41 protein-coding genes and 1 pseudogene are annotated in these 57,671 nt (G+C 69.9%); 27 read left to right on the forward strand and 15 right to left on the reverse strand.

All coding sequences use genetic code 11. The features are described 5' to 3' along the window. Positions 1 to 774, forward strand: a 774-nt coding sequence (locus tag ACIQHQ_RS33720) for an RICIN domain-containing protein (protein WP_402619497.1), incomplete at its 5' end; no start/stop codon positions are given. A 212-nt stretch (positions 775 to 986) separates the two neighbouring features. On the opposite strand, the gene ACIQHQ_RS33725 is transcribed toward ACIQHQ_RS33720, so the two are convergent. The 3 genes from ACIQHQ_RS33725 to ACIQHQ_RS33735 all read right to left on the reverse strand — a co-directional run bounded on the left by ACIQHQ_RS33725 (position 987) and on the right by ACIQHQ_RS33735 (position 5,144). Beyond that, positions 987 to 2,756 carry a cellulase family glycosylhydrolase gene (locus ACIQHQ_RS33725; protein WP_402619499.1) on the reverse strand — a complete coding sequence of 590 codons (1,770 nt, stop codon included), beginning with the start codon at positions 2,754 to 2,756 and terminating at the stop codon, positions 987 to 989. 227 nt (positions 2,757 to 2,983) lie between these two features. Beyond that, positions 2,984 to 4,498 (reverse strand): glycoside hydrolase family 43 protein, encoded by a 1,515-nt coding sequence (locus ACIQHQ_RS33730; protein WP_402619502.1) that lies wholly within the window; start codon positions 4,496 to 4,498, stop codon positions 2,984 to 2,986. A 394-nt stretch (positions 4,499 to 4,892) separates the two neighbouring features. Then, on the reverse strand, positions 4,893 to 5,144 hold the full coding sequence (locus ACIQHQ_RS33735) for a hypothetical protein (RefSeq protein ID WP_402619505.1): 252 nt from the start codon (positions 5,142 to 5,144) through the stop codon (positions 4,893 to 4,895). 488 nt (positions 5,145 to 5,632) lie between these two features. Here ACIQHQ_RS33735 and ACIQHQ_RS33740 point away from each other — a divergent pair, with 488 nt between their 5' ends. Next, positions 5,633 to 5,902, forward strand: coding sequence for an RHS repeat-associated core domain-containing protein (locus ACIQHQ_RS33740; protein ID WP_402619507.1), 270 nt, complete (start codon positions 5,633 to 5,635; stop codon positions 5,900 to 5,902). Between the two features lie 617 nt (positions 5,903 to 6,519). Here ACIQHQ_RS33740 and ACIQHQ_RS33745 read toward each other — a convergent pair. Next, positions 6,520 to 6,756 (reverse strand): hypothetical protein, encoded by a 237-nt coding sequence (locus tag ACIQHQ_RS33745; protein WP_402619510.1) that lies wholly within the window; start codon positions 6,754 to 6,756, stop codon positions 6,520 to 6,522. Positions 6,757 to 7,119: 363 nt separating this feature from the next. Here ACIQHQ_RS33745 and ACIQHQ_RS33750 point away from each other — a divergent pair, with 363 nt between their 5' ends. From ACIQHQ_RS33750 to ACIQHQ_RS33765, 4 genes are all read left to right on the forward strand, one after another. Next, positions 7,120 to 7,944 (forward strand): NAD(P)H-binding protein, encoded by an 825-nt coding sequence (locus ACIQHQ_RS33750; protein ID WP_402619512.1) that lies wholly within the window; start codon positions 7,120 to 7,122, stop codon positions 7,942 to 7,944. A 472-nt stretch (positions 7,945 to 8,416) separates the two neighbouring features. After that, entirely contained in the window at positions 8,417 to 8,983 is a 567-nt protein-coding gene (locus tag ACIQHQ_RS33755) for a relaxase domain-containing protein (RefSeq protein WP_402619515.1), read from the forward strand. A 642-nt stretch (positions 8,984 to 9,625) separates the two neighbouring features. Then, positions 9,626 to 11,635 carry a cell wall-binding repeat-containing protein gene (locus ACIQHQ_RS33760; protein WP_402619517.1) on the forward strand — a complete coding sequence of 670 codons (2,010 nt, stop codon included), beginning with the start codon at positions 9,626 to 9,628 and terminating at the stop codon, positions 11,633 to 11,635. A gap of 603 nt (positions 11,636 to 12,238) precedes the next feature. After that, positions 12,239 to 12,931 (forward strand): lysostaphin resistance A-like protein, encoded by a 693-nt coding sequence (locus ACIQHQ_RS33765; RefSeq protein ID WP_402619520.1) that lies wholly within the window; start codon positions 12,239 to 12,241, stop codon positions 12,929 to 12,931. 171 nt (positions 12,932 to 13,102) lie between these two features. Here the strand turns inward: ACIQHQ_RS33765 and ACIQHQ_RS33770 are convergent, their stop codons facing one another. Next, entirely contained in the window at positions 13,103 to 13,261 is a 159-nt protein-coding gene (locus ACIQHQ_RS33770; RefSeq protein ID WP_402619522.1) for a hypothetical protein, read from the reverse strand. A 185-nt stretch (positions 13,262 to 13,446) separates the two neighbouring features. After that, positions 13,447 to 15,678: an alpha-L-fucosidase gene (locus tag ACIQHQ_RS33775; RefSeq protein ID WP_402619525.1), complete on the reverse strand. Its 2,232-nt coding sequence runs from the start codon at positions 15,676 to 15,678 to the stop codon at positions 13,447 to 13,449. A gap of 657 nt (positions 15,679 to 16,335) precedes the next feature. Here ACIQHQ_RS33775 and ACIQHQ_RS33780 point away from each other — a divergent pair. The 3 genes from ACIQHQ_RS33780 (at position 16,336) to ACIQHQ_RS33790 (ending at position 22,175) form a co-directional block, all read left to right on the forward strand. Further along, positions 16,336 to 17,058: a FadR/GntR family transcriptional regulator gene (locus ACIQHQ_RS33780; RefSeq protein ID WP_402619529.1), complete on the forward strand. Its 723-nt coding sequence runs from the start codon at positions 16,336 to 16,338 to the stop codon at positions 17,056 to 17,058. A 332-nt stretch (positions 17,059 to 17,390) separates the two neighbouring features. Beyond that, positions 17,391 to 19,859, forward strand: coding sequence for a SpoIIE family protein phosphatase (locus ACIQHQ_RS33785; RefSeq protein WP_402619532.1), 2,469 nt, complete (start codon positions 17,391 to 17,393; stop codon positions 19,857 to 19,859). Between the two features lie 780 nt (positions 19,860 to 20,639). Then, on the forward strand, positions 20,640 to 22,175 hold the full coding sequence (locus ACIQHQ_RS33790) for a fused MFS/spermidine synthase (RefSeq protein WP_402619535.1): 1,536 nt from the start codon (positions 20,640 to 20,642) through the stop codon (positions 22,173 to 22,175). Between the two features lie 171 nt (positions 22,176 to 22,346). On the opposite strand, the gene ACIQHQ_RS33795 is transcribed toward ACIQHQ_RS33790, so the two are convergent. Together ACIQHQ_RS33795 and ACIQHQ_RS33800 are read right to left on the reverse strand one after the other, a co-directional pair. Continuing rightward, the gene (locus ACIQHQ_RS33795) at positions 22,347 to 23,258 is read right to left on the reverse strand and encodes a hypothetical protein (RefSeq protein ID WP_402619537.1); all 912 of its coding nucleotides are present in this window, start codon (positions 23,256 to 23,258) and stop codon (positions 22,347 to 22,349) included. A gap of 712 nt (positions 23,259 to 23,970) precedes the next feature. Continuing rightward, positions 23,971 to 24,447, reverse strand: coding sequence for a hypothetical protein (locus ACIQHQ_RS33800; protein ID WP_402619540.1), 477 nt, complete (start codon positions 24,445 to 24,447; stop codon positions 23,971 to 23,973). 598 nt (positions 24,448 to 25,045) lie between these two features. Here ACIQHQ_RS33800 and ACIQHQ_RS33805 point away from each other — a divergent pair. The 3 genes from ACIQHQ_RS33805 (at position 25,046) to ACIQHQ_RS33815 (ending at position 27,739) form a co-directional block, all read left to right on the forward strand. After that, positions 25,046 to 25,381, forward strand: a complete 336-nt coding sequence (locus tag ACIQHQ_RS33805) for a hypothetical protein (RefSeq protein WP_402619542.1) — start codon at positions 25,046 to 25,048, stop codon at positions 25,379 to 25,381. A gap of 168 nt (positions 25,382 to 25,549) precedes the next feature. After that, the gene (locus ACIQHQ_RS33810; protein ID WP_402619545.1) at positions 25,550 to 26,053 is read left to right on the forward strand and encodes a hypothetical protein; all 504 of its coding nucleotides are present in this window, start codon (positions 25,550 to 25,552) and stop codon (positions 26,051 to 26,053) included. A gap of 459 nt (positions 26,054 to 26,512) precedes the next feature. Continuing rightward, complete coding sequence (locus ACIQHQ_RS33815) at positions 26,513 to 27,739, forward strand: NlpC/P60 family protein (protein ID WP_402619547.1); 1,227 nt, start codon at positions 26,513 to 26,515, stop codon at positions 27,737 to 27,739. Between the two features lie 777 nt (positions 27,740 to 28,516). Here the strand turns inward: ACIQHQ_RS33815 and ACIQHQ_RS33820 are convergent. Further along, positions 28,517 to 29,530: a LacI family DNA-binding transcriptional regulator gene (locus ACIQHQ_RS33820; RefSeq protein ID WP_402619550.1), complete on the reverse strand. Its 1,014-nt coding sequence runs from the start codon at positions 29,528 to 29,530 to the stop codon at positions 28,517 to 28,519. A 327-nt stretch (positions 29,531 to 29,857) separates the two neighbouring features. On the opposite strand from ACIQHQ_RS33820, the gene ACIQHQ_RS33825 reads away from it, so the two are divergent. From ACIQHQ_RS33825 to ACIQHQ_RS33850, 6 genes are all read left to right on the forward strand, one after another. Next, complete coding sequence (locus ACIQHQ_RS33825; protein ID WP_402619553.1) at positions 29,858 to 31,168, forward strand: ABC transporter substrate-binding protein; 1,311 nt, start codon at positions 29,858 to 29,860, stop codon at positions 31,166 to 31,168. Positions 31,169 to 31,259: 91 nt separating this feature from the next. Next, on the forward strand, positions 31,260 to 32,246 hold the full coding sequence (locus ACIQHQ_RS33830; RefSeq protein WP_402619556.1) for a carbohydrate ABC transporter permease: 987 nt from the start codon (positions 31,260 to 31,262) through the stop codon (positions 32,244 to 32,246). A gap of 12 nt (positions 32,247 to 32,258) precedes the next feature. Further along, the gene (locus ACIQHQ_RS33835) at positions 32,259 to 33,182 is read left to right on the forward strand and encodes a carbohydrate ABC transporter permease (protein ID WP_402619558.1); all 924 of its coding nucleotides are present in this window, start codon (positions 32,259 to 32,261) and stop codon (positions 33,180 to 33,182) included. 79 nt (positions 33,183 to 33,261) lie between these two features. Then, positions 33,262 to 34,698, forward strand: coding sequence for a GH1 family beta-glucosidase (locus ACIQHQ_RS33840; RefSeq protein ID WP_402619561.1), 1,437 nt, complete (start codon positions 33,262 to 33,264; stop codon positions 34,696 to 34,698). Positions 34,699 to 35,302: 604 nt separating this feature from the next. Further along, the gene (locus ACIQHQ_RS33845; protein ID WP_402619563.1) at positions 35,303 to 35,434 is read left to right on the forward strand and encodes a hypothetical protein; all 132 of its coding nucleotides are present in this window, start codon (positions 35,303 to 35,305) and stop codon (positions 35,432 to 35,434) included. 245 nt (positions 35,435 to 35,679) lie between these two features. Further along, on the forward strand, positions 35,680 to 36,888 hold the full coding sequence (locus ACIQHQ_RS33850) for a glutamate--cysteine ligase (protein WP_402619566.1): 1,209 nt from the start codon (positions 35,680 to 35,682) through the stop codon (positions 36,886 to 36,888). A 301-nt stretch (positions 36,889 to 37,189) separates the two neighbouring features. Here the strand turns inward: ACIQHQ_RS33850 and ACIQHQ_RS33855 are convergent, their stop codons facing one another. The 3 genes from ACIQHQ_RS33855 to ACIQHQ_RS33865 form a co-directional block, all read right to left on the reverse strand. Continuing rightward, on the reverse strand, positions 37,190 to 39,508 hold the full coding sequence (locus ACIQHQ_RS33855) for an FdhF/YdeP family oxidoreductase (RefSeq protein WP_402619568.1): 2,319 nt from the start codon (positions 39,506 to 39,508) through the stop codon (positions 37,190 to 37,192). Between the two features lie 31 nt (positions 39,509 to 39,539). After that, positions 39,540 to 40,160: an SRPBCC family protein gene (locus ACIQHQ_RS33860; RefSeq protein WP_402619571.1), complete on the reverse strand. Its 621-nt coding sequence runs from the start codon at positions 40,158 to 40,160 to the stop codon at positions 39,540 to 39,542. A gap of 914 nt (positions 40,161 to 41,074) precedes the next feature. Then, on the reverse strand, positions 41,075 to 43,843 hold the full coding sequence (locus ACIQHQ_RS33865; protein WP_402619573.1) for a hypothetical protein: 2,769 nt from the start codon (positions 43,841 to 43,843) through the stop codon (positions 41,075 to 41,077). Positions 43,844 to 44,209: 366 nt separating this feature from the next. Between ACIQHQ_RS33865 and ACIQHQ_RS33870 the strand changes: the two genes are divergently transcribed. The 3 genes from ACIQHQ_RS33870 to ACIQHQ_RS33880 all read left to right on the forward strand — a co-directional run bounded on the left by ACIQHQ_RS33870 (position 44,210) and on the right by ACIQHQ_RS33880 (position 46,950). Further along, positions 44,210 to 44,596, forward strand: a complete 387-nt coding sequence (locus ACIQHQ_RS33870) for a gas vesicle structural protein GvpA (RefSeq protein WP_402619576.1) — start codon at positions 44,210 to 44,212, stop codon at positions 44,594 to 44,596. Positions 44,597 to 45,008: 412 nt separating this feature from the next. Then, positions 45,009 to 45,308, forward strand: coding sequence for a DUF6506 family protein (locus ACIQHQ_RS33875; RefSeq protein ID WP_402619579.1), 300 nt, complete (start codon positions 45,009 to 45,011; stop codon positions 45,306 to 45,308). A 697-nt stretch (positions 45,309 to 46,005) separates the two neighbouring features. Continuing rightward, positions 46,006 to 46,950, forward strand: coding sequence for a DMT family transporter (locus ACIQHQ_RS33880; RefSeq protein ID WP_402619582.1), 945 nt, complete (start codon positions 46,006 to 46,008; stop codon positions 46,948 to 46,950). A 26-nt stretch (positions 46,951 to 46,976) separates the two neighbouring features. Here ACIQHQ_RS33880 and ACIQHQ_RS33885 read toward each other — a convergent pair whose 3' ends face one another. Beyond that, entirely contained in the window at positions 46,977 to 48,782 is a 1,806-nt protein-coding gene (locus ACIQHQ_RS33885) for a B12-binding domain-containing radical SAM protein (protein ID WP_402619584.1), read from the reverse strand. Positions 48,783 to 49,191: 409 nt separating this feature from the next. Here ACIQHQ_RS33885 and ACIQHQ_RS33890 point away from each other — a divergent pair, with 409 nt between their 5' ends. The 3 genes from ACIQHQ_RS33890 to ACIQHQ_RS33900 all read left to right on the forward strand — a co-directional run bounded on the left by ACIQHQ_RS33890 (position 49,192) and on the right by ACIQHQ_RS33900 (position 53,175). After that, positions 49,192 to 50,070: a hypothetical protein gene (locus ACIQHQ_RS33890; RefSeq protein WP_402619587.1), complete on the forward strand. Its 879-nt coding sequence runs from the start codon at positions 49,192 to 49,194 to the stop codon at positions 50,068 to 50,070. A gap of 409 nt (positions 50,071 to 50,479) precedes the next feature. After that, positions 50,480 to 51,484, forward strand: coding sequence for a TIGR03885 family FMN-dependent LLM class oxidoreductase (locus ACIQHQ_RS33895; protein WP_402619589.1), 1,005 nt, complete (start codon positions 50,480 to 50,482; stop codon positions 51,482 to 51,484). Next, on the forward strand, positions 51,475 to 53,175 hold the full coding sequence (locus ACIQHQ_RS33900) for an alpha-amylase family protein (protein ID WP_402619592.1): 1,701 nt from the start codon (positions 51,475 to 51,477) through the stop codon (positions 53,173 to 53,175). The genes ACIQHQ_RS33895 and ACIQHQ_RS33900 overlap by 10 nt, the downstream gene beginning before the upstream one ends. A 700-nt stretch (positions 53,176 to 53,875) precedes the next feature. On the opposite strand, the gene ACIQHQ_RS33905 is transcribed toward ACIQHQ_RS33900, so the two are convergent. Further along, the gene (locus ACIQHQ_RS33905) at positions 53,876 to 54,898 is read right to left on the reverse strand and encodes an NAD(P)-dependent alcohol dehydrogenase (protein ID WP_402619595.1); all 1,023 of its coding nucleotides are present in this window, start codon (positions 54,896 to 54,898) and stop codon (positions 53,876 to 53,878) included. 104 nt (positions 54,899 to 55,002) lie between these two features. Here ACIQHQ_RS33905 and ACIQHQ_RS33910 point away from each other — a divergent pair, with 104 nt between their 5' ends. Next, positions 55,003 to 55,677, forward strand: coding sequence for a TetR/AcrR family transcriptional regulator (locus ACIQHQ_RS33910; protein WP_402619598.1), 675 nt, complete (start codon positions 55,003 to 55,005; stop codon positions 55,675 to 55,677). Positions 55,678 to 55,770: 93 nt separating this feature from the next. Here ACIQHQ_RS33910 and ACIQHQ_RS33915 read toward each other — a convergent pair whose 3' ends face one another. Further along, positions 55,771 to 55,896, reverse strand: a complete 126-nt coding sequence (locus ACIQHQ_RS33915) for a hypothetical protein (RefSeq protein ID WP_402619601.1) — start codon at positions 55,894 to 55,896, stop codon at positions 55,771 to 55,773. A gap of 246 nt (positions 55,897 to 56,142) precedes the next feature. Here ACIQHQ_RS33915 and ACIQHQ_RS33920 point away from each other — a divergent pair. Then, positions 56,143 to 56,847 (forward strand): annotated as a pseudogene (locus tag ACIQHQ_RS33920) (S1 family peptidase); the annotation flags it as partial. Between the two features lie 327 nt (positions 56,848 to 57,174). Continuing rightward, complete coding sequence (locus ACIQHQ_RS33925) at positions 57,175 to 57,420, forward strand: DUF5133 domain-containing protein (protein ID WP_402619604.1); 246 nt, start codon at positions 57,175 to 57,177, stop codon at positions 57,418 to 57,420. Positions 57,421 to 57,671: the final 251 nt, after the last annotated feature.

Raw genomic sequence — 57,671 nt, forward strand, 5'->3', positions numbered from 1 at the left:
GCACTCATGAGTGCCCCGCTCATGGCCGGCAACGACATCCGCACCATGTCCGCCGACGTGAGCGCCATCCTGCGCAACCCGCGCCTGCTCGCGGTGAATCAGGACCCGCTGGGCGCGGGTGGTCGCAGGGTGCGCGACGACGGCGGCACCGAGGTGTTCGCCAAGCCCCTGTCCGACGGCTCGGTCGCGGTGGGCCTGTTCAACCGGGGAGGCGGCACGACGACGATCACCACCAGCGCCGCGCAAGTCGGCCTGACCGGCGGGCCGTTCACCCTCACCGACCTGTGGTCCGGCGGCACGTCGAGCACGTCCGGGCAGATCTCGGCGAGCGTCCCCGCGCACGGCGTGGCCGTGTTCCGGGTGAGCGGCGGCAGCCCGCTGGCGGCCACCACCTCGCGGTTGCGCGGCAACGCGTCCGGCCGCTGTGTGGACGTGGACAGAGCCTCCACCGCGGCCGGGGCCACGGCTTTGATCTGGGACTGCCACACGGCCGCCAACCAGCTGTGGACCACCTGGGCCGGTGGCGAGATCCGCGTCTTCGGCGACAAGTGCCTCGACGCATACGAGCGGGGCACCGCCAACGGAACCCGGGTCATCACCTGGCCCTGCAACGGTCAGGACAACCAGAGGTGGACCGTCGGCTCCGACGGGTCGATCCGCAACGCCCGCGCCGGGCTGTGCCTCGACGTCAACGGGGCCGGGACCGCCAACGGAACCCCGCTGGTCCTGTGGACCTGCAACGGTCAAGCCGGCCAGAAGTGGAACCGCACGTGAGGGACGCCGCCCACCGGCCACGGCGCCACCGGCAGGGCACTGCGGGAGCCCGGCGCGGAGCCACCATCCCGCCACCCCCGTAAGGGAATCGGACGAGGACCACCTGACCGGCAAGACGCTCGGAGCCTTCCGGCCGCGAGAGTGACGCGGCGGGCGGAGACGCCGGTGCCCTGGTTGCCCGCATCCGGGCAACCAGGGCGAGCGCCGGTGGGTCAGGATTCCTTGACAGCCGTACCGGTGACCGAGTCTGCGGACTTCGTGACCTCGTACCTCAGTTTGGCGCCACTGTGGAAGTGGAAAGTCAGCGTCGCCGGTTCGCCGTCACGCAGTGACGTGAGTGTTTCCGTGGTCAGGACGATCGTGCCGTTCGCGTAGTCCGGTGAGAACGCCTTGTTGAACTCCTGGTACGGAGTCCAGCTGGTCGGACCGGCGTTGGTGCCGTCGGCGTACGTGGCCTCCATCGTCGCCAGCAGGTCACCCTGGTACTTCGTGGGAATGGTGAACTTCTCGGCCGTGCCCGTGGCGTTCGACAGCACCGGAGTGTCGTACGTGACGACGTCGATCTGCCAGGGCAGCCCCTTGGAGAACCGGGCCTCGAGCGTGGCGCTGACGCCGTGGTCGCGATCGCCGGCCAGTCTGGTCAGGGCCGGTGCCGTAAGGGTGAGCCGGTCCTCGAAGACGGTGTAGTCCCGGCCCTCGGCCAGCTTGGCGCCGCCGTGCCACAACCCCCGGAATGTGGTGCCGTTCCGGTTCATTGTGAGCGACTTGGCCGTGATCCTGCTCGACTTCGCCACGAAGACCTTGTCGAAGGAGGTGGTTCCCGAGCGTGTGGTCCAGCTCGACCTGATCCAGGCGAACAGGGCCGGGTCCGTCCACCTCAGGGTCGCGCGGTCCAGGTAGGCCCACGCGCCGGGGTCCCACAGGGCGGTGGTGACACCGGCGACGCGCGCCAGGTGTCCCACGTGCTCGTAGTACTTCAGTGCCTCGCCCCGCTCGATGCGGGAGGGGTGGTTGTGGTCGGGCCAGCCGAGCAGGCCGTACTCGCCGACGTAGACGGGGATGCCCTTGGCGACGAAGGTGTCGTGCATGCGGGAGAAGGCGTCGTCCGCGTCGTTGCGGGCGGCCTCGTCGTACCGGGTGCCGCCGGCGATGTTCACGCTGAACGGGTACCAGCTGTAGTAGTGCACGGTGGCGACCAGGTTGCTGTCACGCAGCGCCCTGATCGTGGTGTACAGGTCGTCCATGAGGTCCTGGGAGGGGGTGCCGCCTTGCGTGGTCAGCACAAGCAGGCGGCTCTTGTTCCCGCCGCCCGAAGTGCGGACGATCTTGTGGAACGAGGTGTTGAGCTCGTTCATGAGCGCGGTCTTCTGCGCGGCCGTGGCGTCTGCGAAGCCCGGTTCGTTGACGCTTTCGAAGAGCAGGGTGCGCGGCTCGCTCCGGAACGCCGCGGAGATCTGGGTCCACAGGGCGTTGTAGCGGGCCAGCACCTTGTCGTGGTCGGTGGAGATCTTCTCGATCCACTGCCATGAGTCGTGGTGGACGTTGAGCACGACGTAGAGGTTCTCGGCGAGAGCCCAGTCGACCACCTCCTTGACCCGCTTCACGTACGCGGCGTCGATGCTGTAGGGCGCGGTGGTGGACTGGTGCGCGCTCCAGGTCACCGGGATGCGGACACTGCGGAAGCCCTGAGCCCTGATGGTTTTGAACAGCTCCCTGGTGGCTTTCGGGTTGCCCCAGGACGTCTCGTCCGGAATCGCGTCCAGGGTGTTGCCCAGGTTCCAGCTGGGCTGCATCGCGGAGACGGCGTCCATGGCGCGGGCCGGGACTGCGACCGTGGAGGCTGCCGGCTGTGCTGGGCCGTCGGGCGCGGCGATCGCGGTGCTGCCGGCCAGCCCCAGGACGACGAGCATCGCCATCAGCAGGCCGGCCAGGCGTCCGGGGCCGCGGCTGCGGTGGTGTGCGGTTCTCCGTATGTCCGTCATGCGTCATGCCTTTCGGTCGGTGGTACGGATGATCCGGTCCGGGCCGGGCGCCGCCACCGGCCACGCCTGCCGCCGCAGGGCCCTCGTGCGGACTTGGGGCGCTGCGTGTCATGCCGTTCTCGGGATCCGGGCCGGACGACCGAACCGGTCGATGGGGAGGAGCCGGCCGGCCCTCGTCGCCACCTGGTGGGCGTCCTGGGTCCCCGTGAGTAGGCGGAGAGCCTGGTTCAGCGGTCGAGGGGCTGGTAGTCGAACCAGTCGAAGTGGACGGTGCCTTCCACGGCGTACATGCCGATGACCCGGCCCGTGAAGCCGCCGGCGACCTCGGTCGACAGGTAACGGCCGTCGAGGTTCGCGAGTTCGATGAACGTGCCGTCGGGCTGCTCGACGCCGAGGGAGACGACGTCGGGACCCGTGCACGGCCCGTGCGGAGAGGGCGGTTCCGTGATCGCGACGGCGAGGACGACCGGCCCGGCGGGTACGGAGCGTGCGGCCACGACCGTGCGCAGGGAGCCGACGCGCGCGACCACCCGGACCCGCGTGCCGGACACCTCGATCGCGTAGTGGTGCCGCTCGTCGAGCCGCACCGCCAGACCACCGCTTCCCTCCGCGGTGTCCACCAAAGTGCGCGCCCGGCACGACAGATGCTGCTGGCGCCGGCCGGTGAACACCACGTCGGGCTCGTCCAGGGAGCCGCCCCGCGCGCGGAGCGTCAGCCATCCGGGGCGCTCCTTGACGGTGCAGTGCTCGGCCGGCCGGTCACGCAGGGAGATCCAGGACGGTCGCAGCTCGGCGAGCTCGAAATCGTCCCGGCGGTCCTCGACGGGGCGGGGCGAGAGCGGCCACGGGAGTTCGGGCAGGTCCAGGGCGACCTCGCCGACGACCGGCCAGCCATCCACCCAGGTCACGGGTGCCAGGAAGGTCTCCCGGCCGAGCACGTGCCAGCCCGGGGTGCCGCCGCCCGGCCGGACGCCGAGCAGCACCATCCACCAGGAGTCGTCGGGGCCCTGGACCAGGTCGGCGTGCCCGGTGTTCTGGACCAGGTGGTCGGTGCCGCGGTGAGTGAGGATCGGGTTGGCCGGGCACGGCTCGAACGGGCCGGCGGGCGTACGGCCCCTGGCGATCGAGACACCGTGGCCGCGTTCGGTGCCGCCCTCGGCGATGAGCAGATACCAGTAGTCGCCGACCCGGTACAGGTGCGGCGCCTCCGGAGCCTTGGCGCCCGGCCCGCCGGACCAGAGCCTGTGCGGTGTTCCGTGCGTCCGCCCGGTGGACGGGTCGATACGGACCTGTGAGACCCCGGCGACCGTGCACCAGCAGGTGCCGTCCTCGTCCCAGGCCAGGTCCGGATCGATGCCGGGGACACCGGGCGCCCAGACGGGGTCCGACCACGGCCCCGCGGGGTCGGTGGCCGTGACGATAAAATTGCCGCCGCCCTCGCTGCAGTTGGTGACGATCAGCCAGAAGCGGCCGTCGTGGTGGCGCAGGGTGGGGGCGTAGATCCCCCCGGAGGACGGCATGGAGGCGGGCAGACGCAGTTGCTCCGGCCGGTCCAACACGTTGCCGATCTGCGTCCAGTGCACCAGGTCACGACTGTGGAAGAGGGGCACCCCGGGGAAGTACTCGAAACTGGAGCAGGCCAGGTAGTAGTCGTCGCCGACGCGGCAGACGCTGGGGTCGGGATGGAAGCCGGGGAGCACGGGGTTGGTGGAGCGTCCGTCCGGCTGGCGCAGAGGGGGCACCCGATGGGTCCTCTCGTCGGTTCGTGATGCGGGCGTGGAGTGGTTCGGGGAGCGCCGGCGCCGTGGGGGTGACGCGGAGCAGGACGGCGGACGGCGCGGTGGGCAGGGACAGGCTCAGTCGGCCGTGCCGGGCATCCAGGCGGGGGCGGCCCGACCGGCCGAGAGGCAGACCACGTCGACACGGGCGGCGGTGTCCCGCGGATGGGGCAGGTGAAGCGTCGCCGTGGCGTCGGTCCGGGGGCGGCGCCAGGCGGTGAGGTAGGTGGTGGCGGAAGTGCGCGGGGCCAGGGCGATCCAGGGGTCGTCCCAGGCAGGCAGATCCAGAGGGCCAGGACGGCACGGCTCGCGGCGGGCCGGCGTGGACGGCCTTGGACACCGCTACGGCCTCGCGCACCTAGGCGCGAGCCTCCGGGCCGAGTTCGGGAACGCGGCCGGAGAGATGGATCCGGCCGAGGAGTGCGTTGGCCATGGTGAAGGCCACCTCGTCCAGGGAGTCCTCCGGCTGCGGGTACGCGCAGACGGCACCCTGCTCGGGTGTGACGGCGGTGGGCGCGGACACCGCGATGGACGCGTAGAGGTGGAGGTTCTGCTGGTCGCTGGTGGACTGCAACTGCATCCGCGACCACAGGGCGTGATTCCAGCGCATGTCGCCGGAGGAGCAGTTCTCCGGGACCAGGTGCGGGTGCCGGTCGAGGACGCCTTCCAGCCAGTCGAGGTGTGCCCGGTTGTGGCCGAGCAGGCCGGCGCCCGGGGTCTCGCCGGGATGGCCGCTGCCAGTGGAAGGTCGCTTGTTCCTTGCTCATGTCGGCCCATCCGAGGCGGCCCTCCTGTGACGGCTGTCGAAGCGCTTCACCATCAGTCGCAAAGTAGCGGACTGTTTCTGTGCAATACAAGGGTCCCGACCCCAACGACTCGTTCTGTGCTGGTGTTTGGCAGACCAGAGGCACAGATGCCGAATCGAAGCGCTTCGACGGGTGGGCGCGATGAGGGACTGCGGTGCCTGATGCACTGGCCGACGCAGGCACGCAGGCACGCAGGCACGCAGGCACGCAGGCACGCAGGCACGCAGGCACGTAGGCACGCAGGCCGCCGTCGCAGGCGTGGTAAGGCGTCGTTTCATTTGGTGAGGCGGCGGTGGCAGACCGCTACACCGGCGCCTACCTCGACCCAACCGGCCTGTACAAGATGGGCCACCGCTACTACGACCCGTCCTTCGGCCGCTTCACCCAGCCGGACCCGTCGGGGCAGGAGACCAACCCCTACCTCTACGCCAAAGGCGATCCCGTAAACAACAGTGATGCCAGTGGGCTGTGGAGTTGGTCGGCCGGCCTTGACGCATGCTTCGGGTGTGCCTGGGCGGCGGGTACTCCAAGGACGATTCCGGTAACAGCGGTGGCTACGTGAAGATTGGTGTGGGACTTCCGGGCATTGGCGGAGGCTTCGAAGGATCCACGGGAGGCGCAGACGCCGGGCCGTCCGCTTACGGGGGCTGTGCTGCCGGTTTGGGCGCCGTCGGTGGTCAAATCGGGGGTCAAGATGGGTCTCCGACAGCCAGCGCCAGTGGAGGGCTCGGAACCTATGCCTCAACCCCGACGTGCAGTGGGGGACTCCAAATTCAATTTTGACCGAAACAACGACTCGTAGTCAGGTAACCGAAGCCTGAGCCCGCCCCCAGTCCCTTGGGCGGGCTCAGGCCCCCACATTTCAACACCAGGAGTTTGGGTGCGTATCTTCCTCTCGGCGTTCGGCATCCTCGCAGGCCTTGGACTCATCATCTACAGCAAGAAATTCGCGCGCGCCGCCACAAGCCAGCGCAACGTTTTCGGCAGGGCGAACGCAGCCGCTGGGGAGTCCACCGTGCGGACTGGTCCGCTGATCGTAGGAGTATTCCTGATCATCATTGGAGTCCTCGCAGCCACCAGAGTGGTTGGGGTCGGACAGGCCGCCATACGTACAGACAACGATACGGTGATCTTGACATGGCCGCCGCAACTATTGGCCACGAGGGCTGTTGAAGCAGCTCAGCTGCCACGGGAAGCCCCGCCGCCTTCGGGCGGCGGGGCTGCTGCGGGGTTCTGGCCTGGAGAGCCCGTCTGGGTAATCAGGGCGGGACCCCCTGGTGACTGCCGCAACTCGGGGCGGAACTGGCGGCCGGGACGCAGGCCGGGCACGAAGGCGTCCAGGACGACGCGGCGGAAGCGCTGGCGCTGCGCGGGGGTGAGGTGCTGGAGGTCGGCGGTGAAGGGGGAGGGTCTCAAGGCACGGTGGTCTCCTCCGGGCAGCACGACGAAGCCCTCGACGGGTGCCGGGGGCTGATGTAGGCGGTGCTGGCTTCGTTCACTTCAACGGCAGCGTTTTCCATCGGTTCGGGAGGCAGTTGGCGATCAGCGATTGCGCGATTGTTCACGAGAACTGACGCCACCGCATGGGACGGCCCGCCGCCAGTGAGGGCCTTGTTCCCGTATGGCTAGAGCCAGTGGTGTGCAGCGCGGTCCGTGCCTCGGTCGGATTGAGGACAGTATCTGACCTAGCTGCCACGTACTTTCGTCTGGGCCGGCCAACGCGGCTCGACCACCGCTCAGCGCGGTGCCCGTCTCAACAGGCAGCAGGCAAGGAGTGACGTGACAATTCTGGTTACTGGTGCGACGGGAACTCTGGGGCGCCACGTGGTCGAGCGACTTCGGCAGGCCGGACAGACGGTTCGCGCGCTCACGCGCACCCCGGCCGAGGCGACCAGCCTGCCCGCCGATGTCGAAGTGGTGGGCGGCGACCTTACGAAGCCGCAGACAATGGCCGCGGCTCTCGATGGAGTCTCCGCCGTGCACCTGCTCGGAACCACCGGGCACGACCACGCCCCGTTGCAGACGGGGCCGCAGATCATGGGGATGGCCGCCGAGGCGGGCGTGGAGCGGCTGACGGTCCTGTCGCCCGGTGAAGAAGGAGAGCTGGGCGAAGCCGTCCGTGACAGCGGCATGGAGTGGACGTTCATCTGGCCGATCGACCTCATGTCGAACGCACTGGGATGGGCTGAGGCCATCCGGCGTACGGCGGAGGTTCGCGAGCCGTACGCGAACCGCAGGACTGCTTCGGCCGACGAGGCAGACGTCGCCGCCGTTGCCGCGACCGTGCTGGTAAGGGGCGGCTATGCGGGAAGGAGCCTCATTGTGTCGGGCCCCGAAGCCCTCATGCCGGCCGACAAGGTGTCCGCCATCGCGGCGGCGACCGGCCGTGAGATCCGTTTCACCGAGCTGACCGATGATCAGGCACGTCGGCACTGGCGGGCTGAGGGGTGGCCCGAGGAAGGCATCAAGTTCATGCTGCACATGTGGGCGACCGTGCCTGAGACGGTGGCCAGGGTGACCTCAACGGTCGAGGAAGTTGTCGGCCGCCCGCCGCGGACCTTCGCACAATGGGCCGCCGCACACGCCGACGCCTTCCGCGCCTGATACGCGGGAACGGGCCGCCACATTCCTCACTCGCCGTGTCCCGGGTGACGTTCGCCATCGAAGGCCGCGTGCAGCTGGACCTTCGACATCTGCGGCATGACCAGGACTTTCCCTAGGAGCTTCCCGATGCTCCCGTGGCAAGCACCCCAGTGCCGTCAAAACTCGTGAACATCACCCGACGGTGGATGTGGCCGCCTCCCAAACCCGTGAGCAACTGACTTCACAACCCGTGAACAAAGCCACGGTGCTCGTTGGTAGTGCGCATTCCTTGGTGCGCGGTGGTGCTTGTTGGTATCGCCCGGGTCGTGATGTGAGGGCTGCCGGAGAGCGATGACATTCGCATCCGGCCCGAGGCCGCTTCCCGCCTGGCGGCCACCTGAGAAGAAAGTTCGGCCGCTGCTCCCACCTGGCGGGAAGTCCCGCTGATCGGCCTTCTTGCAGGTCAGAGCCGTGTGGCGTGGTCTGCATCACAGTGGATATCAGGGTCATCCGGGCCGGTCAGATGTACCGCTGCTACCTGCGCCAGACCGTCGTCGGCGACGGCCGCCGCCCATCGAGCACGCCGCTGCGCGAGGCCCAGGAGCAAGCCGGCGTCCCGGTCGGACGCTGGATGGGCCGCAGCCTGGCCGTGCTTGGTCTGTCGGCGGGCGAGGAAGTCACCGAGAGCCAGCTGCGGACCCTGTACGGCGAGCGGGGCCGGCACCCGTACGCGGACCGGATTGAGGCTGACCGGCTCACCGCGGGCGACTCCCCGAAGAAGGCGTTCAAGGCCGGCGCCCTCGGTCGCCAGGTGACGGTCACCGGTGTCGACCTCGTCTTCCGGCCGCAGCCGACGATCTACCTGTTGTGGGCGCTGGGGGATGAGGAGACCCGGTGGGTGATCGAGGCCGCGCACGAGCGGGACACCAGCCAGGCGCACCTGACCGATGACAAGGGCGTGATCCTGCTCGCCTCCTTCGCCGCGTCCGTGCTGGCCGCCGTGGTGCTGGGGCGCCGCAGCCGTCACTACGGCCGCCTCACCCAGCAGCACACCGACTAACCCGAGGACCCAGCATGGACGCAGGCCTGATCGCCCCGGCCGTCATCGTCGCGGCCCTGGTCGTCCGCACTGCTATCGCTAAGCTTCGCAGCCCTGGCACCGCCCGCAGGGCCTGGGCCTTCGCCCGCGATACGGCGGCGCTGGCCGCGGGTGCCGCCGTGGTCATCGTGGCCGTCCTGGTCGGGGGCAGCTGGGCGGCGGTGGCCTTGGGGACTGCTGGCCGGCGCCCTGACCGGGCACCTCACGCACCAGGCACGGCAGACCATCAGCGACCACCTCGGCCAGCGGTTCACCCTCAGCACGCAGCAGCTCAGCGATCTCGGCAGCAAGTGCGGGGAACGCATCCGCCAGTCGTGGGTACCGCCCGTCTGTCACCACGGCACCGTACATGTGGCGGGTCCTGGGAAGCACCAGACGCTGAATGCAAGCTGAGCGAGGTGGCGACACGCATCGCTGGCCGACCGTAGGTTCCGGTCGCTTGATCATCGGCCGGCAAAGCCGGGAGCCCTCGTCTTCACAGCGGTTGTGACCTGCGGCTATTGTTTCGCCGCTGTCGTGCGGACGAACGTGAAGCCGTCCATTCGCCTTGGGGGAGGGGATCGGCAGCCATCCATTCACTATGGGGGCACATTGAACCTGCGTATGCGCCGCAGATCCGCGGCGCTCACCACTGCCGCCGCGCTCGCGGCGGGCCTCATCGCCGCGCTTCCCGGGCCGGCCGCCGCCGTTCCCGGCAACTGGCCGGCCACCGACGGCAAGCTGCTCTACACGGACGTCGGCGGTCAGATGGCGTTCGTCCGTCCCGACGGGTCATCGTGGGCCCAGTTCCACCCGACCGGAGACCAGGGTGCGTGGTCCGCCGACGGCAGCCAGGTCGCTTTCGTGAACCACTACGACGACCACATCCGCACGGCATGGGCCGACTCCGAGGACGCCGGCGTCGACATCGCCATGCCGTCGGGCAGTGGCTGGCATCCTGCCGATCCGACCTTCTGGTACGGCGGTGGTGACATCGTCTTCACGGCCGGCGGCCGGCTGCGGCTGACCGCGGCCGACGGCACCCGCACACCGAAGGCCCTGTTCGGCACCGATGTCGACGGCTGCGACTCCGAGCCCAGCGGCGCGGTGAACGGCATGCTGGCCTTCGTACGTACGGGCACGAGCTGCGGGACCGCGGGCGCCCCTGCCGTCTGGGTCTACAACGGCCGCTCCGGGGCGTTCACCAAGCTGGCCGACAACGCGAAGGACCCGAGCATCTCCCCGGACGGCCGGTCGGTGGCCTTCACACGGTCAGTCGACGGGCACAGGCAGCTCTTCAAGGTCAACACCGACGGCACCGGGCTCACCCAGCTCACCACGGACGCCGTGGACCACAATCGGCCCGCCTGGTCGCCGCAGGGCAACCGAATCGCGTACGACGTTTTCGTCTCCGGCGACCTCGACGTCCCCAGCGGACCCCAGGTGTGGATCCACGACCTCGGCACGGGCACGGGCACGCAGGTGCCCCAGGGCACCGGCACCGACGTGGCCTGGCAGCCGCTCAGGAACAACGCGATCTCCCGGGTCTACGGCTCCGACACCTACGACACCAACATCGCGTCGTCCAAGTGGACCTGGAACACGGTCGGCGCCGGCGCAACCGGCCTGCCGAGCGCGAACGCGGCCGTGCTCATCAGCAAGTCCGACGCGGCCTACGCCACCACCGCGACATCGCTGGCCGGCAAGAAGCGGGGGCCGGTGCTGATGACCTCCGGGACGGGCCTGGACTCCTCGGTGCAGACGGAGCTCAAGCGCATGTTGCCCAAGGGCAGGACGGTGTACCTGGTCGGCGGCACCAAGGTCCTCAGCAGCGCGGTGGCGTCCAAGGTGACCTCGCTCGGGTATGTGGCCAAGCGGCTGTCCGACGTCTCGCGCTACTCGACCTCGGTGGCCGTGGCCAAGGCCATCACCAGCACGCCGAAGTACGTCTTCCTCGCCACCGGCACCGACTACCACAACGCCCTCGCGGCGAGTTCCGCTGCCGGTTCCATGGGCTCCGCCGGTACCGCGACCGTCCTGCTGACCGACGGTTCGACCATGACCGCGTCGGTCTACGGGTACCTCAACAAGTACAGTCCCGGCACGACGAAGATCATCACGGTGGGGACCGACGCCGAGTCGGCGCTGACCAAGGCGTACAGGGCCGGGAAGATGCCGAACTGGCCCGGCTCGTACAGCTACTACCGGGTCGCCGGCTCCACGCCGCAGTCGAACGCCATGCGGCTCGCTGACATGTGGTGGTCGCTGCCGTCGAACGCCGCCGTGGCCTCCGCGGGGAGCTGGCGGGGCGGTGTCTCCGCGTCCTCGGCGATGACCACCCACGGCCCGCTGCTGTGGACCGACGTCACCTCGCTGCCGTACGACACCAAGCGGTACCTGATGCGAATGTCGTCGAGCATGTACCACGTGGCCGTCTTCGGCGGCTCGGGATCGGTCGACGCCTCCGTCATCCCCAAGATCGGGGCGGCGATCGGCGTGGGCACCCACTACGTCTACACGCCGTACTACAAGGGCGTGGCGCCGCAGACCACGACCGCGCAGCCGCTGTCCGTCGACACCGGGCCCGCGCCGAGCCCGGATCTCGCGTCACTGCGAGTGGCGGCCACGAAGTAGCCCTCGCGGACTTCAGGGCCCCGACCGGTCAGCCGGTCGGGGCCTCCGTCGCGGCCGCTCGGACGATGCTGCCGGCGCACCGGACCGACTGGGAGGCCGACTTCGCGGATCATCTACATGGCGGGCTCATTCGCGGGCGGGCAACAAACGGCGTCGGCGACGGGTAGGACGACGCTCGCGGCATCCCCACAGGAGCACCCCCGCGTCCGCAGGGGTGTTCTGGTGGGCCGAGCGACAGCAAAGACCCTGGCCCAGATCCTGCTGCACAAGCCCGAGAGCGCCCACCCCGGCGACCGTCCCGCCCTCCACCGCGCGATCCGGGACGCGTTCGAGGCTCTGGAAGAGCAAGTGGCGGCCGGATATGTGGCCGGGTGCGGGGTCGCCACGTGGGTGGCCTCGAGGAAGAGGCGTTCACGGTGGGGGAGCTGCTCGCCCTGGCCGCCGAAGCCGCCGGCGGACAGCACCACCTGGTCGCGGTCCAGATGCCCATCAGCCCTGGTGATGATGATGCCGATAGCGCCTGGACTGCAAGATTCCTCAGCTGTAGCACGCTCGCTGCGTCATCCCGGCTCGTGGGGTGGATCGAGGGATGCTGGTGACATCATGCGAATGTTCTGTGTCCTGGTCGTCCTGGTGGGCGCGAACCTGCTCAACAATTGGCTCGCGCCCGGCGTCTACGTACCCACCTGTGTGGTCGCGGCTGCCGCGCTGCTGCTGATCGCCCGGTGGGACGGTCTCACTCGCGCCGATCTCGGGCTCGATACGGTTGCCTTGTACCGGGGGCTGTGGTGGGCATCGGTCCTGGTGGGCGCGGTTCTTGCCGTCTTCTTGGTCGGGCTTGCTCTGCCGGCCACCGGGGAGGCATTCGAAGACGAGCGTGCCGCGGGCCTGACCCTTGGGCAGCTGCTGTGGCGGGTGCTGATCCGGGTGCCGGTCGGCACCGTGCTGCTGGAGGAGGTCGCCTTCCGCGGTGTCGTGTGGGCCATGGTGCGGCGTCGGCGTGGTACTACGTGGGCCACGGCCGTGTCGTCGTTGCTGTTCGGGCTCTGGCATGTGCTTCCCTCGCGCGGGCTGAGCCGGGCCAACGCGGCCGCAGCGGTCCTGGGCACGGGGCCGGCAGGCAGCGCGCTGTCGGTCGCGGCCGCCGTTGTCGCCACGACCGCAGCCGGGGTCGTCCTATGTGAGCTGCGGCGCCGGTCCGGAAGTCTGCTGCCGCCCGCGGCGCTGCACTGGGCCGTCAACGGCTTCGGCTACGTGCTGGCCTGGGCCGTACCTCGATGGAGGGGCGAGGACTGAAGCCGCAGTGCAGGATCAGGTTCGGAACCACTACCGACCCAAAGACCGTCAGCGGCGTCTGCCGCTACGGCTGGCCGGGCCGGGAAGACTGGCCCGTCATCGGCCCGGCCACCGTCTAGAAGGAGCGCGCCGCTGCACTGCCCCAACCGGGACCACGGCGTGGGCGCGGGGTCAGGCGGGCCTCTTCTTACGGCGGCGCCCGGCGCGGGCGAGAGCGTCGAGAAGTTCCTCGCGGCTCATCCTCGACCGGCCGGAAACATCATGGGCGGTCCCGTCGGCGGTGCCGGTGCCGTTGACGTCCAGGCACTTGCCGGCGATGCCGGAGGACACGCATGCGGGGGCGGGGGCGGGCTTCCGCAGCCACCCGGCGCCGTCCGCGGCCTGAACGCCGCGGTTGTTGGTCTGATCGGTACGGCACCGCCCGGCGCGGCCAGGAAACCCCCGAACGTACCGATGTCCCAGCGGCTCGATCGCCCCGAATCGAGGCGTGACGTCGCCGGCCGCCTCTCCGTCGGCTACACCGCCGTGAAAGTCCACAGCAGGTTGGTGCTGTTGCCGTAGGTCCACTGCTTGGTGGTGGAGCCGGAGGAGACGTCGCCGCCGCCGTCGAGGACCAGACCGGTGGTGCGGTTGGCGATCGTGTAGCGGTCGCCGCCCCGATGGGTGATGGTCCACTGCTGGTTGGGGCCGCCGTTCCAGGCGGCCTGCCGGGCGGCGGAGCCGTTCTCGGTGTGGCCCCAGCCGTCGGCGACCATGCCGCTGGTGCGGTTGACCAGCCTGTAGTAGCCGCCGCCGACAGCCTCCGCATGCCACTGCAGGTTCGAACTGCCGTCCCAGCTCCACTGCTTGAGGTGGGAGCCGGAGTCGACGTTGCCACCACTGTCCAGGGCGAGACCGTTGGTGGCGTTGCTGATGCGGAAGTACGTCGCCGGGTTGAACTGGACCCTCAGCGAGGTGACCCGGTCGTTGTTGCCGGTGACCCTGAGGTCGGGGTTGTCGGCGGTGAAGGTCCAGGCGGTGCCGGTGAAGTTGTCGCCGGAGTAGCCGATCACCTGATAGCCGGGTGCCGGCCGGACGGAGGAGAGGGTGCGCGGGCCCGGGCCGGCGGCGGACAGGTCGGCCGCGGTGTAGTCGCCGACGGTGAGGACGGCGGAGCCGCCGGTGTAGTCGACGTCCGTGAAGGCGACGGCGCCGGCGAGCGGCCGCAGACCGGGGATGGTGCCGGAGAAGTCGAGCCTCAGGACGTAGGCGTGCGCGGCGTACGGCGCGGAGGAAGGGAGGGTGATCGTGAGGCCGGAGTCGTTCTGGGCCGGCTTGGGCAGGTCGAGGTAGGTGCCGGCGGTGGTGCCGAGGAGCTTCACCGAGGTCAGGGACGAGAGGTTGATCCGGTCCGAGCCGAGGGTTTTGACCGTCAGCGAGCTGCCTGGCCAGCCCAGGACGGTGGCGTACAGGACGTTGTTCGCCTTGTTGCGGGTGAAGCGGATGTCCTGCGCGGTGCCGGCCGTCGGTTTGGTGAACGAACCGCCGCCCATCTTGGTCGGACCCTCGCCGTACGCCGTCCAGGCGCGGGTCGAATACACCGACTCGCCGAAGCGCTTCAGGTGGTCGCCGATGCCGAGCAGGATGTCCTTCTGCGCCCGGGGAATGGTGCCGTCGGCCATCGGGGCTATGTTCAGCAGCATGTTGCCGTTCTTGCTGACCCGGTCGATGAAGGAGTGCAGCATCTGCTGAACGCTGTAGTAGCCGATGCCCTGCGTGTAGCACCAACTGCTGCTGGAGATGCTGTCGTCCGTCAGCCAGTAGGGGCTGGTGAGGTCGGCCGGACCACCACGTTCGTAGTCGAAGACCTCGCCCTTGCCGTTCATGCCGTCCTTGTACGTGGCGACGACCTCACGGCCCCAGCCGTCGGCCTGGTTGTAGTAGTAGGCCAGGAAGTTCAGGCGCTGCTTCTCGTCGACGGCGTCCAGGTTGAAGTCCTGCCACAGGATGTCGGGCCGGGCGCGGTCGATGACCTCCTTGAGCTTGTCGAACCAGAGTTGGTTCGCGGTGGCCGGGCCCAGCTGGCCGTAGAGCTTCTTGAGACTGTTGTCCGTCTGGGCCGGGGCATGTTCGTAGAAGCCGGTGAAGTTGTACGCGTGGTGCATGGCCACCAGCAGCTTCAGGCCCTTGGCGCGGATGGCCGTGGAGAACAGCCCCAGCAGGTCGAGGCCCGGGCCCTTCTGCACCGAGTTCCACTCGTTGACGTGGCTGTCCCACAGGGAGAAGCCGTCGTGGTGCTCGGCGACCGGTCCGGCGAATGCGGCGCCGGCGTCGGCGAACAGTTGCGCCCACTCGTCCGGGTCGAACTTCCCGCCGGCCGACTTCAACTTGGGTGCGAACCGCACGGTGTTGCCCGACACGTCCTGCGCTCCATTGATGAAGTTGTGGTACGGCCACGCTGCGGGCCGGCCGTAGGTCGCGACGTGATGCCGGTTCGCGTTGCTCCCGGCCTGGTACATGTTGCGCGGGTACCACTCGTTGTCATAGGCGGGGACGCTGAAGGCACCCCAGTGGAAGTAGATCCCGAACTTCGCGTCCTGGAACCACTCCGGAGCCGGTGGGTGCTGGTCCAGTGAGTTCCAGTCGGGCGTGTACGTGCGGGGCGCCGCCGCAGCGGTACCGGCACCGGAGACGTCTGCGACAACGGCTGCCGTGACCACGCAGGTTGCGGAGGCCAGCAACTGGCGCCTGTTGAGCGAGTGCGACATGAACACATCCCTGATGCGGAAGGGGACAGGGGGACGGTGCAGGGCCACGCTTGAAGGTCGGCCATGGCGCCTTGGGTTGTCAACCACGGTGCAGGGATGAAAGCGCCACGTGGCTGGGATTTTTGAGCCACTTGATTCCCTTTTTATGCGTATTGCGCCCCATCAGACATACGATGTATGACTGTCTCTTCGGGGCCGGATCCCACAGTTGCGGGCATCGGCAGGAAGCCGGGAAGGCCTCCTGGTCCGCGTCGGCGCCGGACGACGCCCTGCCGGCCGCGCGGACCCGGCAGGAGCGTGCCGGTGTCGAGCGGCTTCGGCTCGGGACTGCTCTGCGCTGACCGGACTGCTCTGCGCTGACCGGCCCGTCGAGGGAATGAGCACGGCCACCAGGGCGCCCCGCCGGTCCTGGTCGCCCGTGCTCGGACGATCGCCGAGGTCCGCGAGGCGCACGGGACCGCTCTGCGCGCCACCGCGATCGCCTGCCGGCAGACGCATCCCAGTATCATCGGCGTCACCCTCGGCATGCGGACTGCGGAACAGGTCGGACCAACGTGGATCTCCATGATCAGCAAGTCCTGGGCGGCCTCTGGGCGATCTTGACACCCGGGGGCTGAGCAGGTCGGCTGTGTTCGTGGAGCAGGGGAGGGATGAGCGGTGTCTCTGACGGACAAGGCCATCGACGAGATCCGTGAGCTGATCCGGACCGGCGCCCTGCCCCCGGGCTCGAAGCTCCCACCGGAGCCGGATCTGGCCGCGCAGCTGGGCCTGTCCCGCAACCTCGCCAGGGAAGCGGTCAAAGCGCTGGCCGTCGCGCGGGTACTGGAGGTCCGGCGGGGCGACGGCACGTATGTGACCAGCCTCCAGCCGAGCCTGTTGCTGGAGGGGCTCGGCGGTGCGGTGGAGCTGCTCCAGGGGGACTCGGTCGCCCTGCGGGACCTGATGGAGGTGCGGCGACTCCTCGAACCGCTCGCCACGGCCCTCGCCGCCACCCGGATCTCGAACTCCCAATTGGCTGAAGTGAAGCGGCACTTGGAGGCCATGCGCGAGGCCCGGGACGATGTCGAACGGCTCAACGCCCACGACGCCGCCTTCCACCGTGCGGTCGTCGCCGCCACGGGTAACGAGACTCTCCTCACCCTCCTGGAGGGCATCTCCGGCCGGACCCTGCGTGCTCGCATCTGGCGTGGTCTGGTGGACGACAAGGCCGCGGGCCGTACTCTCGCGGAGCACGAAGCGATCTTCAACGCGCTGTCCGCCCGTGACGTCGCCCTCAGCCAGGCCGCCGCGCTGCTCCATGTGAGCAACACCGAGCAGTGGCTGAGGGAACACCTGCGCTCCACCGAGCCCGTCCGGCTCGGCACGACAGCGGGGGAGTAGCGGGCGGGCGCCGACCGGCAGCCCGGAGCCGCCGGGCTACGGGGACTGGCGGGCGGGCGCTGACCGGTACGGCGCCAGGCAGCCCAGACGCCGTGCGCACAGGGCGCGAGAGCGACCGCCTCGCATCGAAACCCGCCGGATGCGGCGGACGTCCTCGTCGAGCGGGACCACCTGGGCGACGCCCCGCCGTCCTGTCCCCGAGGCCCCTCGGTCGTGCGGCCTGCCGTGGCCGGTTGAGCGCCGGGTCCCGCGGCGGGATGCTGGAGGCAGCGCCCGTGACGGGTGACGCGGCGCCGTGCCGGGGCGCGGCAGGAACGAGGTCGGGATATTCCATGAACCATGAGCCCGACACGACCATAGGAGCAAGGGGAGTAGACGCACCCGACGACTTCGCGGTCGTCATCGACGCCCGCGGACTCGTCACGATGTGGAGCGCCGGAGCCGGGCGACTGCTCGGCTACCAGCGCGAGGAGGTGGTGGGTCGGCAGGTCGCCGGCCTGCTCGCCGCGAGGCTGCCCGTCTCGATGCGGCGCCACCTGGCCGCTTGGGAGCCATGGACGAGCGACGTGGCGCTGCGGAACCGCCACGGAGACCGTGTCACCGTGCAGCTCCGAGGCACCCCGCTGGTGGACCCGTACGGGGGTCCCCACTGGATCGTCACCCGAGCGGCGATGACGTACGCCTCCGCGCCGATCGATGCGGGGACGGCGGAGCTGTGGGACCTCACGCTCGCGCAGCTCCCGTTGCCCGTGGCCGTCTATGACAGTGAGGCACGGTTCGTCACGTGCAACCAGGTGATGAGCCAAGCCATGGGGCTGACACCGGAGGAGATGAGGGGCCGGACGTTGTGGGAGATCTATCCCACCCCACCCATGGACGAGATCGACCGGCTTCAGCATCACGTCGTGCGCACGGGCGAGATGATCTTCCGCGAGAATCAGCCGTTCCGGGCCTCGGGCGAGGTCCGCGATCACGCCTGGTCGCTCTTCCTCTCCCCGCTCAAGGACCCGGCGGGCGCGGTGTCGGGGATGTCGGCGCTGGTGATCGACATCACCGAGCAGTACTGGGCCAGGCGCCGCCTCGCCGTGCTGAACGACGCCAGCGTGCGCATCGGCAGCACGCTCGATGTGACCCGGACAGCAGAGGAACTGGCCGAGGTGGCGGTGACCGGGTTCGCCGACTTCGCCTCCGTCGACCTGCTGGAGTCGGTCGTCCAGGGACACGAGCCGCAACCCGTACCCCCCGCAACGCCGGTCGTCTGCCGCCGTACCGCGAAACGGTCGGTGCTCCAGGGATGTCCGGAATCAGTCGTGCCGACAGGTGACACCGACGTCTACCCTCCCGGCTCCCCACCGGCGCAGGCATTGATCACCGGTCGGGGCAGCCACTACAGCGTGGGCGACCCGCCGCTGCGCGCATGGTCGACGGCTTCCCCGGCCCGCGCCGAGAGCATAAGGCGTTTCAAGATCCATTCGGTGATGATGGTGCCACTGAGGGCCCGGGGGATCACCCTCGGCGTGATGCAGCTCCTGAGGCACCGCACGGCGGATCCCTTCGTCCAGGACGATTTGACGCTCGCCGAGGAGATCGCCGCCCGGGCGGCCGTCAGCATCGACAACGCCCGTCGCTACACCCGTGAGCACCGGACCGCGCTCACCCTCCAGCGCAGCCTGCTGCCCGAGCGACTGCCGGGCGCGGAGGCAGTGGATCTCGCCTACCGGTACCTCCCCGCCGGTTCGGGCGACGAGATCGGTGGTGACTGGTTCGACGTGATCGCCCTGTCCGGGGGACGGGTCGCGCTGGTGGTCGGCGACGTGGTGGGCCACGGCGTGCACGCCTCGGCCACCATGGGCCGCCTGCGCACCGCGGTACGCACCCTCGCCGACGCAGATTTCGCCCCGGACGAGCTGCTCACCCGGTTGGACGACCTGGTCATCCGCCTCGACCGTGAGGAAGGCCCGGAGACGCGGGGGCAGGCGGAGGAGGCGTCGGGAGAGGTCGGGGCCACCTGCCTCTACGCCGTCTACGATCCTGTCACCGGCTGCTGCGACCTGGCACGGGCAGGGCACCCGCCGCCGGTCCTGGTCTCCTCCGACGGCACCGCGCGTGTGCTGGACCTGCCCGCCGGGCCACCGCTCGGTCTGGGGGGACTGCCCTTCGAGGCCGCCCGGATCGACGTGGGCGAGGGCAGTCTGCTGGCCCTCTACACCGACGGCCTGATCCAGGTCCCCGACCGCGACATCGACATCGGTCTCGACCTGCTGAGTCAAGCGCTCCGCCGCCCGTCCGCCGATCTGGAGGACACCTGCGACGAAATCCTGCACACGCTCCTGCCCGACCCTCCTGCCGACGACATCGTCCTGCTCTTGGCCCGCACCTCCACGCTCGGTGCCGACCAGGTCCGCACCTGGCAGCTGCCCATGGATCCCGCGGCCGTCGCCGGGGCCCGCAAGATGGCGGCCGAGCAGCTGGACAGCTGGGGGCTTGCCGAGCTCGAGTTCGCCACCGAGCTGATCGTCAGCGAGTTGGTCACCAACGCCATCCGGTACGGCAACGGCCCCGTCGCGTTGCGCCTCATCCGCGCCGACGCACTCGTCTGCGAAGTCTCCGACGGCAGCAGCACCGCCCCGCACCTGCGAAGGGCCCGGGTCTTCGACGAGGGCGGGCGCGGACTGCTGCTCGTGGCCCAGGTCGCCGAGCGCTGGGGCAGTCGCCAGACCTCCGGCGGAAAGACGATCTGGGCCGAACAGTCCCTGCCGGACGAGCCCGAGCGCGACGGCCGGCCCCGCGCGAGCGGCTGACGCCCGCCGTGGTGGTGCGCCGCATGTGGGCACCAGCGATACGGGCGCTCGCCCCCAGCGCGTCGGACAGGTGCAGCGCCTGGCCGTGGAGACGCACGGAGCCGCGGTAGCGTGCCTGTGCCTGAGGGACGACGTGCACAGCGGGCAGCACCCGGCGCTTCCAGGCCCGTCGGGGGAAGGTGCGCAGGGGCGCCAAATCCGCGGTCACCGTGAGGCCCCAGGCCAACTGCTCGATCATGCCACGCAGTTCGCGCTCGGTCGCCACGGCGGACGGGGAGCGGAAACCTGCGGGCTCCGCAGCGGGGCTGTCGCCGACCGCCGAGCACGAAACCTCCGGCAGCGAATGCGGGCCGAAGCGTTCGATGACAGGGGGAGCCTCCGGCGGGTACGCGGCAGCCCAACCGTGCATGCAAGAGCTGCCGTTCAGCGGGCGTACGAGCTCGTGGTGGAGCCAGAAGCCGGTGCCGGTGTCCGGGTCGGATGGGGGCCGGCATGCGCACGACCGCCTCGCCACCGAGGCACTCTCCTCCCGGCCGCACCGCTTCACCACCCACCGCGACGCCGACGACCCATCACCCTGCAACGGAACGCCGCCCCGGCGACACCTACTGGCACACCGTCCGTAAGAGTGCCGAGGCCGCGGCGGCCCGTGCCGTCGGCACGGGCCGCCGGAGATGCAGCAGGGAGGAGCGACCTGCGCCCGCGGTGACGTTGCGGGCCGAGGGATGAGGATTGACGCGGTGCCGCTCGGGCTGCGGGCTGCGTGCAAGAATGGCGCCCGTGACCGGATCGTCGTCGCCGCCTGTCGCCGAGAGCACGCCCGGCCGTGTCGGTCTGGGCCCTCGTGCCGCCGCAATGCTGGTGTTCGGATCCTCGGCAGCGGTTCTGGTCGTCGAGATCGTCGCCTTGCGGCTGCTCGCCCCCTACCTCGGCCTGACCCTCGAAACCAGCACCATGGTGATCGGCATCGCACTCACCGCCATCGCCTTCGGCTCATGGCTGGGCGGGCACATCGCGGACCAGGTCGATCCACGTCGGCTCATCGGTCCGTCGCTCGGAATCTCCGGAGCGGTGGTGGCGCTGACCCCCTCCCTGTTGCGCAGCACTGCGGAGTGGGCACCCGCGGTGCTCTTGGTCATCGCGTCGCTGACCATCCTGGTGCCGGGCGCGCTGCTCTCCGCGGTGACCCCGTTCGTGACGAAGCTGCGTCTCACCAACCTGGCAGAGACCGGTTCGGTAGTCGGCCGGCTTTCAGGGATCGGCACCGTCGGCGCCATCGTCGGCACGGTCCTCACCGGCTTCGTCCTCGTGTCGAGGTTGCCGGTCAGCGGGATACTGCTCGGCCTCGGGGCACTGCTGGTGGCCGGCTCGGCGTGGGTCGAGTGGCGAACCCGCGGGTGGCGCGGCGCCCCCGCCCTGACACTCGTGGTCGTGGCAGGTGGTCTCGGCGTCACGGCGGCGCCCGGGGGCTGCGACGTGGAGACCAAGTACCACTGCGCACGGGTCGTCGCGGACCCCGGTGGGGGCGACGGCCGCACGCTCGTACTCGACGGTCTGCGGCACTCGTACGTCGACGTCGACGACCCGACCCAGCTGAAGTTCGAGTACGTGCGCGCCATCGCGTCGGTGGTCGACGCCGCCTTCCCGCAAGGTGAACCACTCGTCGCCCACCACTTGGGCGGCGGCGGACTCACCCTTCCCCGCTACCTCGCGGCCACGCGGCCCACAACGCACAGCCTCGTCTCCGAGATCGACGCCGGGGTCGTGGGCATCAACCGCGAGCAGCTGGGGCTGCGATCGCAAGCGGGTATCGACGTACGCGTCGAGGACGGCAGGCTGGGCCTGCGGCGGCTGGAGACCGGCAGTCGTGACCTGATCGTCGGGGACGCCTTCGGGGGCGTCAGCGTCCCGTGGCACCTCACCACAGCGGAAGCGATGGCTGATGTACGGCGTGTGCTCAACGAGGAGGGTCTGTACGTTGCCAACCTCATCGATCACGGTGGTATGGACTTCGCGCGCGCCGAAGTAGCCACCCTCGGTGAGACCTTCGAGCATGTCGCCCTCCTCGGCGAACCCGCCGACACAGGCCGGGGCCCGGCTGCCGACGCCGTCGGCGGCAACCTGGTGGTGCTCGCGTCCGACCAGCCGGTCGACCTGCGCGCCATCCAAAGAGCGCTCGACGCCCGGCGAACCGGTTGGAGGGTCACCACCGGGCAGGACCTCACCTCCTGGACCGGTGATGCCCAACTCCTCACCGACGATCACGCACCCGTGGACCAGCTCTTGCAGCCCTACAGTCCGCAGAGCAGCCGGTGACACGGATGCTTTCTGGTGACGGGACGGGACTCCCGCCGTCCCGGAGCGCACATCCCAGGAGGTCCGTGGTCCAGGTGTCGTGCGACGCGATGCGGCCCGGGGCCCGCTCCTCGAGAGGAGCGGGCCCCGGGCCGGGCGATGTGGCTGTGGCAGTGCGTCAGGATCTGGACATCAGACCCGGGTGAGGCGGACCGCCACGGTTTCGCTGACCGTCACCGGCAGGTCGTAGTCCGGGTCCGTCGCCGTCGCGCGGCCCTCGACCTCGACGTCCCCCTTCTGGAAGGGGACCGAGCCGGTGGGTACGGCCGTACCGGTCCAGTCGACCGGGGCGCCCGGGGTGCAGGACACCGACGTGGAGAAGGAACCGCGAATGAGGTCCCGCTTCTTCACCTGCGTGACATGCCCCGCCACGGTCACCTGCACCGGCTTGTTGCAGCTCACCGTTCCGTGGAGGGTGGCCTTGCCGTTGAGGGAACTCGCGGTGCCGGCCAGGGCGATGTCGAGGCCCAGGCCGAGTTCGGCCGGCGGGGCCGGGTTCTCGATGTGGACCTCACCGCGCGCGGCCGGGGTGCCTCCCTCGCAGTGCTGCACGAAGCTGGCGTCGAGCTTCTTCACGTAGCCCTGAGGGCCGAATTCCACCGCGGAGACGGTGAAGGTGCCGGTGAGTCGGTTGCAGCCGCGGCCGTTGCCGCTGAGCGACAGGCCCGGTTCGGTCCCGTCGTTGAACGGGTAGCGGGTTGCTCCGGTGTAGGTCCCGGGCGTCAGGGTCTTCCCGGACGGCGCCGCGAGGTTCAGGGTCCACCAGTCACCGTTCGCTCCGTCGACGGAGACGGTGACCACCCTGTTGTCGGTGTTGCCGGAGACGTTCATGCGGTCCTGGGACGCCGTCGCGTAGGCGTAGGACTGGCCGCCGCTGATGTAGTCGTGCTCGTCACCGCTGAAGCTGAAGGCGCCTTCGGTGACCGGCAGAGCGTGTGCTTCGGTCCCGGAGAGCAGGCCCGTGGTGCCGGTGGCCATGGCCAGCGCCAGCGCGAGGGTGGCGGTGGCACGGGCCAGGGCGCGTCTGGGCAGGCTGAGATTCATGGATGTTTCCCCCTGGTGTGATGACGTGAGTCCCGTCCGCCGACGTGATGGTTCCGCGTGAGTGTTCGCACGCTTGTCCGTGTGATCCCGTCGGCGAGGCGAGTCTGCCAACCCAAGAGATGTGCGACAACTGTGTTTCAGGTGTGGTGAGTTGATGTTTCAGCCAACACCTGATGTCAGGGTCGTACATCGGGCAGGAGTGGTGTCGTGCCTCAGGCCGCCGTGCAACCGGGAAAAGGGCCGGTGGACCCGCTGAAGGGCAGGCCGCCGACGGGACAGCCGACGGCCGTCGGGCGGGGGGCGGCTCGTGCCGTCCACGCCGAGCACCGTCTCGCTGCGAAGCGTTGTGGCTGCTTGAGAGAGAGTGGGGCCGGTGAGAGTGACGTTCCGCTCGGTGCGGACCTTGAGACACCAAGGGCGGCGCACCGCCTCGGTGTCGGATGGTTCATCAGTCGGGCGACGACGAGCAACGCTCGCTTCTCCGGCGATCACGACCATCGGCGTTCCGGCGTTGTCTGCCGGGCGGCTGCTCCCGCGTGAGACCCCTTCATCTCCGAGAATGCGGTTCCGTGGGCCATGGGTAGTGCACGTCGGTGAGCTGTTCGGAGAGCGCCCACAGCTCATGGGCCGTGGTGGAGTCGTGAATGGCGCGTTCCCGGCCGCGGAGGGCGGGCTCGCCGCGGAGCTGGGACGCGCAGTCCCCGCTTGGAGGTCAGTCCCAGGCGTTGAAGAGCAGGCCTCCCAGGGTGGTGAGTCCATAGAGGCGGATCTGGCGCCATTCGTCCTGGGTGAGCACCGAGGTGTCGACGCCGGCCAGAGGCGCGGTGAGCTGCGCGCGATCGAGCAGGATGAACCCGAGATCAGTGAAGATGTGGGCCCAGGGTGGCGGGTCGCGAAACTCTTCGGTGTACCACTCCCGGCGTTCCGCCGCGAAGGCGATCCAGGGGTGGTGGGCGTGACAGAGGACGACGTACCCGCCTGTGCCCGTGGTGATCGTCGCGGTGTGGAACGTACGAGGGAAGGCCTGCTCCTCTATCTCAGCCACACGGCCTTCGGCGACCCTCGCGGCCGCGTACAGGGCTGCCCTGAACGTCCGCTGGTCGACTTCTGGCAGGGGCCCGTCCTTCGGTACGAAGAATCCTGTGGCGCCTCGCGGAAGCGTGAACGCTGCGTTCTGGTCTGTGGCCATGCGGCTCATTGTCCCCACGAACGGTGGGGGCGTCTGACTTGGTCGTGTCGACAGCGGCTTGCTCGTAGGCAGGCGTGCAGCAAGTCCAGCGGTTCTACGAGGGGTGTGTGCGGCGGGACCGGAACGTGGTGGCGTCGGCAGACCGGTCGCAGGCGCGAGGCTGGTTGGTGACCTGCGCAGTGCCCCTGGCGGAACCAGGTGGTCGACGCTTGCGGTCGTCGCTGCGACGTCGGGCGACGGCCAGGTCGGTAAGGCCGCGAATGCCGAGGTTGGGTGCGTTCCGGCGGGACCGTTTCGCATTCCGGCCGAATCAAGGATGCGCACCGCACGGTCAGACGAACAGCGCACCGCACGGTCAGACGAACAGCGCACCGCACGGTCAGACGAACAGCGCGCCGCCCCCCCGGACGAGGAGTATTTTCACTGCGGACGGCGCCAGATGGGGCCGGGTGCTGTGAGCGGCCGAGACGTGGTCGGATGGGGCACAGTCCGGCAGTGAGGGGTGGGGTGCGTGGACACAGGTGAGGACGGAATCCTGGCGGAGGAGCTTGCTGCTCTGGGTGCGATGGGCGGGGGCAGCCGTCGGTTGACTCGGCTCGTGGCCACGTTGCTGAGGAAGAACGTTCATGAGATCGACCTTGTGATCCCCTTGCCGTTCGAGGATGCCGTCACGCGTGTCGTCCACGTGTGTGGTCGAGCCGGACGGCCGGTGGGGCCCATGCATGTCGACCCCGGCGGGGACCGGCAGACGATCCGTGTCGTCGCCGGTGGTGGTATGGGCAACATGAACCCTGTCGTGGTCACCGCGCTGGTGACAAGGGACGGCGTGGGCCGCTCGAAGATCAGGCTTCGTGCGGCGGCGAAGGAAGGCTTGATCAAGCAGCGAGCAGGCGAGAAGACCGCCGTCCGTCTCGCGGCGTCGTTGAGCATGTAGTGCGGGCGGCCGGCTTGAAGGCCGTTGGACGCCGTGCGGCCGGTGACGACCCGTTCTTATGAACCGTGGGGAGGCGGCCTGGCACTTCATGCGGCCCGCAGGGGGCCTATGTCTTTGGTCAAGGGAAACGGGGGTGCGTCGGGTCGGTGAGCCGGGAAGCATGGCGGGGTGGCCGATCTGCTGTGGGATGACGTGAAGTGCTTCTTCGACCCGGACTTGATGGGGTCGCTGCCGGACGTGCGTGTCCCGGATGCCTCGGTGGAGGACTGGCAGGCGGTCCTTGATCTTGTCGCGGAGAAGGGCTGGAAGTGTCAGTACTCCGAGGGAGAGAAGGTGCTTCCCGTGCCCCGGGCGGAGGCCGTGCTGTCTCGCCCGGCGGATGCCGAGTGCCCGGACCTGCGGGTCTGGCCCACTGCCGATGTGCTGGCGATCTTCCGTTTCCATGCCGCCGATGAAGTCGACTTCGACATTGACCTGCGGGAGTTGCAGAGCCAGGATCGACTTGATGTGTTCTGCGGCTTCCTCCGGGAGATCGGACGGCGGCTGGGCAAGCCGGTGCTGATGGACCAGGAGGGCGACGTCGGCCATCCAGTGCTCGGCTTCGACGTCAAGGCCGATCGAGTCGTTCTCCTCGCAGACCCGCCGGTACAGGTGACTGCGGCCGAGGCGTGAGCTGGAACCGGCACAGGCTGTGGCGAATGTGTCGGTTCGCATTTGCCGGGCCGCACCGCTGCCTGAGTGGGTTGATGCAGCGTTCGACGGCGCCGCGCCGCTTGTAAGCACTCAGGGCTTGAGGCGGGCGGGCGGCCCCCGGCCCCGCCACGCCGGGGGCGGTACCGATCGGGTCGTCAAGGTGCGGTGGGAGCGGCGAAGGTCACAAAAGCATATCGGGCATTCAGGGCTTCGATCTTCACGAAAGACTCACAAGTTGGCTACGTTGGTCACCGACTGCACGAGTTCCGCCGATGAGTGGACGGTCTCGTGCATGCTCGGACGAAAGGAGCGCCCTTTCCATGGCGCCGGAACGAACCTCGCGCCCCGCAGTGGCCGCCTTCGCGGGCAGGGCCAACTCCCTTGTCCCGGAAGACGTCACTGCTGAGGCCCAGCTCTCGCGGTCTGCTGGTGGCCACGTTGGCGACTGAGAACGAGGCGCTGAGCCCTGACGAGGTGCGTCGGTATGTCGACAACCTCTACGACCGGGCCGAGAACGACACGGGCACCTTCAACGCGACCCGCGCCGCCGCGATCCCGCGCCAGCGGAGCGCGGGCACCCGCGGCCGATCCCGGGAAGACACGGAGCCCGCGCTCGGAGCTCTCACCCGGCAGTGGTTCGACGCCGCCCGTGCCAAGTTGGGCCCGACCATGCCGGCTTCGCTGCCGGAAAAGAGGCTTCCGGTCCGCCCCGACGCCGCGCCCCGGCTGGAGCGATCCGTGCGCCCGGCGGAACGTCCCGCCGAGCCCCTCGCCCTCGAAGCGCCCAAGCGGCCCAAGGCGCCCGCCAATGCTGCGTGGGAGCTGACCGGAGGATCGGCTCGGACGACGACACCTGCCCTTCCGCAGCTCTCCGGCCGGCCCGTCGCACCGGCTGCGGCAAGCGAGTCCACGCAGGACGAGAGCGCTTGGCGTGCAGATGCTCACTCGGCCCCCGGCGGAGACGTGGCGGCATGGCCTCTGTACGAGCCCGAACCAGCCCCCGCCCCGGAGCCCGGCCCACTGCCCGTCCCGCAGCCCGCTGCGCTGCTGCCCATAGGTCCAGCCCCGACCGCGACCTATCACACCGCGCCCTATGACACCGGTCTGCCGGACACCCTTGTACCTGCCGCTGCGGCTCTTGCTCCGGCACTGCCCGCCGAACCGGCCGCCGCACCCGCCCCCACCGCGCCGGCGGCGGCTGCCGTCATCGCGGCGCCGGTCATCTGGACGGCAGGGGAAACAGCCTTCACGGGCGTCACATCAGCCGCCCACGACGGGTCCTGGCTGTCTCCGGACGCCGGCCGCAGTACCCAGGCCGAGCGGGTGATCGCCTTCGCCCGAGGGCAGATCGGTCGGCCCTGCGTTTGGGGCGCGGCCGGGCCCGGGTCGTTCGACGCCCCTGGGCTCACCCAGGCGGCGTGGAAGGCCGCCGGCGTGACGCTTCCCCGGGCCACCGAGGCCCAGTGGAGCGCGGGGTTGCAGGTCGCGCTCACTGAGGTCCAGGTGGGAGACCTGGTCTTCTTCCATGACGACATCAGCCACGTCGGCATCTGGAGCGGCGGCGGCGTGATGATTCACGCCCCGGGCCCGGGAGCGCGCATCCGAGAGGAGTCGGTCTTCTTCGCCGGCCAGTCGGCGATCAAAGGTGTGATGCGCCCGGCCTGACGTCGGCCCGGCCCCGGGCGGGGTGCCGTCTGTGACCGGCCGAGTTCGTCCGGACGGTCCGAGCCGGGCGTGCACGGTCGCGGGCCTGGTGTGGGGTGAGGTGGGGGAGTCGGCCATGTCGTGTTCGGCACGCCTGCCTACCGCCCGGGGGCTTGGGGTGACTGTGGGCGGGGTGCCGGACGCCGGGGGGGCGGCGCCGGGGTGCGCCGCGGGTGGGGCGGGCGTGGCACTCAGAGCCTCGATCGGCGCCGGGACGCCGTGACGCAGCCGGTCGATGAGGGTGAGCTCGGCGTTGGTGTGCAGGAGCAGATCCCGCGCGGTGTACATGCCGGCCGGTCCCATGCCGACGATGGCGACGTGCAACGGGCGGAAGTCGGCCGGCAGGGCACGGTCGAACGCGGGCCGGTCCCAGACGGACGTGGAAGTTCGGGCTGTCCGTGTCCGGCTCGGACAGCGGACTGTCGGCGAAGTAGGCGGCGTGAGCCCGTTCTCCCACACCCTCGCCCTGCCCCGGAAAACGAACCGAGGCACAGCTGGAGCAGGAGACCCTCGTCCTGGGCGCGGACATCCTGCGCGGATGCGAGGTCACCGGCTTCACCGAGGGAGCCGACCACGTGGCCGCGCACCTCACGCGGCCACGGGCCGCGCACTCTCCGGGCGGCATGGGGACGCCCCGGCCCCGAGGTGCCGGCACTCCCCGGTTGCGACAAGTAGACCGACGGGTGAGCCGATCAGCCGGCCAGCCGGAACGCTCCGTGCACCTCGTCCGCGCGGCGGTCAGGACGACTCGCGCACCACCAGCTCCGTCGGCAGCGTCACCTGCTGCCGAGGCGCACCGTTCTGTGTGATGTCGGTCAGTATGCGGGCCATGGTCCGCCCCAGTTCCTCCACCGGCTGACGCACCGTGGTAAGGGGCGGGCTGGTGTGGCGGGCGAGGACGGAGTCCTCGAAACCGACCACCGCGACATCGCCGGGCACCTGGCGATTCCACCGGCGCAGTTCGGCCAGGGCGCCCACCGCCATGAGGTCGGAGGCGGCGAAGACGGCGTCCAGGCCCGGTGCGCGTTCAAGAAGCAAACGCATGGCGCGGGCGCCCCCCTCCTCGGTGAAGTCGCCCGCCTCGATCATCAGTTCCGGTGCGGGAACGCCCGCTTCCTCATGTGCGGTGCGCCAGCCGGCGAGCCGGCTGCGGCCGACGTCCATGTCCAGTGGGCCGGTGATCGTGGCCACCCGTCGCCGTCCGCGCTCCAGCAGGTGGCGTACCGCCGCTGCCGCGCCGCCGGCATTGTCGGAGTTGACGTAGCTCAGCCGCTCGCCCGCGTCGCGTCGGCCGGCCAGCACGGTGGGCAGCCCCATCTCCTCCAGCATGCCCGGCAGTCGGTCCTGGGAGTGCACGGAGACCAGCAGCACACCGTCCACACGGCGGGTCGCCACCGACTCGGTCAGCTGGTCCCGTTCGGCCTGGTCGCGGACGAGCATCAGCTGCAGCTGGGTGCGGCTCCCCGTGAACGCGCCGCTGACACCGCGGATGAGCGCGGCGAAGAACGGCTCCGAACCGAGCCGGCTCTCCGACTCGGGGATCACCAGGGCCACGGCGTCGGTGCGGTTGGTCACCAGGCCGCGCGCGACCGAGTTGGGGACGTAGTTGAGTTCCTTGATCGCCGCGAGCACTCTGGCGCGGGCGTCGGCACTGACCAGTTCCGAACCGTTGACGACGCGGGACACCGTGGTGCGGCCGACGCCGGCGCGGGCGGCGACCGTTTTGATCGTGGGACGGCGGTTGCCGCTCATGTGCTCCCCCCTCGGCGCCGCGGAGGCTGTACCTGCCGCGGAGGTGACCTGCGGCAATTCTTGCAGATCCGGCCGTCGGCCCAGCACTCAGGGAGCTGTCGCGGGCCGGGTCGGCCTGCGGTGCCCCGATGACGAGTTGCGTTCAAGTCATTGACAGATGGGTCCGCTCCCACGAGTCTTCGATGCGCCGGTGGGAACGTGCCCACTCAGGAGTGGGCACGTTCCCACACCCTCAAAGTCATACATATGTCATCGCTGTAGTCATCGCAGTAGTCAGCGCAGAACTCGTCACTCCGATGTGTCAGCGCCGTCGCTAGGAGGAGATCCATGGGCAGTCTCGGTTCGTTGCGCGGAAAGGCGGTGGCGACGGCCGCGACCGTCGGGGCACTGACGCTCGTCGTCGGCTGCGGCGGCAGCGACGGCTCCGCCACCGGTGGCGGGAAGAAGGACGGCAAGGTCACCATCACCATGGGCCTGTACGGGGTGATGGGCATCAAGGAGACGGGGCTTCTCGAGCAGTACGAGAAGGAGAACCCCGAGGTCGACATCAAGGCCGAGATCGCCGGTGACGAGCAGACCTACTACACCGCGCTGCAGACCCGGCTCGCCGCCGGCAAGGGCCTGAAGGACATCCAGGGCATCGAGATCGGGCGGGCCAAGGAGATCACCGACACCCAGGCGGACAAGTTCGCCGACTTCGGCGACGTGTCGGGCACCGACCACTTCCTGCCGTGGAAGCAGTCGCAGATCAGCACGGGCGACGGCAAGGTGCTCGGCCTGGGCACCGACATCGGACCGATGGCCGTCTGCTACCGCAAGGACTACTTCGAGAAGGCCGGACTGCCCACCGACCGCGAGCAGGTCGCCAAGCTCTGGGAGGGCGACTGGAACAAGTACGTCGAGGTGGGCCGCACCTTCAAGAAGGACTTCAAGACCGCCGGCGTCGCCTACATGGACGCGGCCAGCGGCCTGTTCAACGCCATGATCTACGGCCACCCCGAGCAGTTCTACGACGAGAAGGGCGAGCTGATCTACAGCAGCAACCCTGTCGTCAAGGACGCCTGGAGCCTCGCCGCCGACGCGGCGGAGGACGGGCTGACGGCCAAGCTCCGCCAGTTCCAGCCCGGTTGGGACCCCGGCCTGGCCAACGGCACGTTCGCCACGGCCGTGTGCCCGGCGTGGATGCTGAGCCACATCAGTGAGAAGGCCGGCCCGGCGAACAAGGGCAAGTGGGACGTGGCCAAGGCACCCAAGGGTGCCAACTGGGGCGGGTCGTTCCTCGGCGTGGTCGAGCAGAGCCCGGTCAAGGAGGAGGCCAAGAAGCTCGTCGCCTGGCTGACCGCCCCGGAGCAGCAGGCCCACATCTTCAAGGAGATCGGCAACATCCCCTCTTCTCGCCAGGCGCTGAACACCGCCGAGGTGAAGAGCGCCAAGTCGGAGTACTTCGCAGGCGCCCCGATCGGCCAGATCTTCGGTGCGGCCGCCCAGGAGATACCGGACAAGCAGGTCCTCGGCCGCAAGGACGGCACGATCAAGGACACCTTCTCCCAGGGGCTCACCCTGATCGAGCAGCAGGGCACCGCCCGTGACAAGGCGTGGGAGACCACCGCGGAGCGCATCGAGAAGGCGGTCGGCTGACCCCTGGCCTCCGCGGCCGCCGTGCCCGCCGGCTCCGCGCCGGTGGGCACGGACGGCCGGCTCACCCGTCCGCTCTCAGGAAGGAAATCCGGTGGCCACCTCCACCACCAAGGCCGTGACCGGGGCCGAGCCCCCGGTGCCGTCCCCGGACGACGGCACCGCCCGGCGGCGCGGCGCGCTGTTGCACCGGCTCGACATCAAGAGCGCCCCGTACGTGTTCGTCGCGCCGTTCTTCGTGGTCTTCGCAGCGTTCAGCTTCTACCCCCTCGTCTACACGTCGTGGATCTCCCTGCACGACGTGGAACTGGCCACCCTCGACGTCATGGAGTGGGTGGCGTTCGACAACTACGTCGAGCTGTGGGGCGACTCCCGGTTCTGGAACGCTCTGCAGAACACGATCACGATCGGTGTCATCTCCACGGTGCCGCAGCTGCTGATGGCACTGGGGCTGGCGCACCTGCTCAACTACCGGATGCGCGCCTCACTGTTCTTCCGCGTCGCCTCGCTGGTGCCCTACGCCACCTCGGTCGCCGCGGCCGCCCTCGTCTTCACGATGATCTTCGAGCGGGACTTCGGAATGATCAACTGGGCGCTCGGTTCGGTCGGCATCGACCCCGTGGACTGGGAGGCCGACAAGTGGCCCGCCCAGGTCGCCATCTCCACCATCGTCATCTGGCGCTGGACCGGCTACAACGCGCTGCTCTACCTGGCGGCCATGCAGGCCATCCCCGCCGACCGCTACGAGGCGGCCTCCCTCGACGGCGCCTCCCGGTGGCAGCAGTTCACCCACGTCACCGTCCCCGGGATCCGCTCCACCATCGTCTTCACGATCGTGCTCTCCACCATCGGCGCCACCCAGCTCTTCGGCGAGCCGCTGATCTTCGGTCAGGGCCCCAACGGAGTGAGCGGCGGCGCGGACAACCAGTACCAGACGCTGGGCCTGCTGCTGTACGAGGAGGGCTGGAAGAACTACCAGATGGGCCGCTCGGCCACCGTGGCCTGGGCGATGTTCCTGCTGCTCGTCGTCGTTCTCCTCGTGCAGCGCCTCGTCAAGCGCGCACGCTCCCGCACGTCCTGACCTGGAGTCACCATGACCACTCAGAGTCTCCCGGCCCGGACCGGCACCGCGGCCCGGATCTCCGCCGACAAGCCGGCCGGGCGTGGAGGCCGCCGGCTGCTGCGCCAGCGCGCGGGCCGCCAGCACCACGCCGGGCCCCTCGCCTACGTGCTGCTCGCCGTCATGGCGGTGCTGTCGATCTTTCCGCTGTACTGGACGATGGTGGCCGCCTCCACGGACAACACCCGGGTCAGCCAGACCCCGCCGCCCTTCCTGCCCGGCCCGAACCTGTTCAGCAACCTCGCCCGGGCCTGGGACGAGGCGGCCATGGGCAAGGCCATGATCAACAGCCTGATCGTGGCCGGGGTGATCGCCCTGTCCACGGTGATGTTCGCGACGCTCGCCGGGTTCGCCTTCGCCAAGCTGCGGTTCAAGGGCCGCAACGTCCTGCTGATGCTGGTCATCGGCACCATGCTGGTGCCGCCGCAGCTCGGCGTCGTACCGCTGTTCATGATGATGGCCGAGCTGGGCTGGTCGCAGCAGCTGCCCGCCGTCATCTTCCCGACGCTGGTGAGCGCGGTGGGCGTCTTCTTCATGCGGCAGTACCTGTCGGAGGCGCTGCCGGACGAACTCGTCGAGGCCGGACGCGTGGACGGGGCGCACTCGCTGCGGATCTTCTGGAGCATCGTGCTTCCGGTCGCCCGGCCCGCCATGGCCGTCCTGTTCATGATCACGTTCGTGCACGCCTGGAACGACTTCTTCTGGCCGTTCGTGGTCCTCGACATGACCAACCCGACGGTCCCCGTCGCCCTCACCCAGCTCAGCGCGGGGTATGTCCGCGACCAGTCGCTGATCATGGCCGGCGCGCTGCTCGGCACGCTGCCGCTGCTGGCGATGTTCATCGTCTTCGGCCGTCAGATCGTCAGCGGCATCATGGCGGGCGCCGTCAAGGGCTGACCTACCGCGCCCGGACCACCCGCACACCGCCCCCCGTCAGGCCTCCGCCTGCGAACTCCCTTACCCTGAAAGGACCTACGTGGTCACCGAGCAGCAGACCGCATCCGCCCAGGACGCCGCCCGCACCTTCCCCAAGGGTTTCCTCTGGGGCTCCGCGACGGCCGCCTACCAGATCGAGGGCGCCACGGCGGAGGACGGCCGCACGCCGTCCATCTGGGACACCTACGCCCGCACCCCCGGCCGGGTCCGCAACGGCGACACCGGTGACATCGCCACCGACCACTACCACCGCCGCAGCGAGGACGTCGCCCTCATGGCCGAACTCGGCCTGGGCGCCTACCGTTTCTCCCTCGCCTGGCCCCGCATCCAGCCCACCGGCCGCGGCCCCGCCGTGCAGAAAGGCCTGGACTTCTACCGGCGGCTCGTCGACGAGCTGCTGGAGAAGGGCATCCAGCCCGTCGCCACCCTGTATCACTGGGACCTGCCGCAGGAGCTGGAGGACGCCGGCGGCTGGCCGGAGCGTGCCACGGCCGAGCGGTTCGCCGAGTACGCGGCCCTCGCGGCGGACGCCCTCGGCGACCGGGTGAAGACCTGGACCACGCTCAACGAGCCCTGGTGCAGCGCCTTCCTCGGCTACGGCTCCGGCGTGCACGCTCCCGGCCGCACCGACCCGGTCGCCGCTCTGCGCGCCGCCCACCACCTCAACCTGGGACACGGCCTGGCCGTCCGGGCGCTGCGCGACCGGCTCCGCGCCGACGCACAGGTCTCGGTCACCCTCAACATCCACCACGTCCGCCCGCTCACCGCGACGGACGCCGACGCCGACGCGGTCCGCCGTATCGACGCCCTCGCCAACCGGGTCTTCACCGGCCCGATGCTGAACGGGGCCTACCCGGAGGACCTGTTCAAGGACACCGCCGAGCTGACCGACTGGTCCTTCGTCCAGGGCGGGGACCTGCCGCTGATCCACCAGCCGCTGGACTTCCTCGGCGTCAACTACTACAGCCCCACCGTGGTCTCCGAAGCGAATGACAGCGGCACCCACACCTCGGACGGACACGGTGACAGCGCCCACAGCCCGTGGCCGGGAGCCGACCGGGTCGCCTTCCATCAGCCGCCCGGCGACACCACCGCGATGGGCTGGGCCATCGACCCCAGCGGTCTCTACGAGCTGCTGCGCCGGCTCGCCTCCGACTTCCCGGGGCTGCCGCTGGTCATCACCGAGAACGGCGCTGCCTTCGACGACTACGCCGACCCCTCCGGCCAGGTCAACGACCCCGCCCGGATCGCCTACGTGCGCGGCCATCTGGCCGCCGTCCACCAGGCGATCCTGGACGGTGCGGACGTTCGCGGCTACTTCCTGTGGTCCCTGCTGGACAACTTCGAGTGGGCCCACGGCTACAGCAAGCGCTTCGGCGCCGTGTACGTCGACTATCCGACCGGCACCCGCATCCCCAAGGCCAGCGCCCGCTGGTACTCCCAGGTCGCGCGCACCGGGGTACTGCCCGGAGCCTGACCGGACCGGTGCGGCCCGTCCGGCGTCGCGCGAGGTGCCGTACCGCCGGTCCGCCCCCGTCCGCCGCACGAGCGGAGGCGGGGGCCCGGCGCGCTTCCGGTGACCCCGGAGCGCCCCAGACGCCTGGTTCGGCAGACCGGCCCTGCGAAGGCGGCATTCACCGCCCGGCTCCTCGGACCACACGGCAGGCGGCCGCTGCGGATCCCGATGCCCCCGACCGCCATGGTGAATGACCGTCCTGGACCCAGATCAGCCACCACGGGGCGCCGATCAGGACCAGCACGGTGCCGCCGATGCCAGCAGTGCCGTTCCGCACGTCCCAGGCCCTCTCAGCTCGTAGCCCTCGGGAGGCGGCGGTGGCCTTCGAGTGGTTGCGGCAGCGGGTGGGCGACGGGCTGATGGAGCGGCGGCCCTGTCGGGTGCCGGGGGAGCGCACCCGGCACGAATACGGCCTCACCGATCGGGGCCGGGCTCCGTTCCCGCTGTTCGTCGGGTCGATGCGGTGGGGGCAGAGGGGGACGGCAAGAGGGGCGGTGTCGAGCCCGTACCCGTCGGCTGCGACGCCCCGCTCGTGCCCGCCCTGTAGTGCGAGGCCGGACACGACGTGCCCATCGAGAAGACCGAGGCGCGGCTTGCGGCCCGCTGGGGCTGCGGATTCGCGCCGTTCGCCCAGGCGCGGCCGCGCCGAGGAGTTCGCCGGGCCGAGGAGTTCACCGCCCCCTGGACACCCGACTGAATCCGGCCGTCCGCCCGGGCCCCGCTCCTGAAGCACGTCTTGTCGCCGCCTGCCGGTTCGTGGAGGCGGTGGCGCGGGCGGGCCGAAACCTTCGGGCGCTGGGAGCACCCCTGCCGGCACGGCACTGGCAGGCGGCCGGGCGGTTCGGCTCGTTCACCATCCAGCGACCAATCCTGGCCGTCCTGGACCAGTACCGTCACCGCCGCATCCACTCAGCCCGTACTTTCTGAGACAGTGTCATCACTATGGGCAGTCAACATCGCAGCGGAACGGCTCCGGCGGACGCTGCCGAACCGGTTCTCGACTCCGCACCGGCCTCCGTTCCCGAGCCGCTCACCGTCGGGATCGAAGAAGAACTCCTCCTGATCGATCCGGCCACCCGAACCCCCAGCCCTCACGGTCCCGAGCTGGTCGGGGAGGCTACCGGCGAACTCGGCGACCGGATCAGTACTGAGCTGACCCGCTACCAGGTCGAACTGCGCACCGACCCGCACACTTGCTTGAAAGAGGCCGACGACCAGATCCGCTCGGCGAGGACGACGGCAGCACGCGCCGCCGCCCGACTGGGCCTGCGCATCGCCTCCACCGGCACCCCGGTACACGGCCAGGCAGCCCCCGTACCCATGACGCCGGGGGCGCGCTACGCACAGAGTGTGGCCCACTTCCGCGCCCTGGACGACGACCAGATCGTGTGTGCCTGCCACATCCACGTCGGCGTTCCCGACCCCGGTGACGCCGTCTCCGTCAGCAATCACCTGCGGCCCTGGCTGCCGACACTGACCGCGCTGACGGCGAACTCCCCGTTCTGGGCAGGTCGGGACACCGGGTACGCCAGCTGGCGCACCACCACCTGGGGACGCTGGCCCGTGGCCGGTCCACCGCCCTACTTCGAATCACCCGCCCACTTCGACGACCTCGTCCACACCCTCCTCGAAGCAGAAGCACTCATCGACCGTGGCGGGCTGTACTGGGACGTACGACCCTCCCACCACCTGCCCACCATCGAGATCCGTGTCGCCGACGCCGCCCTGACCCCCGACGACACCCTCCTGCTCACCGCTGTCGTCCGCGCCCTGACCGCCACCGCCCTCGCCGCCGTCCGGGCCGGCGACGCAGCCCCGCGCCCGGCACCGGAGGTCCTACGCGCCGCCTGCTGGCGTGCTGCCCGGGACGGACTGTCCGGCAGTGGCATCGATCCGCTCACCGGTGACCTGGTGGCCCAAGTCGCCCTCGTCGAAGGGCTGCTGAACACCATCGCCCCGGCGCTCCGCCGTCACGAGGACCTCGATCTGGTGCGCGAGCAGTGGCGGCGCCTGCGCACCGAGGGAAGCGGCGCCGACCGCCAGCGTGCCGCCCACCGGCAGCGCTCCAGCGCGCAGGACGTCGTCGACTACATCGTCTCGGCCACCTGCCGGTACCAGGGAGACGTCGGTGCCGCCGGTGGGGAGGTCTGAAGGAACCCTTCCGTGAAAGACCGGGAACCCCGGCGTTCCGAAGACGGACACCCTCCCGCCGGCAATGGACATCGCAACCTCGTCAGCCGCCTTCGCCTGACGCCGGCCCCGCCCTCTTGAGGCACCGATACGTGGCCGCCCAGCGCAGGTGGTCACCGCCGGCCGTCTCCTGCGCGGCGGTGACGGTGAAGCGGACGGTGCGCGTGCCGTCATCGGTGCAGCCGACTCGTGCGGTGCCCGTGAGCTCAACGGCCGACGGGGCCCGCTGTCGTCGCGGGCCCCGTCGCGGTCGTGCCGCCGGTCAGAGGGGTTTGGGCCGTGCCCGTGTCCGGGTGGGCGTGGGTTCGAGGCGGACGACGATGCCTTTGGACGTGGGCTGGTTGCTGATGTCGGCGACGCTGTCCAAGGGCACCAGGACGTTCGTCTCCGGGTAGTAGGCGGCGGCCGAGCCCTTGGCGGCCGGGTAGGGCACGATCTCGAAGTTCTCGGCCCGGCGCTCCGTGCCGTCCGACCAGACGCTCACCAGGTCGACACGATCGCCGTGGGCGAGGCCGAGTTCGGTCAGGTCGGCCGGGTTGACGAGCACGACGTGGCGGCTGCCGTGGATGCCGCGGTAGCGGTCGTCCTCGGTGTAGGGGACGGTGTTCCACTGGTCGTGCGAGCGCAGCGTCTGCAGCAGCAGATGACCCTCGGGTGCGCGGGGGACCACGCGCTCGTTGCAGGTGAAGAGGGCTTTGCCGACCTTGTTGTTGAAGACGCCCTCGTTGACCGGGTTGGGCAGTTGGAAGCCTCCGGGGCGGGTCACCCGGGCGTTGAAGTCGTGGAAGCCCGGCACGATGCGGGAGATACGGTCGCGGATGGTGCCGTAGTCGCCCTCGAACTCCTCCCAGGGGATCTCCGCCTTCCCGCCCAGGGTGCGGCGGGCGAGCCGGCACAGAATGGCGACTTCGCTGAGCAGTAGCGGGGAGGCCGGTTCGAGGCGCCCCCGGGAGGTGTGCACCTCGCTCATGGAGTTCTCCACGGTGACGAACTGCTCGCCGCCGGCCTGGACGTCACGCTCGGTGCGCCCGAGGGTCGGCAGGATCAGCGCGGTGTCGCCGCAGACGGTGTGCGAGCGGTTGAGCTTGGTGGAGATGTGGGCGGTCAGCCGGCACGAGCGCATCGCCTCCTCGGTGACCGCGCTGTCGGGAGCGGCCCGGACGAAGTTGCCGGCCAGGGCGAGGAAGACCTTGACACGGCCCTCGCGCATCGCCTTGATCGAGTCCACCGAGTCCAGACCGTGCGGGCGCGGCGGGTCGAAGCCGAACTCCCGCTGCAGGGCGTCGAGGAAGGTGTCCGGCATCTGCTCCCAGATGCCCATGGTGCGGTCGCCCTGGACGTTGCTGTGGCCGCGCACCGGGCAGGCGCCGGTACCGGCGCGCCCCAGGTTGCCGCGCAGCATCAGGAAGTTGACGATCTCCCGGACGGTGGGCACGCCGTGCTTGTGCTGGGTGATGCCCATCGCCCAGCAGACGACGACGCGTTCGCTCTTCAGGACCTCCTCGCTGACCTTCTCGATCTCCTCGCGGGTCAGTCCGGTCGCGGTGCGCACGTCGTCCCAGTCGACGGTGCGGGTGTGCTCGGCGAACTCCTCGAAGCCGGTGGTGTGGGCGTTGATGAAGTCGTGGTCCAGGACGGTGCCGGGCCGGGCGTCCTCGGCCTCCAGCAGCAGGCGGTTGAGGGCCTGGAACAGGGCGAGGTCGCCACCGGGCTTGATGTGCAGGAAGCGGTCGGCGATCTGGGTGCCACGACCGACGAGCCCGCGTGGCTTCTGCGGGTTCTTGAAGCGCCGCAGCCCGGCCTCCGGCAGCGGGTTGACCGCCACGATCCGGCCGCCGTTGCGCTTGGCCTCCTCCAGGGCGGTGAGCTGACGCGGGTGGTTGCTGCCCGGGTTCTGCCCGACCAGGAAGATCAGGTCGGCGTGGTGGAGGTCGTCGAGCCCGACGGTGCCCTTGCCGGTGCCCAGGGTCTCGCTCAGGGCGAAGCCGCTCGACTCGTGGCACATGTTGCTGCAGTCGGGCAGATTGTTGGTGCCGAAGGCGCGGGCGAAGAGCTGCAGAACGAAGGCGGCCTCGTTGCTGGCGCGGCCGGAGGTGTAGAAGACGGCTTCGTCGGGGGAGGGCAGCGCCTTCAGTTCCTGCGCGAGGACGCCCAGGGCGTCGTTCCAGCTGATGGGCTCGTAGTGCTCGGAGCCGGGCCGTTTGATCATGGGCTCGGTGAGCCGGCCCTGCTGGTTGAGCCACATGTCGGAGCGGGCGGCCAGGTCGCAGACGCTGTGCTCGCGGAAGAAGTCGGCGGTGATCCGGCGCGAGGTGGCCTCGTCGTTGATGTGCTTGGCGCCGTTCTCGCAGTATTCGTTGCGATGACGCCGCCCCGGGGCCGGATCCGCCCACGCGCAGCCGGGGCAGTCGATCCCGCCCACCTGGTTCATGGTCAGCAAGTCCACCCCGGTCCTGCGCGCGGAGGTCTGCTCCAGGGAGTACTCCAGTGCGTGCACGACCGCGGGGACTCCGGCCGCCCACTTCTTCGGCGGTGTCACGGAGAGAGCGGTCTCCGGCTCCTCGCCGGGCGGGTTCTGCATCGGTTCGCCTTTCTCTCGTCCGGTCCGCGGGTCAGCCGACGGGCCACTGGGCCACGCGGCTCCTGGGCGGTTCCGGGTGATCGTGCTGCACACGGCCGTTGCGGATGGTGCCGCGCCAGGCACCGCCCTCCTGCCCCAGTCCCTCGATGAACCGCTTGAAGTGCATGAGTTCCCCGTGCACCAGCCGCGCGGTGAGCCGGGCGGCCCGGGACGAGCCGGTGAGGATCCTCGCGGCACCCTGCGGTTCCAGGAACATCCGGACGGTGATCACGGTGCCGCCGGACTCCGTCGGCGCGAACTCGACCTCGCCCTGGTGGGAGGGGTTCTGCCCAAAAGCGCGCCAGGCCAGGTAGGCGTCGGGGTCCTGCTCCACGATCTCGACCGCGAAGCGGCGGCGCAGGGGGCCGTAGCCGATGGTCCAGGCGGTCAGGGTGGGCTTGATCTGCTCGACGCCGTGCACCAGCGTCGAGAAGCGCGGAAAGGCCTTGAACTGCGTCCACTGGTTGTACGCCGTCCGCACGGGCACCGCGACCTCTACCGTCTCCTGGACGTGCCGCTCCCGCAGTGGACGGCGGCGCGTGACGCCGTCGCCGTCCGGACGCATCCCCGGGGTGTTCGGCACGGCCTGCTGGGCGTCGTCTTCGTGCGCCATCGTCGTCTCTCTTCCGGTGACGGAGCCGGGCTTCCGGGTACCCGGCCTTCCCTCGTGCGTCAGGGCTTCTCTTCCGGTTCCCCCGTCGTGTCCGTCGAGTCGCCCCGGTGCGTCGGTGTCCCGTGCGATCCCGGCCACGAGAGGGGCGGGTCTGCCACAGGCGCTTTCCTGCGGTGGCTGGGAATGGCGGTCAGCGCCGGCCGTGCGGACGGTGCGGTACGGGGGGCCGTCGCGCACGCCGGCGGCGATCGTGTCACCGGGTCGGCCTCGCCGCCCGGCCAGAGGTCGGCGATGCGGTTGTCGAGCTGGTCTGGACGGTGCAACAGCGGCCGGGCGCCGCATCCCGGCTGGTCGGTCCCCTCCAGCTTCACCCCCTGCGCGTCCACCCGCCACTCACCGTGATCCGGCAGGTGGCCGGCCGAACGAGCGCGGGGCGTCGGCGGTGGAGGGCGTAGAAGGAAGATCAAGTCGTCGATGCGGTCGGGGACGTCGGACAGAGACCGAGATGCGGCCGACGCGGACGACGATGCAGGGTGGAAGGCCACGCATCATGAGGTCGCTGAGCGCCTCGAGCGTCTCCTCCCACGGGGCGCGTGGTCATTGCGGTGATCCGGTAGGCGTCGATGTGGTCCATACCCAGCCGGCGCAGCGAAGGATCGACCTCGGTCATGACCGCCTTGCCCGACAGCCTCCGCCCCTGACACCGCGTCGCACCCTTCTCTTCGTCCTGCCGGGTCCGTGGTGCGTCATCCCGTCGGTGCCCGGCAGCCGACGAGTCGTGCCCAGCCGGAGCCGAGGACGCCGAGAGGTCCTGACCAGCGCGCTGAACGGAACCCGCGTGAGCTGTGAAGTGCGGGACCCGGAAAGACCGGGCCCCGCACGAGGGGAGCTTCACCGTGCCTCGTACATCGTGCTCACCGCTTGTCCAGCACCGTCCCCGTCAGCACCGGCCTGTCGGGCAGCGGCTCGGCGTTGTTGTCGGTCAGCGCGAGGCGCATCGACTCGGTCGGCTCGGCCACCTGGTCCCGCACGGTCGGCACGACGAAGTCCACGCCGGAGCTCCCGGGCGGGATGTGCACCCACACCCACAGGCGCGCGTCGGACAGCGGCCGATCGGGGTCGGGCACGTCACCGGACGAGTCCTTCAGCCACTGCGGGTCCACGTCCGTGGTGGACAGCTCGGCGCCTTCGGTGACCGGAAGGACCCGGACCGGCTGGTAGATGTCCGCTGCCGTGGGCGCGTCCACGGACAGCCGCCAGGTCAGCGTCTCTCCCTCGCTCACCCGGTCCGCGACCGGCGAGAGGGTGATCACCGGCTCGGGGTCGTCGTTCTCGACGGTGAGCCCGCCCCGGTACTTGCCGACGACGGCGTTGCGGACGGCCTTGACGGCGATGTCGTGTTCCACGTCGTCGCCGTAGGCCGTGTCGCCCTTCACCTCGACCGGCACGTCGATCGCGGCGCTTCCGGGCCGTACGGTCACGAGGCGGTTCTTCGACCGGCCGCTGTCCGGGTCGAGGACGTACACGCGGACCTGCCCGCTGCCGTGCCCGGAGATCCCGACCGGGATCCGGTAGGTGCGGGTGCCCGAGTCACCTTCCTTGACGATCGTGCGGCCCACGTCGACACGCGGCAGGGCGGCCGCCTTCACCGACGAAGTGCCGGGTGCCCAGCCCCAGGCGTCCATCAGCCAGGCCCGCCCGGTGCGTGAACGGGGCGTCAGCTCAAGTGACTTGACGCGCTTGAGATCGAGCCCGGCCCGGGTCGCGGCCGACAGCGGGACGCGCAGCTCCTGAGCCCAGTAGGAGGCGGTGTTCGCTGAGCCCGGGAGCCCGTCCACCCGGACCGAGCCCAGCGTCACCCGACGGTTGGAGGAGTCGGTGACGGACACGTCGACCTTCGTGCCGGTCGTGTTCGGCGGTACGAAGACCCGCAACGCGAGCTTCTGGGAGCCGCGGAGGGAGAGCGGCTCGGCCGCGGTGATACGCGCGGCCGTGCCCGGCGCGGACCACTTCAGGTGCACCGCGCTGCGGCCGGTCTCCTGTTTCGTCTCCCACAGCGCGAAGTGCGGTGACGATCCGGGGGTCTCCGGGTCCAGACAGGCCACGGCCGGGTCGGGGTCGATCGCCGAACAGAGCCGGGCGCCGGTCACCTTCGCCCCGCCGTCCGGCAGGAAACCACCACTGCGGCGGCCGCCGACCGCGTGGGTCAGCACCCGGGCCGGGTCGGCGGACGGAGCCCGCTTGCCGGAACCGTCGAGCAGCGGTCGGACTCGGTCGTCCCCGGAGAGGAAGAGCCGGGCCGCGGCGGCGATGTACGTGGAGCCCGCCTTGTGCTGCTCGGCGGCGGTCAACCGGGTCGCGGCGCCCGGCGTGCACACCGGGTCCGGCTGTTCGGGGTCGGTCCAGAAGTCGTCCCTGGCCGGTGCGACGGCCTCGCCCGGGGTCCACTCGCTGTTGAAGTAGTTGTGGTTGGCGCCGACCATGTAGACCGCACTGTGCAGTGCCGTGCCCCGGCTGATCCCGCGCGTCCCGTCGACGAAGTTCTCGCCCTGCAGGTCGGACACGTCGCCGTCGCAGCCCGGCAGCAGCGTCACGGACGGCACGTCGGCGACCGGATTCTGGCCGAAGATCGTCGGTCCGATGAGCACGGTCCCGCGGACCTTCCAGCGCACCGGGCCCCGGTAGCCGTCCTCGGCGGCCGGCGGCGGGTAGAGACTGTCCATGGCGGCCCGGTTGACGCCCTCACCACCGCGCGAGTGGCCGACGAGCAGGACATGGGAGAGGTCCGCCTTCGCCGCCTTGCGTACGACGGCCGGGGCCGAGGGGCGATGGGCGGTCCAGTCGGCCCAGCGGGCGAGGTGCTGCCGTACCAGCGAGGAACGCGCCTGTGCGCCGGCGTCCTCGGCATCCCAGTCCTGGGCGTTGATGGCGTTCGCCGAGATCGACACCGTCACATAGCCCTGGGAGGCGAGCAGTCGCTGGTCGCGCTGATAGCCCAGGTGGCTCGGGATCGGCTTGTAGCCGTCCGCGCAGGGCCAGTCACCGGTTATGTCGTCCTCGGAGCCGGGCTTGTAGCAGGTGTTGTGGCGGCCGTGCAGGAACAGCGCGAGCGGCCGGCTGCCGGTGACGCCCTTCGGTGCCACCACCTCGGCGGTCATCTCCACCGGGGTGTCGAACCCGGGCAGGCGCACCGGGTCGAGCTCGTACTTCCCGGCGACCGTGCGGTACGAGCCGGGTTTGCCCGGATCGACACCGTTCGCCGGCGCCTTCGCGGGCACCCGCGCCCCGTGCGAGCCGGGCCGGTGCGTCTCGTCGGCGGCCGCGTCCAGCCGGCGTCCCCCGGCCGTCACTTGAAGACCCGTCAGCTGCTCGGGCCGCATCTCCCCGAGGGCGAGCCGGAAGGTCCGCCCGTCCCTCGCCGGCTTCGGCACCCCGAGCAGCCGGTCCCCGGTACGGAACTCCACTCGCGCATCCCCCATGGGCACGGCCTTCGGCGCCCGCCAGACCAGCTCGGGCGCCCCGCCCTCCCCGTCCATCCGCCACCCCGGCGGAAGTGGGTTGTCATCTGTCGCGCTCAACAGCCCCGGTTCGTAGGGCTGTTGCGCCTGTGCCAGTCCGGGCGAGCCCGCCAGGGCCGCCAGCACCGCCACGGCGGTCACACATATTCGCCGGGCACGGATCAATGATCCTCTCCTCAGTAACCCTGTGCGCAGACGTCCCGTCGGTCCCGGGCGCCTCTCGCGTCACCTAGGACGGGAAGGAATGTCTGTGGGTTGTCTGGGAGGAGACCGCCGATGACGGGCGAGCGAAGCGATCAGTCAGTGAAGCTGATCACCCTCCGGGACGTCACCGCGCAACACGCGGCCGGCGATTGCACATACCGACCTCGAGGGAGAGACGTGGGCCTCCGCTGAAGGACTCCCTCGCCAATGACTCGCACGTGCGTTTGATCTCAGGGGAGAGGGGTTACCCGCAGTCAAAGGCTGCGTCTCAGAGCAGACAGGGCCGGTGGGACTACGCACACGGACAGACGACAGGGGGTGGCCGCGATGACCATCGCGACGCAGCAGGGTGGCGGGGGCGGTTCCAGTGGCCTCTACGACGTTCTCGAACTCATCCTCGACCGAGGGCTGGTGATCGACGCGTTCGTGCGGGTCTCCCTTGTCGGCATCGAGATCCTCAAGATCGACGTGCGCATCGTGGTCGCCAGTGTGGACACGTACCTGCGTTTTGCCGAGGCGTGCAACCGACTCGATCTGGAGGCGGGGCCTCGCAAGCCGGCCGGGCTCACGGAGCTCACGGGCAAAGTCACCGAGTCCGGCGCCCGCGGCAAGACCAAGGGAGCTCTGGCCGGTGCCGCGGAGGCGATCTCCGACGCCTTCCAGCAAGCCCGCGACGAGGGCCGGCAGCGCCAGGGCGCACGGCGCCGCGCATAGGTGACAGAGCCTCTGCCTTCGACGGTATGCGGGTCGGCGACGTTCTTGCTGAGCGTCAGCCAACGGCCGTGCGGCTGTGGTCACCGGCCGCCTCCCCTGGCCCCGGCCGAAGGGCTGCGTCCGCGTCGTCGTCGGTCATCCGCCTGGCACCCGCAGACCACAGCGCATCGGCGCTCTTGTGTCCGGCTCGCCGCCTGCCGGTGGGGTACTCCTTGGCGATGCGCCGGGCAAGTGCCCACAGCACGGCGCTGGAGCGGGCGCTGTCGCCCTAAGGATGGGAGTCTCGAAGAGCAGGTGCAGGGGCATTTCCGCTGTGCGGCGCGGATCACACACGAATCAACTCGGATCCAAGCGTTTCCCACCTCAGCTCTGATTGGCTGGTGCCCCTGACAGTCACAGGAGGTCGATGCGCATGGCGCTCACACACTGGGCTTTCCTCTACACGGCGGACGGCAGTGCGGCGGATGGTGAGGTCAACGTCGTCGACACAGGGATGTGCCGCACTGTGTTCGTCGGGGTGGCGAAGCCCGAGCAGGGCATCGAGGTGGCGCGCCGCCTGGTGGCCGAGGGCGTGCAACTCATCGAAGTGTGCGGGGGGTTCGGGCCAGTATGGGCCGGGCGGGTCATCGAGGCGATCGACGGTGCGGTCCCCGTGGGCGTGGTCGGCTATGGGCCCGAAGCGGTTGATCAGGTGCACGCGATCTTCGCTTGACAGCACCTCATGTCGGCCCGTCGGGCGGTGCGCGCCGCGACGACTGCGGGCGACGCGAGCGCCGAGCGGGCAGCGCGTGCACGCATGCACGCGCGCACCCGCCAAGGTCGCCCTGGGCGAGCGGGGCACGCCCTGGCGGATCAGCCTGACGACGAGCGCCGGCGACGCTGGAAGGGCTCGCCCGTCTCGATGCAGCGCGGAACCAAGGACGCGGGAAGGCAAGGAGCGACAGACACAGTAGAGGTGCTGGCTCCACGCTGCTGCGGCCCTGCGGCCCTGCGGCCCTGCGGCCCTGCGGTCCTGCGGTCCTGCGGTCCTGCGGTCCTGCGGTCCTGCGGTCCTGCGGTCCTGCGGTCCTGCTCGCGTACAAGGCGTCGGACCCGGTGAGTAAATCGCTCTCACACACGTCTCCTCACGCGACCCCGGTGTGGCGCGAGCAGCGTGCGCGCTGCTGATCGACGTCTTACCTCGATCCGGAGGGCATGGCCGAGCGTGCGCCGGCCAGGGCCGCCGACCTGCGGATGGCGGTGAGCACCATCGGTGCGGGGAGCGCGAGTGCCGCGCCCGATCCTCCACATCGGCTCCGGACCGCCCGCTGACCGGAAAGCGCGGGTCCCCGCCGTGCGCCTCCCTACGATGCCTCTGTGTGGTCGCAGGTTGACGAGCCGTCATACGCCGGCGCTGGGCTGGAGGGCATGTGAACGCTCGGGACGCGCGAGCCGGGGCCGCGGCGCCGGAGAGGGCGCACGACATCGCGCCGAACCCGGCGCACCAGCTCAGGGCCACCGCGATCGGCGCCGGGGCCGTACTGCTGTGGGCCTCGCTGGCCCTGTTCACTACGCTCACCGGGCGGATTCCGCCGTTCCAGCTCACCGCGATGGCGTTCGCGGTGGGCGGCGTCCTCGGACTGCCCCGGGCGCTGCGTGGCGGCGGGGAACTTGTTCGCGCGGTGCCCCGCGGAGCCTGGGCGCTCGGCGTCGGCGGCCTGTTCGGCTACCACTTCTTCTACTTCGTCGCCCTGCGCAACGCCCCCGCCGTCGACGCCGGCCTCATCGCCTACCTGTGGCCGCTGCTGATCGTCGTGTTCTCCGCCCTGCTGCCGGGTGAACGGCTGCGCTGGTGGCACGCGGCTGGCGCGCTGCTCGGACTCGGCGGCACATTCCTGCTCGTCACGGGTGGGCAGGGCGTCCAGTTCCGTGGGGCCTACCTGGCCGGGTACGCGGCAGCCGCAGTCTGCGCGGTGGTGTGGTCGGCGTACTCGGTGGCCAACCGGCGGTATCCGAAGGTTCCGACGGACATGGTGGCGCTCTTCTGCCTGGCCACCGCGCTGCTCGCGGCCGTCTGCCATCTGCTGTTCGAGGACACGGTCCGGCCCGACGGCGGACAGTGGCTCGCGGTGCTCGCGCTGGGCCTCGGGCCGGTCGGCGGCGCGTTCTACATGTGGGACCACGGCACCAAGCACGGCGACATCCGGCTCCTGGGCACCCTGTCGTACTTCGCCCCGCTGCTGTCCACCGCTCTGCTGATCGCGACGGGACGGGCCGACGCGAGCTGGCTCGTCGCCGCCGCCTGCGTGCTGATCACCGGTGGCGCCATGCTCGCCTCGGCGGACGCGCTGCGTGCGGCGCGCCGCCGGGGCTGAGCCGGTCGCGACCCGTCGCGAACCCGTCAGGCGTCCACGGGCCAGGTCCCGCGACGGACCATTTCGGTCACCTTGTCGGCGCCGTTGGCGCGCACCAGCAGCTCCAGCCGCATGCGTTCGATGTCCTCAGCGCTCCACCTCTCCGTCTCCATGGTCGCCTTCTCGTGCGACCAGCCGTTGTCGTAGTGCCGTACGACGTAGTCCTTCTGGAAGTCCCACATCCTGGTGCCCGGCAGCGGGGTGACGATGAAGGGGTTGGCGTACGCCATCCCGTGGCCCATGAGCGTGACCGCGTAGTCGATGGTCTTCTCGATCTGCTCCAGCGACTCGATGTACGGTTCGGCCCCGGGCCGCTCGGGCGGGTTGACGAAGCCGAGCATGAATCCGCCGGTGACCTGGATGCCGTACTCGGTGAACATCTCCACGATCTCGCCGGTGGCCTTCTGGAACGCGTTGAGACGGGGCTTTCCGGACTGCTCGAGGCTGTCCTCGTTGGCGCTCTCCACGGCGAGATAGACGCTGTAGCAGCCGCCTTCGGCCATCGCCCTGATGAGGTCGCGGCAGGTCAGTCCGGAACGCATCGCGGACAGGACGTTGCGGAAGTTGGGGTTGCGCCGCTCGGCGTCGGCCATGCCGTTCGCGAACTCCTCGCCCAAGTGCAGCAGGACGAGGTTGAACAGGCTCAGACCGCCCTCCTCCACCCACGGCAGGTCGTGCTTGCGCAGCAGCTCGAAGACGCGCAGCGCGTACAGCGGGTCGTGCAGCAGATGGTCGTCCTCGATGAGTACCTCGGTCACACCCTGCTTGGTGATCTCGGCGAGGTGCAGGTCGAACCAGTCGATGCCGAGCGCCCGCCAAGGGCCGTTCACCATCGGGATGTAACAGAAGTCGCAGCCCACGTTGCAGCCGATGGTGGAGAAGATCTGTGCCCAGGAACCGTGCTCACGCACCCGCTTGCCCGACGAGTGGTACGCCTGCTCGTACTGGCGCATGTCCAGCATCCCGAAGTCGGGCAGCGGCATCATGCCGAGCCGCTGGTCAAGCCCCTGCCGCTTCGGCAGGATGCGCATGTACGGCGACGTGGCGGTGGTCCGCACCACGGCGAGATCGGCCCGCCGGTAGGCGAGGCCGGGCACCGCGTCGATGTCGCCGCCCTTTTCGGTCAGCGCCAGCAGCAAGGCGGTGAAGGTCTGGTCGGCCTCGTTGATGACGACGTGGTCGAAGGGAGAGTCCGGTACGGCGTACTGCCAGTCGCCGCTGGGATGGGCGCCGCCCGTGACCGTCACGATCGCCGGGTCGATGTCCTTGACCAGGTCGGCCAGGGCGCGCGCGTTGCCCCACTGGACCGTGTAGATGCACTGGACGCCGACGACGTCCGGCTGGAACTCCTCGATGATCGCCCGCAGCTGTGAGTCGTCGAGGCCGTAGCGGACCAGGCTGCTGCCGGCGCCGAGGTCGACGAGCCGGCGTTCCTGCTCCCAGCCGGCGAAGGGCGAGTCGACGATGCGGACGTCGAAGCCGGCGAGGCGGGCGTTGGCCGCGATGCGCAGAAGCCCGATCGGGGTGCCGGCCCGCTTCATGACCTCGAAGGTGTCCAGCCCGAGTGCCCGGAAGCTGCTGCGGTCGGGGGAGGGCTCCACGACCCGCGTGTACGAGGGCACGAGGAGCAGAACGCGGGGCGCCTCACCGCAGGCACGCCGCCGGGCGCCGGAGACCGACGTGCGCAGGGAGGGCATGCCCAGATGTCGCAGGGGCGGACGCTGTGGGGCGCTGGAGAACTTGACGACCGGATTCTCGACCACCACGGGTAAGGGGGGTACGGCGTGATTCACGAGCGCTCCTTCTGATCGGTTGACCAAGGGACCGATGCGAACGGGAGTTCGCTCGTCATCGTGGCGTGCATCACACTGCTGCGAGCGGCATTCCCGCAGAAATGGCGTAAAGCGGACCCTCGGGCCGAACGGGGAAGACGCAGAGGACCGCGAGGCCTCGGCGTAGCCGGCGCACCCGCGGCGCCAGGTCGTCTCTGCGATGCGCTCCGGCAGCGCACCACCTTCAGGTGCTGGGTTGCCCGGTCCGCAACCAGGTCCTCCAGCGCCACGGTTGCGACAACCGGTCCCGCCAGGACTTACCCAGGGGTCAATGATCCACAGACCGAGGGTTGTTATGACCGCTGTCATGATGGATGCTGCCTCTCGGTGTTCGTCGCAGCCGCGCAGGATGAGCCGGGAGGGCCTGAAGATGAGCGAAAGCGTCGCACGGGCGATGTGGGAGAGGTTCGAACCGGTCCACCAACTCGTCTATTTCGCCCCCGAGGTGCGCGAGGCCGCGGACGGTCTCGGATTGCGCGGCTACTGGAGGGGCTATTTCGCCCTGCGCGCGGCGCCTCTCGGTCCGGTCCCCGCCTCCGTCGTCACCAGCTCCTTCTACGTCTTCCACCCCGACCGGGCGGCGAGCGCGCTGCCCGCCGCCTGGGCTGTCGCATCCCCGGAGCAGGTGATCGAGGCGCGCGAGCAGGCCATGGGAGCCGCGATGTCCAGTTTCTTCGGTCCGGACGTCGTCGCCTCCGCCGAGCTGGCCGAGGCCGCCGACCTCGCCTGGGAGGCCGCCCGCGCCGCGGACACGGCGGGACGGGTGCTCGGCGCGGCCAATCAGGCCCTGCTCCGCCCGGCCCAGCCCCACGTCAGGCTCTGGCAGGCCGTGACCACCTTGCGCGAACACCGCGGCGACGGCCACGTCGCCGTACTGGTGGGCCGTCGTCTGGGACCCGTCGAGGCGCTGGTGCTCAAGAGCGCCACAGGGGAAACGGACGCCGAGTTCCAGCAACGCATCCGTCAGTGGCAGGTCGAGGAGTGGCGGGCGGCGCACGTGAAGTTGCGTGAGTGCGGCTGGCTCGACGAGGAGGGGCGCCTCACGGAGGCCGGCACGGCCGCCCATGAGCAGATGGAGGCGGACACGGACGCGGCGGCCCTGACGCCGTGGCAGGCGCTGGGCGACGACGCCACCACCCGCCTCGCCCGCCTGCTCGAACCACTCGCACGGAGAGTCCTGGACTCCGGAATCATCCCGACCGGTAACCCAGTCGGACTCACCGAGGGCACGTGGACCTCCACGCGTTGACCTCCTTTCGGCCCGCTCGCCGGGAACTCGAGTGACGAGTTGGCGCGGAGGAGTGGATCGGTCGCGAGACCAACCCTTACCTTCCTCCCCTCCGGAAAGGGCACGGCATGTGAGCGCTGGTCGTCAACCGCACTCTCAAGCCGTCTCCGCAACCGTCGAACTAGCGGTGCGCTAGTGGACATCGGCTTCACGATCCCCGGCCAGACCCACGAGACCGTCTCCGTGAACCTTCCCGCGGTGGTGTGAGGACCGGCCCGACACAGAGCTCTTGATCCCATGACCGCTGACGGTACGGACTCGACGAAATGCGCGCCCGGGTTCGCCGCCGGTCCGCCGGGGCACAACGGCTTCGCCGGTTTCTTCCGGTCTGCTCTCCGCTGCACGGGGATCCCGGGGGTAACCGCTCGGCATGACTGTTTACGGGCTACACGCCTCGCACGAGCAGATACCGCCCGCGGACCTGCTCGCCGCCGTGGTGCACGCGGAACAGGCGGGATTCACCGCCGCCATGTGCTCGGACCACTTCTCGCCGTGGAGCGAACGGCAGGGGGAATCCGGATTCGCCTGGTCGTGGCTCGGCGCCGCCCTCCAGGCCACCGGCCATCTGCCGTTCGGCGTGGTGAACGCCCCTGGCCAGCGTTACCACCCGGCGGTCGTCGCCCAGGCGGTCGCCACCCTCGCATCCATGTATCCAGGCCGGTTCTGGGTGGCGCTCGGCAGTGGAGAAGCGTCCAACGAACACATCACCGGGGCCGGTTGGCCCCGCAAGGAGGTCCGCAACGCGCGGCTGCGCGAATGCGTAGACGTCATCCGCGCCCTGCTGCGCGGGGAGGAGGTCAGCCACGACGGACTCGTCACCGTGGACCGGGCCAAGTTGTGGACGCTGCCGCCCGCCGTACCGCCACTGATCGGAGCCGCGTGCAGCACGGCCACAGCGGCCTGGTGCGCGCAGTGGGCGGACGGCCTGATCACGGTCAACGCCCCCCGGGAACGGCTGCGCGAGATCGTCGGTGCCTACCGCGACGCGGGAGGGCGCGGGCCGGTGTACCTCCAGGTGCACCTGAGCTGGGCGCCCGACGACGACCGGGCCCTCGCCCTGGCGCACGACCAATGGCGCACCAACGTGCATGCCCCACCTGTCAGTTGGGACCTGGACTCAGCAGAACTGTTCGACATCGTCAGCGAGCACGTGACGCCCGAGCAGGTGGCGGGCACCGTGAACGTCTCGTCCGACCTCGGCCGGCACACCGCCTGGCTCCACGAGTACGCCGAACTCGGCTTCGACGCGGTGATGCTGCACCACGTCGGCCGTGAACAGAGCGCGTTCATCGACGCGTTCGGCGCCGAGGTGCTGCCGCGCCTCGACGTCACCCGCCCGCTGCCCGCCACGGCCGAGGAGTACCGATGCGTCTGACCCGCACATCCGACCTGTGGTGGAAGAACGCCGTGGTGTACTGCCTGGACGTCGAGACCTACCAGGACGGCAACGGCGACGGGATCGGCGACTTCGCGGGCCTCACGCAGCGCATCGACCACCTGGTGCGCCTCGGCGTTACCTGCGTGTGGCTGATGCCCTTCTACCCGACGCGGGAACGCGACGACGGATACGACATCACGGACTTCTACGGTGTGGACCCCCGCCTGGGAACGCTCGGCGACTTCACCGAGTTCGTCCGCACGGCCCGGGACCGCGGCATCCGCGTGATCGCCGACCTCGTCGTCAACCACACCTCCGAGGACCATCCCTGGTTCCAGGACGCCCGATCCGGCCGGGACTCCGCCCACCGCGACTGGTACGTCTGGAAGGACGAGCCTCCCGAGAATGGGCCCGAGGGAGTGGTCTTCCCCGACGCGGAGGACAGCCTGTGGGAGTACGACGAGGGCAGTGGCCAGTACTACCTGCACCGCTTCTACAAGCAGCAGCCCGACCTCAACGTCGCCAACCCCGAGGTGCGCGACGAGATAGCACGGATCATGGGCTTCTGGACACAACTCGGACTGTCCGGATTCCGGGTGGACGCCGTGCCCTTCCTGCTGGAGACGGACGGCCAGGACGACGCCGACGCGCTGCCCGACCCGCACGAGTACCTCGCCGACCTGCGCGCCTTCCTCGGCCGCCGCAACGGCGAGTCCGTGCTGCTCGGCGAGGTCAACCTGCCGTACGACGGCCTCTGCCGGTTCTTCGGGGACCCCGACTCGGACCGCGGGGACGAGCTGACCATGTGCTTCGACTTCGTCGGGATGCAGCAGATGTACCTGTCGATGGCGCGCGAGGACGCGGGCCCGCTCGCCGCCGCGCTGCGGGAACGGCCCGCGGCCCCCCGCGACGCCCACTGGGCCACGTTCGTGCGCAACCACGACGAGCTGACCCTCGACAAGCTGAGCGACGACGAACGCGCCGAGGTCTTCGCCGCCTTCGGCCCCGACAAGGACATGCAGCTGTACGACCGCGGTCTGCGCCGCAGGCTCCCGCCCATGGTCGACGGCGACCGCCGCCGAATCGAACTCGCCTACAGCCTGCTGTTCACCCTGCCGGGCACTCCTGTGCTCTTCTACGGCGAGGAGATCGGCATGGGCGAGAACCTGGCCGCCGAGGGCCGTCAGGCCGTCCGCACGCCCATGCAGTGGACCCCGGAGCCCGGCGCCGGATTCTCCACCGGCGCGCCCGACACCTTCCCCAACCCCCTGCCGGAGGGTGCGTTCGCACCCCAGGAGGTCAACGTGTACGAGCAGAGCCGCGACCCTGGCTCCCTGCTCAGCCGCATGCGCCTGTTCGCCGAGCGCTACCGGGAGGCTCCCGAGCTGGCCTGGGGCGAGTACCGGCTGGTCGAGAGCGGGGAGCGCTCCGTCCTTGCCCACGTCAGCCACACCACCGACGGCAGCGTCCTGGCCCTGCACAACTTCGCCGGCCGGCCGGTCACCGCGCGCGTACGGCTGCCCGAGGCCGGGGCCGGCGGGAGGCTGACGGATCTGCTCGACGAAGGGCACGCGGGTTCCACCGTGCCCGACGACGGTCGGTTCGCCGTCGAACTGCCCGCCTACGGGTACCGGTGGCTGCGCGTCGGCACTCCGGGCGACGACCCCGAAAGGGTCGCCACCGACTGACACGGTGCCCACCGGAAAGCCAGGCGAGGCGATCGAGGCCCACGGCACGGACGAAGAGAGGCGGCACCTGCCGCATGGAAGCGGCGAAGTACCCCGAGGACCCTGGCGCCCTTGCTCGTCGGACCGGCCCCTTGCTCGTCGGACCGGCCCCGGGACCGCCCGGAGCCGGTCCTGGGCCCGGTTCCCGAGCACCGACCGCTCAGCCCTTCACCGCCCCCGGAAAGCGGCGGCCTGGCCGACGGCGTGCTCCTGTGTCTCTCTGCCGCCCGCGCCCGGGCGATCAGCGCGAGCAGCACCTGTCCTTCGGGGCGGTCACAAGCGACCGCCTGTTCGGAGGCGGACGACGCCGCATCGAGGTCGGCCCCTCCCAGAACCCACCGGCCGCTGAAACCAGGTACTCCTCCCAGCCCGGACACGATCCCAGCGCCGGGGCCTGTGCGGCTCCGACCCGGTCACCCGCCTCGCCGCGGTGTGCGCACAAGCGTCGCAGAGCCTTGCCGTAGCCGTGTTCGAAGACCGTGCGAGGGCCCGCCTCTTCAGCGCGGCGCGGCTCCCCTGCCCTCTCGTGGAGGAGCATCAGGTCTTCACAGGCTCCGGGGCGCCCCCATACGTGTCGGGTGAGGGGGCCATTCAGCCGCCGGACGTGGCGATGTTCACGAGCCGCCGGTGGGCGGCGTGTTGCCGGAAGCGGCCTGCGGCGTCACTCCGCGGGCAGGGCGAGCGCCACCTTGCCGGTGGTGCGGCCGTCGAGAAGGTGCCGGATGGCTGCGGCAGTCTCGGCGAGCGGGAAGACACGGTCCACGACAGGCCTGAGCGTGCCCGCGTCGATGAGAACGGTCAGGTCGCGCAACCCGTCGGCGTGCTCGGAGGAGATGAAGGTGCCCAGGTGCTGTCCGGTGAACGGGGACAGCAGGTGTGCGCGCAGCTGCCGGTCGGTGCCGCCGAGCCAGCGGCCGTCCGTTTCACCACCGGTGATGACCAGCCTGCCGCGGGGCGTGAGGGACCGGCGCAGATCCCGCAGACCACGCTGGCCCGCTATGTCGATGATGGCGTCATAGCGTCGTGGGTCGGCGAGGCAGTCCTCGCGCGTGTAGTCGATCACGTGGTCGGCGCCCAGGGCTCGTACGGCGTCGAGTTTGGGGGTGCTGGCGACGGCGGTGACCCGGGCGCCGAAGGCGTGGGCGAGTTGGACGGCGAAGGTGCCTACACCGCCCGCGGCTCCCGTGATCAGGACCTGCTGGCCTTCTTGGATCCTGGCCCTGTCGCGAACCGCCTGGAGTGCGGTGAGCGCGCTGACGGGTACCGTCGCGGCCTCCTCGAAGGTGAGTCCTGGCGGTTTGGCGGCGATTCTGTCAGGACGGGTGGCGGCGTACTCGGCGAACGCGGCCACCGCCGTGCCGTAGACGTCATCGCCGGGCGCGAACCCGGTCACTTCGTGGCCGACCGCTTCGACGACACCGGCGATGCTGCGGCCGGGATTGGGGAGCTTCGGCCTGCGCAGGCCGCTGACAGGCCGGACCGCGTACGGCAGGCCGGCCATCATGTGCCAGGTGCCCCGGTCCACACTGGAGGCGCGCACACGTACCAGCACCTCGGTCGGCTCGATGTCGGGCCGAGCGAGCCGACCCGCGCGCAGCACGGCTTCCGGTTCGGCGCCGTAACGCTCCTGTACGACTGCCGCCATCGTCCTGGTCTCGTCGGCGGTTGCGATCCGCTCACTCATGTTCCGCATGGTCCCTGCTCCCATTCGTGTCGGCCGCGTACTTACGCCGTAAGTACAGCACTTACGGCGTAAGCTCGTCAATGCTGGGAGACCGAGAGGAAGGGATGTCCACCGTGACCCGACGTACCGTCCGTCAGGCGAGCCGCGAGCCGCTCACCCGGCAGCGGGTGCTGCGTGCCGCAGTCGAACTCGCCGACTCCGGCGGCCTGGAGACACTCAGCATGCGCAAGCTCGGCGAGGCCGTCGGAGTCGAGGCGATGTCCTTGTACAACCATGTGGCCAACAAGGAGGACCTGACCGACGGCATGGTCGACCTGGTGTTCGGCGAGATCGAGCTACCCACGCCGGGTGACGGATGGCGACAGGCCATGCGGCAGCGGGCCATCTCCATGCGTCTCGTACTGTCCCGCCACCGCTGGGCCATCGGGCTGATGGAGTCACGGTCCACTCCCGGCCCAGCCACCCTGCGCCACCATGACGCCGTTCTCGGCTGCCTGCGCGAGAGCGGGTTCTCTCTCGCGCTGACTGCTCACGCCGTGTCGGTTCTCGACAGCTACATCTACGGGTTCGCCCTGCAGGAGAAGGCCTTGCCCTTTGACTCTCCGCAGGAGTCCGCCGAACTGGCGGATTCCATCATGAGCGGTTTCGGCGATGGCGAGTACCCCCATCTCACCGAGATGGCGACCGCACACGTCATGCGGCCCGGGTACGCGTTCGGCGACGAGTTCGAGTTCGGGCTGGACCTCATCCTCGACGGCCTCCAGCAAGTGTCGAGCTGACGGGCCGGCGGCGTACCGGCCACCTCCGGTTCGTTGCCATGTCGAAGCGGTGTGCCGCTGCCGGAAGCGGCGCGCTCAAGAACCGTTGCCGCCTCAGCCGAGGTCCTTCAGGAACTGTCGCTGGTCTCTCAGCAATCCGTTCACGAAGAGCGCGCGGGGGGAGAAGAGCGCGGTGAGCGTGGTCTTGACGCCCGACTGCTCCACGGACTGTTTGAGCATTGGGACCCGTGAGGGTAGCGCTTGACCGTCAATGCACTGCCGGGGTCCAGCACTTCGCGGTAGACGCGCTCCGTGTCGGCGGTGTCCACGTTGATGTCATGGCCCGCGAGGGTCAGCAGCACCGGTATGCCGCGCAGGGCGTGCAGGTCTTGTGTGGCGTCCGCGGTGCAGTTCTTGGAGATGACGCCCCGGCGGTCGGCGGTCATGCCCTCCGTGTCACCGCGCGTTGCGTTCAAGGGCGAGGGTCTCAAGTTGGGAGGCATCGTGAGGGTCGGCAGTGACCACCGCAAGTCCGGCGGCACCGTCCGGAAGGTCGACCGGACCTTCGTCCACCCCGGCTACACGAACGGAGAGAACAGGGCTGCCAACAAGAACGACATCGCGTTGGTACGACTGGATCACCCGGTCACCTGGCAACCCCTCAGGATCGCCGGGCAGGCGGCACCGCCCGGCACACAGACACGGCTCCTGGGCTTCGGCACCACCGTTGACACCGAGTTCACGTTCCCGGACCGGCTGCAGGAGCTGAGCACCCGCAGGGGCGCCGCATCGGAGTGCGCACCCGGCTACGCGGACGGGACCCGGCTGTGCACGATCTCCACCGTGCCCAAGGCGATGGCGTGCTTCGGGGACTCAGGGGGACCGCAGGTCCAAAAGGGGCGGGACGGCCGCTGGGAGTTGATCGGCGTCACTTCGGGGCCCGGCGCCCCCAAGGTGCCGTGCTCACAGGGCCCCGGCCTCTACACCAGTGCGCCCGCCTACGCGGACTGGATCGACAAGACCATGAAGACCAACAGGGCAACGGCGATGGCGGCCGACGTCGCCGGCCTCGCCGAAACCGGCGCGAACGACAACACCGCAGAAATCGCAGTAGTGGCCGCCGCGCTGCTCGCCACCGGTGGCGACACCACCCTCGCAGTACGCCATCGAAAGGCCCGCCACGCCGCCTGAGTGAATCGGCCGCAACCTCAAGGCGGCCACCCTCGCCAGGTGCCGCGGTCCTTCACCACGTCCTGCCACCCCGACCCGCTCTACATCACCGAGCGCGGCGCTGCGCCCGCCCTTTCCCTTGCCCGGGGCGGGGATGGGCCAGGCCCCGGTCGTGACCCGGTGGTTGTGTCACCAGCGCGGAGTGGGCCGAAGCGCTTTGAACGCGGTGGCGTACACATCCTTGTGGTGGGCACTTGGAGTCTGCTTGACGCTGTGATGGAGATGCGCGGCGTCAGATGGGGTTCCAGTACCCGTCGGTGGATGGGTTGTGAGGGGAGAGGTATCACCATGATTCTTCCGGCGGAGAAGGAACTGCGCGCTGTGCTGGCCCGGTTCGCCCAGGCACGCATCGAGCACGACGTGCGCCCCACCGGCCGCACCAGCCGGGCACTCGAAGACTCCACGTACACGCTGTGCGTCATGACCGGATCGCGCACCGCCGAGCAGGCTCTGCCGGCGGCCGATGCGTTGCTTGAGCAGTATGGGGCGGGCCGTGAGAGCGCCACCCGGAAGGACGAGACGCTGGCTGCGTAGGGCGGGCATTCGTCTGCTCACGCACCGTCGGCACGCGGCCGTCAGCCAAGCTCGTACTCACCGCCATGACCGGTTCGTAGTGAGGTCGGGCAGCCGGCGGCCCATGATCTCGCGCGGCACGAAGCAGCCCGCCGCATAGGCCCTTTGTCGTGCGGGGGAGTGCGCTGATCGTGTACGGACTCGAGGACCCCTCAGGGCGCGTATCGAGTCCTGATCAAACTGTCCACTTCGCCCGCCGCCTGTGCGACTCG

Source organism: Streptomyces sp. NPDC092370 (assembly GCF_044755265.1).
In the GTDB taxonomy this organism is placed as follows: Bacteria; Actinomycetota; Actinomycetes; order Streptomycetales; family Streptomycetaceae; genus Streptomyces.

Coding starts and splice junctions, on each gene's coding strand:
- ACIQHQ_RS33725 (WP_402619499.1), bottom strand. CDS start 2,756: ATGACGGACATACGGAGAACCGCACACCACCGCAGCCGCGGCCCCGGA.
- ACIQHQ_RS33735 (WP_402619505.1), bottom strand. CDS start 5,144: ATGCGCTGGAATCACGCCCTGTGGTCGCGGATGCAGTTGCAGTCCACC.
- ACIQHQ_RS33760 (WP_402619517.1), top strand. CDS start 9,626: ATGCGCCGCAGATCCGCGGCGCTCACCACTGCCGCCGCGCTCGCGGCG.
- ACIQHQ_RS33765 (WP_402619520.1), top strand. CDS start 12,239: ATGCGAATGTTCTGTGTCCTGGTCGTCCTGGTGGGCGCGAACCTGCTC.
- ACIQHQ_RS33775 (WP_402619525.1), bottom strand. CDS start 15,678: ATGTCGCACTCGCTCAACAGGCGCCAGTTGCTGGCCTCCGCAACCTGC.
- ACIQHQ_RS33785 (WP_402619532.1), top strand. CDS start 17,391: ATGAACCATGAGCCCGACACGACCATAGGAGCAAGGGGAGTAGACGCA.
- ACIQHQ_RS33795 (WP_402619537.1), bottom strand. CDS start 23,258: ATGAATCTCAGCCTGCCCAGACGCGCCCTGGCCCGTGCCACCGCCACC.
- ACIQHQ_RS33800 (WP_402619540.1), bottom strand. CDS start 24,447: ATGGCCACAGACCAGAACGCAGCGTTCACGCTTCCGCGAGGCGCCACA.
- ACIQHQ_RS33820 (WP_402619550.1), bottom strand. CDS start 29,530: ATGAGCGGCAACCGCCGTCCCACGATCAAAACGGTCGCCGCCCGCGCC.
- ACIQHQ_RS33825 (WP_402619553.1), top strand. CDS start 29,858: ATGGGCAGTCTCGGTTCGTTGCGCGGAAAGGCGGTGGCGACGGCCGCG.
- ACIQHQ_RS33835 (WP_402619558.1), top strand. CDS start 32,259: ATGACCACTCAGAGTCTCCCGGCCCGGACCGGCACCGCGGCCCGGATC.
- ACIQHQ_RS33850 (WP_402619566.1), top strand. CDS start 35,680: ATGGGCAGTCAACATCGCAGCGGAACGGCTCCGGCGGACGCTGCCGAA.
- ACIQHQ_RS33855 (WP_402619568.1), bottom strand. CDS start 39,508: ATGCAGAACCCGCCCGGCGAGGAGCCGGAGACCGCTCTCTCCGTGACA.
- ACIQHQ_RS33860 (WP_402619571.1), bottom strand. CDS start 40,160: ATGGCGCACGAAGACGACGCCCAGCAGGCCGTGCCGAACACCCCGGGG.
- ACIQHQ_RS33870 (WP_402619576.1), top strand. CDS start 44,210: ATGACCATCGCGACGCAGCAGGGTGGCGGGGGCGGTTCCAGTGGCCTC.
- ACIQHQ_RS33875 (WP_402619579.1), top strand. CDS start 45,009: ATGGCGCTCACACACTGGGCTTTCCTCTACACGGCGGACGGCAGTGCG.
- ACIQHQ_RS33890 (WP_402619587.1), top strand. CDS start 49,192: ATGAGCGAAAGCGTCGCACGGGCGATGTGGGAGAGGTTCGAACCGGTC.
- ACIQHQ_RS33895 (WP_402619589.1), top strand. CDS start 50,480: ATGACTGTTTACGGGCTACACGCCTCGCACGAGCAGATACCGCCCGCG.
- ACIQHQ_RS33900 (WP_402619592.1), top strand. CDS start 51,475: ATGCGTCTGACCCGCACATCCGACCTGTGGTGGAAGAACGCCGTGGTG.
- ACIQHQ_RS33905 (WP_402619595.1), bottom strand. CDS start 54,898: ATGAGTGAGCGGATCGCAACCGCCGACGAGACCAGGACGATGGCGGCA.
- ACIQHQ_RS33910 (WP_402619598.1), top strand. CDS start 55,003: ATGTCCACCGTGACCCGACGTACCGTCCGTCAGGCGAGCCGCGAGCCG.
- ACIQHQ_RS33915 (WP_402619601.1), bottom strand. CDS start 55,896: ATGCTCAAACAGTCCGTGGAGCAGTCGGGCGTCAAGACCACGCTCACC.
- ACIQHQ_RS33925 (WP_402619604.1), top strand. CDS start 57,175: ATGATTCTTCCGGCGGAGAAGGAACTGCGCGCTGTGCTGGCCCGGTTC.